The organism is Nocardioides sp. YR527, from assembly GCF_900101045.1.
Taxonomy (GTDB): Bacteria; Actinomycetota; Actinomycetes; order Propionibacteriales; family Nocardioidaceae; genus Nocardioides.
Window position 1 is genome coordinate 1 of record NZ_FNFN01000012.1, and the last position, 57,671, is coordinate 57,671.

Annotated in this window: 56 protein-coding genes (1 of these 56 running past the window's edge); 14 read left to right on the forward strand and 42 right to left on the reverse strand. The window is 69.2% G+C overall.

Annotation, left to right across the window (positions count from 1 at the left end; all coding sequences use genetic code 11):
- Positions 1-95 precede the first annotated feature (95 nt).
- Complete coding sequence (locus tag BLT25_RS27105) at positions 96-323, forward strand: acyl-CoA carboxylase epsilon subunit (protein WP_091052581.1); 228 nt, start codon at positions 96-98, stop codon at positions 321-323.
- A 27-nt stretch (positions 324-350) separates the two neighbouring features.
- Complete coding sequence (locus tag BLT25_RS27110; RefSeq protein WP_091052583.1) at positions 351-1,697, forward strand: glycosyltransferase 87 family protein; 1,347 nt, start codon at positions 351-353, stop codon at positions 1,695-1,697.
- Here the strand turns inward: BLT25_RS27110 and BLT25_RS27115 are convergent.
- Positions 1,664-2,959: a hypothetical protein gene (locus BLT25_RS27115; RefSeq protein WP_091052584.1), complete on the reverse strand. Its 1,296-nt coding sequence runs from the start codon at positions 2,957-2,959 to the stop codon at positions 1,664-1,666. The genes BLT25_RS27110 and BLT25_RS27115 overlap by 34 nt on opposite strands.
- Positions 2,952-3,509: a SigE family RNA polymerase sigma factor gene (locus tag BLT25_RS27120; protein WP_256328819.1), complete on the reverse strand. Its 558-nt coding sequence runs from the start codon at positions 3,507-3,509 to the stop codon at positions 2,952-2,954. The genes BLT25_RS27115 and BLT25_RS27120 overlap by 8 nt, the downstream gene beginning before the upstream one ends.
- Positions 3,510-3,602: 93 nt before the next feature.
- Here BLT25_RS27120 and BLT25_RS27125 point away from each other — a divergent pair, with 93 nt between their 5' ends.
- Positions 3,603-5,282 (forward strand): DUF885 domain-containing protein, encoded by a 1,680-nt coding sequence (locus tag BLT25_RS27125; protein WP_218131496.1) that lies wholly within the window; start codon positions 3,603-3,605, stop codon positions 5,280-5,282.
- A gap of 466 nt (positions 5,283-5,748) precedes the next feature.
- Here the strand turns inward: BLT25_RS27125 and BLT25_RS27130 are convergent, their stop codons facing one another.
- From BLT25_RS27130 to moeZ, 11 genes are all read right to left on the reverse strand, one after another.
- Complete coding sequence (locus BLT25_RS27130) at positions 5,749-8,961, reverse strand: ATP-dependent DNA helicase (protein ID WP_218131497.1); 3,213 nt, start codon at positions 8,959-8,961, stop codon at positions 5,749-5,751.
- 20 nt (positions 8,962-8,981) lie between these two features.
- Complete coding sequence (locus tag BLT25_RS27135; RefSeq protein WP_091052732.1) at positions 8,982-12,326, reverse strand: ATP-dependent helicase; 3,345 nt, start codon at positions 12,324-12,326, stop codon at positions 8,982-8,984.
- Between the two features lie 55 nt (positions 12,327-12,381).
- The gene (locus BLT25_RS27140) at positions 12,382-12,672 is read right to left on the reverse strand and encodes a DUF1905 domain-containing protein (protein ID WP_091052590.1); all 291 of its coding nucleotides are present in this window, start codon (positions 12,670-12,672) and stop codon (positions 12,382-12,384) included.
- 2 nt (positions 12,673-12,674) lie between these two features.
- A complete protein-coding gene (locus BLT25_RS27145; RefSeq protein ID WP_091052591.1) occupies positions 12,675-13,118 on the reverse strand; it encodes a cupin domain-containing protein in 444 nt (147 codons plus the stop codon).
- The gene (locus tag BLT25_RS27150; RefSeq protein ID WP_091052593.1) at positions 13,099-13,797 is read right to left on the reverse strand and encodes a hypothetical protein; all 699 of its coding nucleotides are present in this window, start codon (positions 13,795-13,797) and stop codon (positions 13,099-13,101) included. The genes BLT25_RS27145 and BLT25_RS27150 overlap by 20 nt, the downstream gene beginning before the upstream one ends.
- A gap of 77 nt (positions 13,798-13,874) precedes the next feature.
- Complete coding sequence (locus tag BLT25_RS27155) at positions 13,875-14,540, reverse strand: lysophospholipid acyltransferase family protein (protein WP_091052595.1); 666 nt, start codon at positions 14,538-14,540, stop codon at positions 13,875-13,877.
- The gene (locus BLT25_RS27160) at positions 14,540-14,860 is read right to left on the reverse strand and encodes an MGMT family protein (RefSeq protein ID WP_091052597.1); all 321 of its coding nucleotides are present in this window, start codon (positions 14,858-14,860) and stop codon (positions 14,540-14,542) included. The genes BLT25_RS27155 and BLT25_RS27160 overlap by 1 nt, the downstream gene beginning before the upstream one ends.
- 47 nt (positions 14,861-14,907) lie before the next feature.
- A complete protein-coding gene (locus tag BLT25_RS27165) occupies positions 14,908-15,768 on the reverse strand; it encodes a serine protease family protein (protein WP_091052599.1) in 861 nt (286 codons plus the stop codon).
- 60 nt (positions 15,769-15,828) lie between these two features.
- Complete coding sequence (locus BLT25_RS27170) at positions 15,829-16,455, reverse strand: class F sortase (RefSeq protein WP_091052601.1); 627 nt, start codon at positions 16,453-16,455, stop codon at positions 15,829-15,831.
- Positions 16,452-16,742 (reverse strand): hypothetical protein, encoded by a 291-nt coding sequence (locus BLT25_RS27175; RefSeq protein ID WP_091052603.1) that lies wholly within the window; start codon positions 16,740-16,742, stop codon positions 16,452-16,454. Before BLT25_RS27175 ends, BLT25_RS27170 begins: the two co-directional genes overlap by 4 nt.
- 140 nt (positions 16,743-16,882) lie before the next feature.
- A complete protein-coding gene (gene moeZ, locus BLT25_RS27180; RefSeq protein WP_091052605.1) occupies positions 16,883-18,097 on the reverse strand; it encodes an adenylyltransferase/sulfurtransferase MoeZ in 1,215 nt (404 codons plus the stop codon).
- A gap of 127 nt (positions 18,098-18,224) precedes the next feature.
- Between moeZ and BLT25_RS27185 the strand changes: the two genes are divergently transcribed.
- The 3 genes from BLT25_RS27185 to BLT25_RS27195 all read left to right on the forward strand — a co-directional run bounded on the left by BLT25_RS27185 (position 18,225) and on the right by BLT25_RS27195 (position 19,652).
- A complete protein-coding gene (locus tag BLT25_RS27185) occupies positions 18,225-18,857 on the forward strand; it encodes a TetR/AcrR family transcriptional regulator (RefSeq protein ID WP_091052606.1) in 633 nt (210 codons plus the stop codon).
- Positions 18,858-18,965: 108 nt separating this feature from the next.
- Positions 18,966-19,187, forward strand: a complete 222-nt coding sequence (locus BLT25_RS27190; RefSeq protein ID WP_091052608.1) for a DUF3107 domain-containing protein — start codon at positions 18,966-18,968, stop codon at positions 19,185-19,187.
- A gap of 153 nt (positions 19,188-19,340) precedes the next feature.
- Positions 19,341-19,652 (forward strand): hypothetical protein, encoded by a 312-nt coding sequence (locus BLT25_RS27195; protein WP_091052609.1) that lies wholly within the window; start codon positions 19,341-19,343, stop codon positions 19,650-19,652.
- A gap of 176 nt (positions 19,653-19,828) precedes the next feature.
- On the opposite strand, the gene BLT25_RS27200 is transcribed toward BLT25_RS27195, so the two are convergent.
- Positions 19,829-20,887 (reverse strand): C39 family peptidase, encoded by a 1,059-nt coding sequence (locus BLT25_RS27200; RefSeq protein ID WP_143033884.1) that lies wholly within the window; start codon positions 20,885-20,887, stop codon positions 19,829-19,831.
- Positions 20,877-21,578, reverse strand: a complete 702-nt coding sequence (locus BLT25_RS27205; RefSeq protein ID WP_091052612.1) for a ferritin-like fold-containing protein — start codon at positions 21,576-21,578, stop codon at positions 20,877-20,879. Before BLT25_RS27205 ends, BLT25_RS27200 begins: the two co-directional genes overlap by 11 nt.
- A gap of 175 nt (positions 21,579-21,753) precedes the next feature.
- Here BLT25_RS27205 and BLT25_RS27210 point away from each other — a divergent pair, with 175 nt between their 5' ends.
- Entirely contained in the window at positions 21,754-23,226 is a 1,473-nt protein-coding gene (locus BLT25_RS27210) for a DEAD/DEAH box helicase (RefSeq protein WP_176884331.1), read from the forward strand.
- Positions 23,227-23,241: 15 nt separating this feature from the next.
- On the opposite strand, the gene BLT25_RS27215 is transcribed toward BLT25_RS27210, so the two are convergent.
- The gene (locus BLT25_RS27215) at positions 23,242-23,889 is read right to left on the reverse strand and encodes a L,D-transpeptidase (RefSeq protein ID WP_091052615.1); all 648 of its coding nucleotides are present in this window, start codon (positions 23,887-23,889) and stop codon (positions 23,242-23,244) included.
- Between the two features lie 190 nt (positions 23,890-24,079).
- Here BLT25_RS27215 and BLT25_RS27220 point away from each other — a divergent pair, with 190 nt between their 5' ends.
- Entirely contained in the window at positions 24,080-24,844 is a 765-nt protein-coding gene (locus tag BLT25_RS27220; RefSeq protein WP_091052617.1) for an SDR family NAD(P)-dependent oxidoreductase, read from the forward strand.
- 146 nt (positions 24,845-24,990) lie between these two features.
- Here BLT25_RS27220 and BLT25_RS27225 read toward each other — a convergent pair whose 3' ends face one another.
- From BLT25_RS27225 to BLT25_RS27280, 13 genes are all read right to left on the reverse strand, one after another.
- Positions 24,991-25,590 carry a MarC family protein gene (locus BLT25_RS27225; protein ID WP_091052619.1) on the reverse strand — a complete coding sequence of 200 codons (600 nt, stop codon included), beginning with the start codon at positions 25,588-25,590 and terminating at the stop codon, positions 24,991-24,993.
- Positions 25,587-26,462, reverse strand: a complete 876-nt coding sequence (locus BLT25_RS27230) for a PHP domain-containing protein (protein WP_091052621.1) — start codon at positions 26,460-26,462, stop codon at positions 25,587-25,589. Before BLT25_RS27230 ends, BLT25_RS27225 begins: the two co-directional genes overlap by 4 nt.
- Positions 26,463-26,471: 9 nt before the next feature.
- Positions 26,472-27,131, reverse strand: coding sequence for a DUF6758 family protein (locus tag BLT25_RS27235; protein WP_091052622.1), 660 nt, complete (start codon positions 27,129-27,131; stop codon positions 26,472-26,474).
- Positions 27,132-27,175: 44 nt separating this feature from the next.
- On the reverse strand, positions 27,176-28,363 hold the full coding sequence (locus BLT25_RS27240; protein WP_091052624.1) for a hypothetical protein: 1,188 nt from the start codon (positions 28,361-28,363) through the stop codon (positions 27,176-27,178).
- A 93-nt stretch (positions 28,364-28,456) separates the two neighbouring features.
- Positions 28,457-29,011, reverse strand: coding sequence for a histidine phosphatase family protein (locus BLT25_RS27245; RefSeq protein WP_176884333.1), 555 nt, complete (start codon positions 29,009-29,011; stop codon positions 28,457-28,459).
- Positions 29,012-29,047: 36 nt separating this feature from the next.
- Positions 29,048-29,842 (reverse strand): SDR family oxidoreductase, encoded by a 795-nt coding sequence (locus BLT25_RS27250; protein ID WP_091052627.1) that lies wholly within the window; start codon positions 29,840-29,842, stop codon positions 29,048-29,050.
- An 11-nt stretch (positions 29,843-29,853) separates the two neighbouring features.
- A complete protein-coding gene (locus BLT25_RS27255) occupies positions 29,854-30,888 on the reverse strand; it encodes a MaoC family dehydratase (protein WP_091052629.1) in 1,035 nt (344 codons plus the stop codon).
- Positions 30,889-30,945: 57 nt separating this feature from the next.
- The gene (locus tag BLT25_RS27260; protein ID WP_143033885.1) at positions 30,946-31,875 is read right to left on the reverse strand and encodes a glycosyltransferase family 2 protein; all 930 of its coding nucleotides are present in this window, start codon (positions 31,873-31,875) and stop codon (positions 30,946-30,948) included.
- 32 nt (positions 31,876-31,907) lie between these two features.
- Positions 31,908-33,026, reverse strand: a complete 1,119-nt coding sequence (locus BLT25_RS27265; RefSeq protein ID WP_143033886.1) for a hypothetical protein — start codon at positions 33,024-33,026, stop codon at positions 31,908-31,910.
- An 89-nt stretch (positions 33,027-33,115) separates the two neighbouring features.
- Positions 33,116-33,286 carry a DUF5302 domain-containing protein gene (locus BLT25_RS30095; protein ID WP_176884335.1) on the reverse strand — a complete coding sequence of 57 codons (171 nt, stop codon included), beginning with the start codon at positions 33,284-33,286 and terminating at the stop codon, positions 33,116-33,118.
- Between the two features lie 179 nt (positions 33,287-33,465).
- A complete protein-coding gene (locus BLT25_RS27270) occupies positions 33,466-33,615 on the reverse strand; it encodes a hypothetical protein (protein ID WP_218131498.1) in 150 nt (49 codons plus the stop codon).
- A gap of 200 nt (positions 33,616-33,815) precedes the next feature.
- On the reverse strand, positions 33,816-35,009 hold the full coding sequence (locus BLT25_RS27275; protein WP_091052635.1) for an acyl-CoA dehydrogenase family protein: 1,194 nt from the start codon (positions 35,007-35,009) through the stop codon (positions 33,816-33,818).
- 115 nt (positions 35,010-35,124) lie between these two features.
- A complete protein-coding gene (locus BLT25_RS27280; RefSeq protein WP_091052637.1) occupies positions 35,125-36,483 on the reverse strand; it encodes an endonuclease/exonuclease/phosphatase family protein in 1,359 nt (452 codons plus the stop codon).
- Between the two features lie 228 nt (positions 36,484-36,711).
- Between BLT25_RS27280 and BLT25_RS27285 the strand changes: the two genes are divergently transcribed.
- The 5 genes from BLT25_RS27285 (at position 36,712) to BLT25_RS27305 (ending at position 40,739) form a co-directional block, all read left to right on the forward strand.
- Complete coding sequence (locus BLT25_RS27285) at positions 36,712-38,040, forward strand: magnesium transporter MgtE N-terminal domain-containing protein (protein WP_091052639.1); 1,329 nt, start codon at positions 36,712-36,714, stop codon at positions 38,038-38,040.
- Positions 38,033-38,578, forward strand: a complete 546-nt coding sequence (locus BLT25_RS27290; RefSeq protein WP_091052641.1) for a DUF1003 domain-containing protein — start codon at positions 38,033-38,035, stop codon at positions 38,576-38,578. The genes BLT25_RS27285 and BLT25_RS27290 overlap by 8 nt, the downstream gene beginning before the upstream one ends.
- A gap of 11 nt (positions 38,579-38,589) precedes the next feature.
- The gene (locus BLT25_RS27295) at positions 38,590-39,735 is read left to right on the forward strand and encodes an Mrp/NBP35 family ATP-binding protein (protein ID WP_091052734.1); all 1,146 of its coding nucleotides are present in this window, start codon (positions 38,590-38,592) and stop codon (positions 39,733-39,735) included.
- A gap of 18 nt (positions 39,736-39,753) precedes the next feature.
- Positions 39,754-40,083 carry a sec-independent translocase gene (locus tag BLT25_RS27300; RefSeq protein WP_091052643.1) on the forward strand — a complete coding sequence of 110 codons (330 nt, stop codon included), beginning with the start codon at positions 39,754-39,756 and terminating at the stop codon, positions 40,081-40,083.
- A gap of 110 nt (positions 40,084-40,193) precedes the next feature.
- On the forward strand, positions 40,194-40,739 hold the full coding sequence (locus BLT25_RS27305; RefSeq protein ID WP_091052645.1) for an Rv3235 family protein: 546 nt from the start codon (positions 40,194-40,196) through the stop codon (positions 40,737-40,739).
- Between the two features lie 58 nt (positions 40,740-40,797).
- On the opposite strand, the gene secA is transcribed toward BLT25_RS27305, so the two are convergent.
- Together secA and BLT25_RS27315 are read right to left on the reverse strand one after the other, a co-directional pair.
- Entirely contained in the window at positions 40,798-43,695 is a 2,898-nt protein-coding gene (secA, locus tag BLT25_RS27310) for a preprotein translocase subunit SecA (RefSeq protein WP_091052647.1), read from the reverse strand.
- 66 nt (positions 43,696-43,761) lie between these two features.
- On the reverse strand, positions 43,762-44,973 hold the full coding sequence (locus BLT25_RS27315) for a winged helix-turn-helix domain-containing protein (protein ID WP_091052649.1): 1,212 nt from the start codon (positions 44,971-44,973) through the stop codon (positions 43,762-43,764).
- A 216-nt stretch (positions 44,974-45,189) separates the two neighbouring features.
- Here BLT25_RS27315 and BLT25_RS27320 point away from each other — a divergent pair, with 216 nt between their 5' ends.
- Entirely contained in the window at positions 45,190-45,660 is a 471-nt protein-coding gene (locus tag BLT25_RS27320) for an LLM class flavin-dependent oxidoreductase (RefSeq protein WP_256328821.1), read from the forward strand.
- A gap of 65 nt (positions 45,661-45,725) precedes the next feature.
- Here BLT25_RS27320 and BLT25_RS27325 read toward each other — a convergent pair whose 3' ends face one another.
- The 11 genes from BLT25_RS27325 to BLT25_RS27375 all read right to left on the reverse strand — a co-directional run.
- Positions 45,726-46,196: a hemerythrin domain-containing protein gene (locus BLT25_RS27325; protein ID WP_091052651.1), complete on the reverse strand. Its 471-nt coding sequence runs from the start codon at positions 46,194-46,196 to the stop codon at positions 45,726-45,728.
- Positions 46,197-46,304: 108 nt separating this feature from the next.
- Positions 46,305-46,985 (reverse strand): response regulator, encoded by a 681-nt coding sequence (locus BLT25_RS27330; RefSeq protein WP_176884338.1) that lies wholly within the window; start codon positions 46,983-46,985, stop codon positions 46,305-46,307.
- Between the two features lie 114 nt (positions 46,986-47,099).
- Positions 47,100-47,741: a ribosome hibernation-promoting factor, HPF/YfiA family gene (hpf, locus tag BLT25_RS27335; protein WP_091052654.1), complete on the reverse strand. Its 642-nt coding sequence runs from the start codon at positions 47,739-47,741 to the stop codon at positions 47,100-47,102.
- Between the two features lie 406 nt (positions 47,742-48,147).
- Complete coding sequence (locus tag BLT25_RS27340; protein ID WP_091052655.1) at positions 48,148-48,852, reverse strand: ComF family protein; 705 nt, start codon at positions 48,850-48,852, stop codon at positions 48,148-48,150.
- A 73-nt stretch (positions 48,853-48,925) separates the two neighbouring features.
- On the reverse strand, positions 48,926-50,644 hold the full coding sequence (locus BLT25_RS27345; protein ID WP_091052657.1) for an LpqB family beta-propeller domain-containing protein: 1,719 nt from the start codon (positions 50,642-50,644) through the stop codon (positions 48,926-48,928).
- Positions 50,641-52,269, reverse strand: coding sequence for an MtrAB system histidine kinase MtrB (gene mtrB, locus BLT25_RS27350; protein WP_091052659.1), 1,629 nt, complete (start codon positions 52,267-52,269; stop codon positions 50,641-50,643). The genes BLT25_RS27345 and mtrB overlap by 4 nt, the downstream gene beginning before the upstream one ends.
- A complete protein-coding gene (gene mtrA / locus BLT25_RS27355; RefSeq protein ID WP_091052660.1) occupies positions 52,266-52,973 on the reverse strand; it encodes an MtrAB system response regulator MtrA in 708 nt (235 codons plus the stop codon). The genes mtrB and mtrA overlap by 4 nt, the downstream gene beginning before the upstream one ends.
- Positions 52,974-53,143: 170 nt before the next feature.
- A complete protein-coding gene (gene ahcY / locus BLT25_RS27360) occupies positions 53,144-54,583 on the reverse strand; it encodes an adenosylhomocysteinase (RefSeq protein ID WP_091052662.1) in 1,440 nt (479 codons plus the stop codon).
- 18 nt (positions 54,584-54,601) lie between these two features.
- A complete protein-coding gene (locus tag BLT25_RS27365) occupies positions 54,602-55,864 on the reverse strand; it encodes an MFS transporter (protein WP_091052664.1) in 1,263 nt (420 codons plus the stop codon).
- An 80-nt stretch (positions 55,865-55,944) separates the two neighbouring features.
- Positions 55,945-56,904, reverse strand: coding sequence for a DUF808 domain-containing protein (locus BLT25_RS27370; protein ID WP_091052665.1), 960 nt, complete (start codon positions 56,902-56,904; stop codon positions 55,945-55,947).
- 27 nt (positions 56,905-56,931) lie between these two features.
- Positions 56,932-57,671 carry the 3' portion of a substrate-binding periplasmic protein gene (locus tag BLT25_RS27375; protein WP_091052667.1) on the reverse strand. Its footprint extends 79 nt past the window's final position, so the window shows 740 of its 819 coding nt (coding positions 80-819); its start codon lies off the right edge, out of view — the gene reads right to left on this strand; the stop codon is at positions 56,932-56,934.

Sequence of the window (57,671 nt, forward strand, 5' to 3'; positions counted from 1 at the left end):
CCCCACGAAACCCGCGCCGAAGTCACCCGCGCACTACGCCTGCTGCGCACCAAACGCGAGACCCTGCCCGCCAAGAAGCACGGGAACATCCCGCTGTGACCGCGCCCCAGGAACCGCACGAGGAGCAGAAGCCCCTGCTCAGAGTCATCGACCAGAACGCGACCCCGGAGGACGTGGCCGCGATCGTGGCCGTCCTCGCCGCAATCGGCTCAGGAGGCGAGCCCCCGAAGAAGAAGCCACGCTCCCTCTGGGCGAACCCCCAGCTGCGTACGCCTCTCCACCCCGGCCCCAACGCCTGGCGCGCAAGCGGCCTGCCCCGCTGACGAGGACGGCAATGTCATGATCACTGGGTGATCACCTTCTCTCGGCGATATCTCCTGGTCACCCTGGCATGGCTGGTGACCCGGGGGTGGGTGGTGATCCTCTACGGCTTCCCGGCCGCTGCGCAGGAGCAGTTCTCCTGGTGGGGCACGGAGTGGGGCGTGGTGGGCGACGTGAACTACTACCGCGACAGCCTCGACGGCCTCGCCCAGGGCGGGGTCGCGGGGACGCTGGTCGAGTATCCGGTGCCCGCGCTGCTCCTGCTCTGGATCCCGTACGCCGCGATCGGCCTCCTCGACCTGGGCGGCGAGGCCTACATCGTGGCCGTGCTGGCGATGGCGGCGCTGACCGATCTGCTCTTCATGGTGCTGCTGGTCCGCAACCGCCGCGGGACGCACCCGAGGTTCGGGATCTCCGGCGCGGAGGCGTTGTGGCTGGTCGCGGTCCCGGCGCTGGGCGCGACGGCGTACGCCCGCTTCGACCTCTTCCCCGGGATCATGGTCGGGCTGGCGGTGCTCTACGCGGTGACCAGACCGAAGGTGGCCGCGGCGTTCGCGGCCTTCGCGACCGGCGCGAAGTACTGGCCGATCCTGGTCATCCCTGCCCTCGCCGCGAACCGCGCCACCCGCCGCGGGGTCATCCTGACCGTCGCCGCCGCCGGCATCGCCCTGGCCGGGCTGAGTCTCGTCCTCGGTGGCTGGGACCGCCTCTGGACACCGCTGAACTACCAGAGCGAGCGGGGTCTGCAGATCGAGTCGGTCTTCGCGACCCCGGCGATGTACGCGTGGGGCCACGGCGGTCCGGAGAGCGGCTACGCCATCGACTACACCGAGTGGAAGGCGTACGACATCAGCGGGCCGCGGGTCGAGCCGCTGCTCCTCGCGGCGACGGTCGCCTCCGTGGTCGCCGGGGCCCTCGTCATCGTCTGGTGGGTGCTCGCCTGGCGACGTCTCCCGCGCGGTGAGAGGACCGAGGAGACGATCGTGTGGCTGGTGCTCGCGACGGTGGCCGCGTTCCTGGTGACCAACAAGGTGCTCAGCCCTCAGTACATGCTCTGGCTGCTTCCCGCCGCCTCCGCCGGGCTGGTCCTGCTCCGCGGCAGGGCCCGCCGGCAGCTCGGGATCTGGTCGGTCGTGCTGGTCGTGGTGACACTGCTGACCCACGAGATCTTCCCGCGGATGTACGGCTACATGCTCACCTTCGACGACATCGGCTCACCGTGGATCACCGAGGTGCTGGCCTGGCGCAACGGCCTGCTGGTGCTTCTCTTCCTCTACGCCGCATGGCGCACGACCCGGTTGCTGGCCGCCCTCCCCGAGCGGGGGCGGCCAGCAACCGAGGGTCAGGAGAGGCAGACCTTGGCGACGTCGCCCTGAGCCGAGTAGATCGTGACCGGCGCCTCGGCGAAGACCGGCCGGCAGGCGGCCGCGGTGAGCTCGTACACGGTGATGCCGTCGTAGAACCCGTGGTCGTCGCAGTTCTCGTAGTTCACGTAGACCTCCCCGGGCTCGCCTCCGTCGCGGAAGATCCGCAGGATGACGTACGCCGTGACCGGCTGACCCGCCGCACAGTTCTGCGGCGTGTTGGGACCGGAACGGGCCGGTGCGCTCGTGATCGCCTCCACGAGGCCTTCGGCGTCGTTGCCCGTGATCTCTCGCGACCCCGTCAGCGAGGCCGAGGACGGCTCGTAGCGACAGATCGCGATCGACTCCGGCGCATCGCCCACCAGCGGTGAGGTCTTCGGGGCGGTCTTCGGCTGCACCGGATCGCCCTCGGCCAGCGGCGAGGAGGTCTCGCAACCGTAGGGATCCTTCGGCGTCGTCCGCAGCGATCCCTTGATCTCATAGTTGACCTTCTCGTCGCCCGGACCGGTGAGGATCGTGGCGTACGCGTCGCTCTCCCCGACCTGGACCCGGGTCAGCAGCCAGCCCTCGTGCTCCCAGGAGCCGGTCTGGAGGGTGGCGCCCTTGCCGGGCTTCTCGATCAGGACGTAGGGCTGCCACAGCGCGAACGGCACCTTGCCGAACTGCGGCGGGAAGTCACGGTCCTCGGTCTCGTTGCAGGCGATGGCCGGCACCGGCTGGTTGGTGATGTTCGCGACGTACGGAGTCCGCGGCACGGTGTCCCACTGGTCGCCGGGCTTCGCGATGCACTCCGGCAGCGCCGGTGCCGTGGCGTCGGCCCACTCCTCGGGCACCTGGAAGGCGATGTCGTAGCGGACCGCCCAGCGGTTCCCGTCCGCGGGCGCCGGCAGGTCGGTGCGGCCGCGCTCGATGTAGGTGCCTTCGGGAGCCGCCTCGTCCGCACCGAGCGCCTTGGGCGCGTCACCGGCACTGTCCTCGTCGCCGGAGGCGTCGCTCGCGGCCGTGCTCTCGCCACCGCCACCGGTGGGCTGCAGGTTGGCCACCACGCCACCCAGGCCGACGACTGCCAGCACCGCGGCGGCAGCAGCCAGGATCCAGGGCGCCTTCCGGCGTCCGGGAGACTTCTCCTCGGCCTTCTCACGCTCGTCGGACAGGTCGGCCGGTCCAGACTCTTCAGACGCCCCGGGGATCGCGAGCTTCCGCGGCTCGAAGCCGTCGGCCGCACGGGCCAGGGCGGCCCGGAAGGCCCGCTCCTCGCGCTCGAAGTCACTCATTGTCAACCCCCTCGTTCCCTCTGTGATCAACAGAGCCTTGCTCGTTCAACCGCTGCCTCAGCTTGGCCAGCGCCCGGTGCACGTGTGAGCGGGCCGTCGCCTCGGCGCAGTCGAGCACCGTCGCGATCTGCGCGAACGAGAGGTCCTCGTAGAACCGGAGGACCACCGCCGCTCGCTGGTTCGACGGCAGCGTCTGCACCAGCGCCCACGCCTCGTCCGCGTCTCGCTCCTCCGGGCCGGGCTCATGCCTGGTCGCCATCGGCTCGACGTCCTCGACCAGCACCAGCCGGCGCCGTTTGCGCCAGCCGCTGATCGACCCGTTGACGATGCTCCTCTTCACGTACGCCTCCGCCGTCCCGGACGCCGCCAGCGACTCCCACCGCGGCAGCGCGCGGGCGAGGGCGTCCTGCACCAGGTCAGGAGCGTCGGAGTTGTTGCCGGTCACCAGGTAGGCGAACCGCTGCAACGCGGGTCCCCGAGAGGCCACCCAGGCACCGAAGTCTGGTTCGCCCGCCTCCTCGTGGGCATCCACGGACACCTCCTCTGGCACGTTCACACACCTCCTACGCGAAGTCTGTCGTGTTCGTTGCGAGTCGCGCGGAATTGAGTTGCCCCGATCCGCCGCAGACCTATGGTTGGCCAGGTGACCCGTGAAGTAGACGCCCACACCGACCGCTATGTCGAGGAGCTCTGCGCCCTCGACCCGCTGACCGCGACGTACGTCGGTGTCGCCGGCCACGACGCGGAGCTCCCCGACCTCTCCCCGGACGGGATGGCGGCGGTGGAGGAGCTCAACCGGGCAGCCTACGCCGACGTGGCCGCGATCGAACCGGTCGATGAGCGTGAGCAGGTCGCCAAGGACGCGTTCCTGGAACGGGTCGGGCTCGACATCGAGTTCGCCGAGGCGCAGCTGGACCGGAAGTTCGTCTCCGTCATCACCAGCGGCATCCACAACCTGCGCGAGGTCTTCGACCTGATGCCCACCGGCACCGAGGACGACTGGGCAGCGATCGGCGCCCGGCTGGCCAAGATGCCAGACGCGGTCGCGGGCTATACCGCGACCCTCCGGGAGGAGGCGGCGGCCGGACGGGTCTCGGCGACGGCTCAGTACCAGAAGGTCGCCGACCAGATCCTGAGCTGGACCGGGCAGAAGGGGGCCGGCGACTTCTTCGCCGGCCTCGTCTCACGTGCCCCCGACACCACTCCCCCCTCGCTGCGCGCCGAGCTCGAGGCCTCGGCGGGGAGGGCCAACGAGGCTTTCGTCGAGTTCGGGCGCTTCATGGCTGACGACCTGGTTCCGAACGGGCTGCCGAAGGAGGCCGTCGGGCGCGACCACTACCAGCTCTCCTCACGGCGCTACCTGGGCGCCGAGATCGACCTGGAGGAGACGTACGCCTGGGGCTGGGAGGAGCTCAAGCGACTCTCCGACGACATGGACGCCACTGCCGACCGGATCCTGCCGGGAGCGAGCGTCGTCGACGCGGCAGCCCATCTCGACAAGGACCCCGCGCGGCAGCTGACCTCGACCGACGCGCTCAAGTCGTGGATGCAGGACCGGGCCGACCAGGCGATCGCGGAGCTGGCCGACGTGCACTTCGACATCCCCGAGCCGGTCCGGCGGATCGAGTGCATGATCGCGCCCACCACCGACGGCGGGATCTACTACACCGGCCCCTCCGAGGACTTCTCCCGTCCCGGCCGGATGTGGTGGTCGGTGCCCGAGTCGGTCACCTCGTTCGGTACCTGGCGCGAGCTGACCACCGTCTACCACGAGGGCGTTCCTGGCCATCATCTCCAGGTCGCCCAGACCGCCTACCGCGCCGAGCTGCTCAACCGCTGGCAGCGGCTGATGTGCTGGGTCTCGGGCCACGGCGAGGGCTGGGCGCTCTACGCCGAGCGCCTCATGGACGATCTCGGCTACCTGGACGACCCCGGTGACCGCCTCGGCATGCTCGACGGGCAGTCCTTCCGGGCCGCGCGGGTGATCATCGACATCGGTATGCACCTGGAGCTGACGATCCCGGAGGACAACCCGTTCAGCTTCCACCCCGGCGAGGTGTGGACCCCTGAGCTCGGCCGCGAGTTCATCGGGCAGCACTGCCTGATGGAGGACGCCTTCCTCGACTTCGAGGTCGCCCGCTACCTCGGCTGGCCGGGCCAGGCGCCCTCCTACAAGGTCGGTGAGCGGATCTGGCTCCAGGCCCGTGAGGACGCGCGCGCCCGCGCCGGCGCTGCCTTCGACATGAAGGCCTTCCACCGCGCCGCGCTCGACCTCGGCTCACTCGGCCTCGATCCGTTGCGGGCGGCGCTCGGGCGGCTGTAGTTCTGCTGGGTGGTCGGAGGCATTTGGGCGTACGCGGGGTGCGGCTTCGTCTGCGCTCTGTGTCCACGGGGTTGGGGGCCGCGGGGAACCGCTGCGGGCGAGGGAAGGCTTCTCCGCGCGAACGAAAATTCGTTCGCCCCACCGAGCAGAGACTCCTCCAGCGGAAAGAAAATTCCTTCCACCAACCGACCCCATCCCGGCGGAGACGACTCACACGGCGAAAGGAATTTTCCTTCCACCAGCTGCCCCGCTCGCCCACCCCAGCGAAGCGATCAGCCGACTCCCAGACCCCTACCCAACCCGAACCTCCGCACCAAACCCCTGCCGCCGACCCGATAGCCAGCCAAATCTTTTCTCGGCGACGGCCGTCCTTTACTCCGGACGCCGCCGAGAACACCCTCCCCGAAAGGGTCGGCGGCAAACCCCAACCACAAACCCCGAAGCCGAAGCGCGTCGAAAGAAAACGCTAGCGACCCCCGCCCAGGAGACCCTCCAACTCCCCCCGCCCAGCAAGCCCAGAAGGCTCGACAAGACGCCCAGACCGCACGTAGTAGAACGCCGCCCGAACCCGAGACAACGGCACCCCCATCAACTCAGCCCACCCCAGCCGATAGAGCGCGAGCTGAAGCGGGTCGGCGTTCTGGGCCTGGTTGGTCTTCCAGTCGACGATCAGGAAGCTCCCGTCGGGCTCCTGGTAGACCGCGTCGATCCGGCCGCGTACGACCTGACCGGCCAGGACGATCGCGAACGCGGCCTCGACCCGGTAGGGCGGCCGGTCGGCGAACGGGCCCTGCTCGAAGGCGGCGATGACCTCCTCGAGGCCGGACTCGTCCTCGATGCCGTGGTCGGCACGGCCGGGCAGGTCGTCGGGGTCGAAGAGGTCCTGCTGGCCGAAGCGGGCCTCGACCCAGGCGTGGAACCGGGTGCCGAACCGCGCCTGGGAGGACGGCTTGCGGGGCATCGGGCGGACCAGGTCGGCGGCGAAGCCGAGCGGGTCGTCGCGCAGTTTCGACATGGCGGTGGCCGAGAGCGAGGACGGCAGCGGTACGACCACCTCCGGAGCGCGTTCGCGCTCCGCCTCGGTGAGCAGCCGCTCGATCTCCTCGTCCCACTGGTTCACCGTCTCGAGCAGAGTGAGGTCGTCGAGATCGTCAGGTCCCGGCCCGACCTCGCGGACGAGCCTGGCCGCCTCCAGACGGCGCTCCACCTCAGGCGTGTGGTGGTTGATCGGCCAGGGCAGGTCGACCTCCTGGGCGGCGTAGGGGCTCTCCTCCTCACCCTTCACCACGACCTCCGCCCACCGGTCCGGCTTGGCTCCCCACTGGAGCAGCGCCTCCCGGGTCTTCTCCACGTAGGCCGACGGCCCACGCCCCTCCTTCAGCGAGGGTGACCAGCGCCAGCACGAGACGAACTGGATGTGGCGGGCACGGGTCCAGGCGACGTAGGCCAGCCGTAGCTCCTCGACGCGCTCGTGCTCCTTGCGCTCGGCGAGGAGCTCGTCGATCGAGTCGGCGTCGTGGCCGTGGAGCTGCGGCAGATCGTCGCGATCGCCGCGGAGCGCGGCGGGCATGACCGAGGGAACGGTCAGCCACGACGAGCGCGTCTGGCCGGTGGGGAACTTCTTGTGGGTGACCCCGACCAGGAAGACGACGTCCCACTCCAGGCCCTTGGCGCGGTGGACGGTGAGCAGCTTGACCGAGTCGGCCTCCGAGGGCGTAGCCACGTCGAGGCCCTGGCCGTACTCGTCCTCCGCCTCGAGGTAGGCCAGCAGCGCGGCGAGGGTGACCTGACCGTCGAGACCCTCGAAGTCGGCGACCGCCTGGACGAAGAGGTCGAGGTTGTCTCGCCTGGCCGAGGCCGCCGGGGAGACCGAGGCGGCCAGCTCGACGTCGATGCCGGTGACGTCGATGATCCGCCGGACCAGGTCGAGGAGCGGCTCGTTGACCGCCCGGCGCAGCCCGCGGAGCTCGTCGGCGAGAAGCTTGAACCGCTCCCGGGCCTGCGGTGAGTAGTCGTAGTCGGAAGGGTCGCCGGGATCCTCCAGCGCGTCGTTGAGCGAGGGGATCTCGGTGGGGTCGGTGCCCTCGACCGCCGCCTCCAGCTGCCGCTCGATGTCGGCGAACTCCTCCGCGCCGCCGACGACTCCGGCGAGGTCACGCGAGCGCCGGCCGAGGATGGCCAGGTCGCGCGGCCCGATCGCCCAGCGCGGACCGGCCAGCAGCGTGAGCAGCGCGGCGTTGGCGGTGACGTCGTGGAGCAGCTCCATGGTGGCCACGACCTCGGCCACCTCGGGCAGCCGGAGCAGCCCCTTCAGACCGACGATCTCCACCGGGATCTCGCGAGCGGTGAGCGCGTCGAAGACCGCTGCCGCCTGCGAGTTGTCCCTGGTCAGGACGCCGATCTCCTTCCACTCCCCCACCGCCTCATGGGCCTCGATCACCTTGTCGGCGAGCCAGAGCAGCTCGTCGTCGTACGTCTCGTGGACATGCACCCGCACCTCACCGTCGCGTGCGCCCTCGGCGGCGACGAGGCGCTCCTTCTCGCGCCCCTCGTAGAGCTGGGCGGCCAGATGGTTGGCGGTGTCGAGGATGCGCGCGTCGGAGCGGCGGTTGACGGTCAGGGAGTAGGCGGGGCGCCGTCCGTCCTTCGTCGGGAAGTCGCGGCCGAACTCGAGGATGTTGCTCACCGAGGCGCCGCGCCAGCCGTAGATCGCCTGGTTGGGGTCGCCGACGGCGGTGACGGGGTGTCCATCGCCGAAGAGGCGGGCGAGCATCTGGGCCTGGGCCACCGAGGTGTCCTGGTATTCGTCGAGCAGCACGACCTTGAACTTCCCGCGCTCGATCTCACCGACCTCGGGGGTCTCCACGGCCAGCCGGGCGGCGAGCGCGATCTGGTCGGAGAAGTCCATCAGCCCGAGCCGGTCCTTGAGCCGCCGGTAGCCGTCGACCAGGTCGAGCAGCTCGTAGCGCTTGTCGATCGCGTCGATCGCCTTCTCGACCTTGGTCAGCTTGGTCTTGACCCGTTTCCCGTCGGCCAACTGGCCCTCGAGGTCGGCCACCTCCAGCGCGAACAGCGACCGCTCGTTGCGGTCGTAGGCGCGCAGCGTGGCGGGGTCGACGAGGTGCTCGGAGAGCTCGGAGTCGAGCGCGAGCAGCTGCTGGACGGCCAGCTTCGGGTAGTCGGTCAGCTTCTCCACCGGGTGGGTGTGCCGGGCCACGGCTCGAGCCGCGAGCTGGTAGCGGGTCGCGTCGGCGATCAGCCGGGTGTCGGGTTCGTGACCGATCCGCAGCCCGTGCTCGGAGAGCAGTCCGGAGGCGTAGGAGTGGTAGGTCGCCACCGTTGGCTCGGTGGGCTCGTCATCCTCCTCTCCGGGCCGCGGCGGGCCCTCGGGGCGCTCCGGCCACAGCCCCGCCTTCTGCAGCGACTCCCGGATCCTGGTGGCCAGCTCAGCGGTCGCCTTCGTGGTGAAGGTCAGACCGAGCACCTCCCCAGGAAGCACCCGGCCGGTGGCGACCAGCCAGACGACTCGAGCGGCCATGACCGCGGTCTTGCCGGACCCGGCGCCGGCGACCACCACGGCCGGCTCCAACGGCGCCGTGATCGCGCGGAACTGCTCCTCGCTGTAGAGCCAGTCATGGCCCATCAGCTTGGCGAGCTCTTCGGGGGTCTCGACCGTCATCTCGGAACTCATTTCAGGGGTCACGACAGCACCGATCCCGAGGTCTGCGCCGGGCAGAGCGTGACGAACTGGCACCGGTCGCACTGCTTGCCCGGCCTGGCCACGAACTCCTCCGCCCGGACCGTCGCCACCGCCTTCTCCAGCTGGGTGATGATCTCGGGCGGCTCGGGAGCCTGCACCTGCACCTTCGGCAGCTCGCTCCCCGAACCCGCGGGATGGCGCAGCTGGATCAGCTCCGCGCCACCGGAGGTCGCCCCCGGTGCCAGCGACGAGGCCGCACCGTGCTCGACGGCCAGCTGGTAGAGGCCGAGCTGGCCGTGCTCCTTGACCTCCTGCGCGGTGGGCGGATACTTCCCGGTCTTCAGGTCGACGACGACGATCCGGCCGCTCTCATCGAGCTCGAGGCGGTCCGCATAACCGTTCAGCCGCACCGTCTCCCCGCTGGGCAGCGAGACCTTGGCCGTCAGCTGCTCCTCGAAGCCGATCACGGTGCGCGCGCCGGGGCGCCGGTGCCAGGTCAGGAACCTGGCCAGCACATCCTGGACCGCCTCACGCTCGCGGGCAGCGGACCAGGGCGTACGGAACTCGAGGCGGCCCCAGACCTCGTCCACGAACGGCATCAGGTCCTCGACGGTGGCGGCGTCGAGATCGCCGCGGGCGAGCTGCTCGGCGATCGCGTGCACCACCTTGCCGAAACCCTGGCTCGAGGAGTCCGTGACCGCGCCCCCGGCCTCCCGGGCCAGGAACCACTGCGCGGGACAGGTCAGGATCGCCTCCAGCGCCGATGCGCTCAGCGTGATCGGACGGTCCTCGGGGCGCACCGCGACCGAGGCGTACGTCGGGGCCCGCAGCCCCCACCATGTCGAGGGGTCGGCGGAGAGCGCGATCCGCTTGCCGCGCACCTCGGTCGCGGCCAGCTTCTGCAGCCTCCTCGCGGCCGCCTCGCGCAGCGCGTCGGGTCGGGCAGGATCCGCGGCGGTGCGGCGCAGCTCGGCGACCAGACCGGCCAGCGACAACGGTCGAGTCGGTCTGCCGACGCGGTGACGGATCTGGTCCTCGCGCAGACCGAGCTCGTTGATGAACCGCGACGGCTGGTCACCGTCGTCGTCGGGCGACTTCACCGCGGTCACGACAAGCCGGGACCGGGCCCGGGTGGCGGCGACGTAGAAGAGCCGGCGCTCCTCGGCGAGCATCGCCGAGCGCGTCAGTGGCGGCAGCAGCCCGCCGTGATGGCCGTCCGGCAGCGCCGGGGCGATCCGGTCGGGCCCGAGGAGCGAGTCGCGCCGGCGCAGGTCGGGCCATGCCCCCTCCTGGACGTGGGCGACGACCACCAGACCCCACTCCAGCCCCTTGGAACGGTGGGCGGTGAGCAGGCGCACCGCCGAACCGCGCACACCCTTGTCGGCCAGGGTGTCGGCCGGGATCTCCTGGGCACGCAGCGTGGCCAGGAACGCCTCCACCGAGGTGAACTCCTGGCGGCCCTCGATCTTGGCGGCGGTGTCGAAGAGCGCCACGACCGCGTCCAGGTCGCGGTGGGCCAGCCGCACCGCCGCACCGCCCGATTCCACCTGCGCCCGGAGCCGCTGACCCCAATCGGCACCGTCCCACAGCGTCCACAGCACCTGCTCCGCCCCGGCCCCGTCCTTCAGCGCAGCCCGAGCCTCGGCGAGCAGAGCCGCGAGCCGGCGCACCCGCCCCAGCACCCTCTCTTCACCCGCCCCGCCCCCGCTGGTCGAGCCGACCACGCTGGTCGAGCCGGATTCGTGAGGTACGAACGAATCCGTGTCGAGACCAACACGGTCGGCGTCGGCGCTCGATGGGACCGTGTTGGTCTCGACACGCTCGCTGGCGCTCGCGGCTCGACCAGCGGGGAACCCCAGCACGGCGCGGCGTACGAGCTCATGTGCAGAGACGTCCGGGAACCTGGCCCGGAGCAGACGGGTGAGCGCGCGGACGTCGGTGGCGTCGAGGCCACCGAGAGGACCGGTGAGCAGCTCCTCGCAGCGGTCGGGGCGTACGTAGCGCTCGTCGAGGTCCGACTCGACGTCGGCGTCGACGACGATCCCGAGCGCGTCGAGGAGGACGGCGGCGGCGGGCTCGCGGACCAGCGGGGTCTCGTCGGCAGCCACCTCGACCGGCACGCCGGCGGCGGTCAGCGACCGGCGCAGCTGCGGGATCGAGGTGCGACCGGAGCGCACCAGGACGGCCATGTCGGACCAGTCGATGCCGTCCTCGAGATGCGCGCGGCGGAGCAGGTCGGCGATGTGCTCGGTCTCGGCGCGGTCGGTGTCGAAGGTGAGCACCTCGGCCCGGCCGGGGTCCTGAGCCAGCGGGTGCGGGTTGCGGAAGGTGTCGTAGGCCGCGGCCGGGATCGAGCCGCGCACCGAGATGCCCGCCGCGATCGACCGCGACGCCCGCAGCAGCCGCGACCCGAACCGGCGGGTCGTCCCGAGCGCCACCACCGGCGCGTGCCGGCGTTCCCTGGTCAGGAACTGGGAGGGGAAGTCGAGGATCCCGTTGACGTCCGCGCCCCGGAACCCGTAGATCGACTGGTCGGGGTCGCCCACCACGATCAGGTCGCGCCCGTCACCGGCCAGCGCCTGCAGCAGGGCGACCTGGCTCGGGTCGGTGTCCTGGTACTCGTCCACGAACACGCACGCGAACTCCGCCCGGAGCTCGGCCGCATGCCGCTCGGCCTCGATCACCCCGCGCATGATCAGGTCGGGGTAGTCGATCGCCGACTGCGCCCCCAGCACGTCGAGATACTGTTCCAGGAACCATCCGGCCGCGACGAACTCCTCGATGCGCTCCTCCCGGCCGAGCGCCACCAGCTGGTCGGGGTCGAGCCCGCGCTCGCGCGCCCGCGCGATCACGGTCTGCACCTCGCGCGCGAACCCGCGGGTGCCGATCGCCATCCGGAACCGCTCCGGCCACCTCACCGACTCCGGGTGGTCGGCCAGCAGCTCCTGCAGCACCACGTCGGCCTCCGGCGCCGAGAGCAGCGTCAGCGGGGCGGCGTAGAGCTCGGCCGGCGCGTAGCGGCGCACCAGGCCGTAGGCGAAGGAGTGGAACGTCGAGGAGACCGCCCCGGACAACGTCCGCCCCAGCCGCGCCGTCACCCGGTCACGCAGCTGCTCGGCGGCCTTGCGGGAGAAGGTCAGCGCGAGCAGCTGGTCAGGACGTACGCCGCGATTCTCGATCCGGTCGACGACCGCCTCGACCAGCGTGGTCGTCTTGCCGGTCCCCGGTCCGGCCAGCACGAGCAGCGGTCCGCCGGGATGCTCCACGACCGACCGCTGGTGCTCGTCGAGCACCGGCACACCGATAGCGCTCGGCGGCGGGGCAAGGCGGTAGGAGACACTCACGGGCTCCACCCAACCAGAGAGCACCGACATCCGAGCGGGTCGAGATCAATTCGGATCAGACGTCGTGCCCCAGACGCATCCTCACCTCGACCACGTCGTCGAGATCGAGGCCCTCCGCCTTCCGGACGACCACCTTCAACGGCAGCAGATAGGTGCCGTCCTTGGGGAAGAGCGCGGTGGTGAACGTGGTCGCGCCGATGGTGGCGGTGACGGCGACCTGCCCCCAGTACTCCAGACCCCGGGCATCCTCCTTGAGGTCCTCGGCGTCCTCGACAGGCATCGGCACGTAGTAGAACGGCGCCGGCCCGCGCCACTCGATGACTGCTCCTTCGAACGCGTACTCCATCCCTACTCCGCAGTGCCTGGGGCGAGCTCGAAGTCGTCGAAGTCGAACCCGGGCGAGACTACGCAGGAGACGAGCGCGTCCTCGGCCGAGGGGACCGTACGCTGCCACACCCCCGCCGGCACGACCGCCTGCGGCATCTGGCCGGCGGCGACGTCCACCCCGACGAGCACGGTCTCCCCCGCGACCGGAGCCTCGCCGGCGCCGCCGAGCTGCAGGGACACGACGCCGGTGTGCGCCAGCCAGATCTCGTCCGAGGTGACGCGGTGCCACGCGGACGACTCCCCGGCCAGGAGCCGGAAGTAGATCAAGGTCGCGGTCGGACGCACCCGCCCGTCGGACAGGGTGACGGTCTCGGCAGCAGCCCAGGTCTGCCGGAACGCCCCGCCTTCGGGATGCGGCGCGAGGTCAAGAGCGGAAGTGATGGAGTCAGCGGTCACCCGGCTCATTGTGCCGGGTCTCGTTGGCCGGGTCGTCGGGGAAGCGCGGGTCGCCGAGCAGGTACTGCCAGATCAGTCCCGGCTTCTCGTGCGGCACCGGCTCGGGGCCGCCGACCGAGCGGCCCTCGACCGCGTCCCAGACGGCGTCGACGGGACGGGCCACCCGGCGTACGACCTTTCCGGCCAGACCCGTGTGCGGCAGGTGGGGATGCGGGCGCGTAGGCGCCCTCCGCTCCGCGGCGGCCATCCGCTCGGCGATCAGGAGAAGCTCGTCGTCGGTGGCCTCCTCGGCGAGGCGCGAGACCAGCTCGCCCTCCCTCGACTCCTGGTCGATGAGCGCCTCCTCGACCTCGCCCCACAGCGCCGGCCACCCGTGGGTGGTCTCCCAGGTGGAGCCGTACTCGTGCGCCTTCACGTGGAAGAGCAGCACCTCCAGGTGTCGCGCCGTGGGGAGGTAGTCATGGACCAGACCTGCTCCGCCCTCGCAGTGAGCGGAGACCGCCGGCAGCAGTGCCTCGTCCACCGCGTGCAGGTGGCGGGACGTACCGGCGTTGAACTGGTCGATCGGTGGGCAGCCCCGGCGGGTCTGCTCCGGCCTGGCGATGATGCTCCGAGCGTGGGCCAGGCGCCCAGCGAGCTCGTCGTGCTTGCGTCGCAGCTCGTCCTGCAACACGGTCGTGGTGGCCATCTGCCTCACCTCGGCTGCTAGGGGGTCACCTTCCAGAATGCGCCCCTTCTCACCCCCGCGCAACAGGCAACCTGCGATCAGACGTCGGCGGGCCGCTCGTTGTAGACCCCGGCCAGGTTCTGGCCGCTCAGCGCCGCGATCGCCGCCATCACCTCGTCGGTCAGGGCTCGGCGGGCCTTGCCGAGAGGTACGCCGTCGAAGCGGCCGGCCACCTGGATCGACTGCCCGAACTCGACGGTGACCTTCGCCAGCCGCGGCAGGCTCGACCCGACCGGCTGGAGCTCCGCGGTCCCCCGCAGACCCACCGGCACCACGGGCACGCCGGCGGTCAGCGCCAGGTGCGCCACCCCGGTGCGCCCGCGGTAGAGCAGGCCGTCGCGCGACCGGGTGCCCTCCGGGTAGATCCCGAACGCCTCACCCTTGTTCAGGACCTTCAGGGCCACCTCCAGCGAGCCGAGCGCGGCCTGCGGGTCGTCGCGGTCCACGGGCAGCATCCCCATGCCCTCGAACCACGCTCTCTGGGCAGCGCCCTTGAGCCCGGTGCCGGTGAAGTAGTCGGACTTGGCCAGGAAGTGCACGGGCCGGGGCGAGACCGACGGGATCACGATCGAGTCGGCGAAGCTGAGGTGGTTGCTGGCCAGGATCACCCCGCCGGTGCGCGGGACGTTCTCGGCCCCCGTCACCGTGGGACGCCAGACCGCGCGCAGAACGGGGGGTACGACGGCGTGGAGGACGCGATACATCACGGGATCATCGTAGGCGGCAACCACATCGCTTCGCGCAGGTCCACAGCCCCCGAGACACGTCGCGGGGTGCCCTCCTCGAGATAGGCCTGCCGGGCCTCCTCGCCGTGGGAGGCGGGGAGCGAGCCATCGGCCCGCACCACCCGCCACCACGGCATCCCGGCGCCCTCGCGCGCCATCACCGAACCGACCTGCCGAGGCCCGCCTCCGAACTCGTCGAAGAGGGCATCGGCGATCGCGCCGTACGTCGTCACCGAACCGCGTGGGATCTGCTCGACGATCCGCAGCACAGCCTCGACGTACGCCTCCCGGTCGGTCATGCCCGGCAGGTTAGCGCGCTGTCAGAGGCTGCCGTCAGAGGCTCCTGTCAGAGGACGCCGGTGAAAGGCTCGGTGCCATGAACCAGACGCAGACCGGAGATGCCCGAGGTCGCCTGGGCGTACTCCAGCTCGAGGTCGAGGTCGCCGATGTTGTTGGAGCCCGGGAGCGGGAGCAGGCCGAGCGTCGACAGGGTGCCGACGGCCTTGCCCTCGGAGTTCAGGAAGCCCGATCCGGAGTCACCGGGGATGCCCGGGGTGAGGTTGTAGAGCGGGTGCGACCATCGGGTGCCGCTGTCCCCGAGCGAGAGGCCGATCTTCGGCGAGAGCAGGTCCAGGTCGGCGCGCACCGAGGAGTTGCCGTAGGAGTAGACCCGGTCACCGGCGGCGGTGCCGTCGGTGTCGATCCCGGTCGGACCGCCCCAGATCGGCACGCTCGGGTTGACCTTGCCCTTGTCACCGGAGCTCACCTTGACCAGCGCGAGGTCGTTGTAGGCGCAGGTGTTTTCGTCGGTGGTGTCCCGCTGCTGCATGGTCACCCACGAGGAGTACGCCAGCGTGCCCTTCCCGATGACGGTGCCCTCGGTCAGCAGCGAACCGCCCTCGTTGAAGGTCACCGGGGTGCCCAGCGGGAGCGACTCGGCCGCGCACCCGTTGGTGTCGGTGGCCTCGCCCAGGCCGGCACAGTGGGCGGCGTAGCCGACGTAGACGTTGGCAGCGGAGTCGGTGTAGACGAAGTTGGCGGTGCACTGGGCACCCTTGGTGTACATCTGCACGCCCGGGGTGATGGTGGCCGTGTCGGCCGGAGCCCAGGCGTGCGCCGGCGCCGGGATCAGGGCCGGCACCAGCGCGGCGGTCAGGGCGGTCGCGGCGAAGGCTGCGGCGCGGCGTACGGAACGGGTGCGGAGCATGTGGGGGCCTCGTCTCTGAAGTGATGTGACTCACAAGTAACGAGGCTCGACACCCCGGGGTTACGGGACCGCCACCACCACGGTGTTGCCCTGGAACGAGGTGCCGTCCCAGTCGTCGCACGTCACCACGACCAGCTTCGGCTCGCCGTCGGTGTCGAAGAGCCGCTTGCTGCGCTTGGCGACCTGCTCCTTGGAGAGGTCGCGCACCGACCGAACGGTGTAGCTGAACTCCTCGTCCTTGGTCCGCACGACGATTTCGTCACCCTCCTCGACCTCGCCCAGCCGGTCGAGGATGCCGCCGCCGTTGTGCAGGGTGTGCCCGACGATCAGCACCGAGCCGGCGTCCGCGCCGGGCTTCGCACCGCCCTTCCACCAGCCCATGAGCGAGGCGTCGGCCGGCGGGGTGAGCGTGCCGCCCTCCATCGCCAGCGGCACCACGTCGGCGTGCACGTTGAGCGACTCGATGGAGACGCCGCGTACCTTGCCCTTCTTCTTGGGCACCTCGGCCAGCGCCTCGGCCGGGATCGAGGACGTCGTCGCGGGCGGGGTCGCGTTGGCCTTCTGCGCCTCGTCGATCTTGATGTAGTAGTCGTACGCGGCATAGCCGAGCACGCCGACCGCGACCACGAGGACGACGACGAAGATCTCGCCGATGAAGGTCCTCAGGCTGGGTTGACCGTTGCTCACTCGGCCGAGCGTGCCACAGCCTCAGCTCGTTTGCGACGTACGGCCAGTCCGGCCCCCGCCCCCATCAGCAGTGCACCGACCCCGGCGAAGACATAGGACGGAGGTACGCCGCGAGTCGGGTCCGCGACGTTCGACTCCAGCCTCTCCGGGTCGATCGCAGTGCCGACGGCCGCGCCGGAGGCCGGCTCCGGGGCCTGGTCGCTCGCGTGGGCAGGGGCACCGAGAAGCAGTCCGCCGGCCAGGGTGGCACCGGCGAGCGTCGCGCTGAGACGAGCGCGTGTGGACAACGTCGAATCCTCCGAGGTTCGGGCATTGATGCAACTCCGCCCCCCGCAGCTGCGATCGCAAAACTATCGGGTACGCCACGTACAGATAAAGCCAGCGGCGACCCCAGAGGGGCCACCGCTGGCCTACAGTTCAGTAACCCTCAGTAGGAGGGCTGGGAGGGGTCGATCTGGTTGACCCACGCCACCACGCCACCACCGACGTGGACCGCGTCCGCGTAGCCGGCACCCTTGGCGATCGCGAGCACCTCGGCGCTGCGTACGCCGCTCTTGCAGTGGAACACGAGCGGCTTGGCACCATCTGAGGTGAGCTCGGCGACCTGAGGGATCGCGTTGCCGTTGAGGAACTCGCCCTTGGGGATCAGGACGGCGCCGGGGATCTGGTTGATCTCGTACTCGTTCGGCTCACGCACGTCGACGAGGACGAAGTCGCGGCTGCCCTCCTCGCGCTCCTTGATCATCTCGGAGAGCTGGTTGACCGAGATGGTCGAGCCGGCCGCGGCGTCGGCCGCCTCGGTGGAGATCGCACCGCAGAAGGCGTCGTAGTCGATCAGGTCGGTGACCGTCGCGTTCTCCCCGCACAGCGCGCAGTTGGGGTCCTTGCGGACCTTCAGCTTGCGGTACTCCATCTCGAGTGCGTCGTAGATCATCAGCTTGCCGACCAGCGGCTCACCGATGCCGGTCAGCATCTTGATGGCCTCGTTGACCTGGATCGAGCCGATCGAGGCGCAGAGCACACCCAGCACGCCGCCCTCGGCGCAGGAGGGGACCATGCCCGGGGGCGGGGGCTCCGGGTAGAGGCAGCGGTAGCACGGGGCGTCGTCGGTCAGGGTCGGCGCGAACACCGAGGCCTGTCCGTCGAAGCGGTAGATCGAGCCCCAGACGTACGGGATGCCCAGGAAGTAGGCCGCGTCGTTGACCATGTAGCGGGTCGCGAAGTTGTCGGTGCCGTCGACGATCAGGTCGTAGCCGGTGAAGATCTCGCGCACGTTGTCGTTGTCGAGCCGCACGTCGTGCAGCACGATGTCGACGTACGGGTTGACCTCCTTGATCGCCGCCGCGGCCGACTCCGCCTTCGGCTGGCCGACCGTCGACTGCTTGTGGATGATCTGGCGCTGCAGGTTGGACTCGTCGACCTCGTCGAACTCGACGATGCCGAGAGTGCCGACGCCTGCCGCGGCCAGGTAGAGCAGGGCGGGCGAGCCGAGACCGCCAGCGCCGATGACCAGCACCTTGGCGTTCTTCAGGCGCTTCTGCCCGGCCATGCCGACGTCGGGGATGATGAGGTGGCGGCTGTAGCGGCGCACCTCGTCGATCGTCAGCTCGTCAGCGGGCTCCACGAGCGGGGCTAGGGACACAACTGCTCCTCAGTTCGGACGTACGTATGCCTACTTGAACACCGCAGGCACATCTCCATGTTCCCTCATTCGTGGGCGAGGCAACGACGCGTCCCGCGATCCGAGTACCAGCGGGTAGGCTGCTGGGGTGACCACGCACCAATCCGAGCTCGACCCCACTCGACCGCGAGGGGCCCGACTGCCCCGAACGGAACGACGAGCCCAGCTTCTCGAATCCGCTCTCGAGGTCTTCGTCGCCTACGGCTTCCACGCTGCCGCGATGGACGACATCGCCGAGAGGGCCGGAGTCTCGAAGCCCGTTCTCTACCAGCACTTCCCCGGCAAGCTCGACCTCTATCTGGCCCTGCTGGAGAAGTCCGCGAACGAGATCATCGATCGCTGCCGGGAGGCCCTGGCGTCGACCGACGAGAACAAGGAGCGCGTGGCCCGCACCGTCGAGGTCTTCTACGACTACGTCGCCTCCGAGTCCGGTGCGTTCCGGCTCGTCTTCGAGTCCGACCTGACCAACGACCCCGCCGTGCGCGAGCAGGTCGACCGGGTCACCAACGAGTGCGCCGAGGTCATCGCCGAGGTCATCGCCGAGGACACCGGCTTCGCTCCCACCGCCTCCCACCTGCTCGCCGTGGGCCTGGTCGGCCAGATCCAGGTCAGCGCGCGCTACTGGCTCCACAACAACGGCGAGCTCTCCCAGGCCGACGCGGCGCGTCTGGTCGCCGGGCTCGCCTGGCGCGGCATCGGCGGCTACCCCAAGACCGACTGAATCCATTCCAATCAGCTCGAAGTTCCGCTCGTAGCGCAACAACGGGGTTCCTCACGGTCCGTGTGAGAGGATTCCGAAGCATTGATCGACCCATCGCAAGGAGGACCCGTGGAGGTCAAGATCGGCGTCCAGCAGGCCGCCCGTGAGCTCGTCGTAGAGACCGAGGAGTCCAGCGAATCGGTGGAGAAGCTCATCGCCGACGCCCTCGGCGGCGGCGCTGTGCTCGCTTTGACCGACAGCAAGGGCCGGAAGGTCATCGTCCCGACCGAGAAGCTCGCCTACATCGAGATCGGCCCGGCCAAGGTCGGCAAGGTCGGGTTCGCCGGCTGAACCGATCCGGACCGTACGACTCAGGGATGGCCCTGATTCCGGTGGCGAACTTCCGGGTTTGAGCCATGTTGTCCGTGCAATGTCGTCTCAACAGGTGCAATATCGAGGGATAGGCGCATTCATGGCGCCCTCACAACCTGAAGGGATCTGGGCATGATCGGGACCATCATCACCGTCCTCGTCGGCGGCGTCATCATCGGGCTCCTCGGCAAGTTCCTCGCCCCGGGTAGCCGGGACAACATTCCGTTCTGGCTGGTCGTCGTCTGCGGAATCGTGGGCATGCTCGTCGGCGGCTGGATCTACTACGCGATCTTCGGCGTTGCCGGCAACGTCGCGGGCAACCCGAACTACGACATGTGGAACACGTCCAAGGGCATCGACTGGTGGCGTCACCTGTGGCAGGTCGTCGTCGCGGCCATCGCGGTCGTCGTGGCCGCCGGCATCACCGGAAAGTCCAAGGCCTGAGCCTCGTCCAGGTCATCTCGAAGCGGTCCCGCCCCTTGGGGTGGGGCCGCTTCTGCTGTTGCAGGTACGCCCCACCAACCCCCGCCGGCTACGTGTAACACGTCGTTCGTAGGACTACTCGCCCTATTGGAACGACCGGATAGTCCTACGAACGACGTGTTACACGCCAGCCAGCCTCACCAGTTCGGCTGAGCCGGAGGCTGCGGCGAGGCCACGTCCGGCGGCCGGATGAGGTAGACGATCCGCCCGGAGCGGGCCCAGGCGCGGTCGAGCTCGCCCACGTCGTACGTCGCCCGCACCTCCGCATCGCTGACGATCCGATGGGAGGCGGGGTCGTGGACGACGGGGTCGCCTTCCTCGTCGAAGCCGGTCAGCACGAGCAGGTGACCGTTGGTGACATACCCGGCGCCGGTCAGCTCGCCGTCCTGGTGCGAGACGGCCAGCACGAGCGGGATCCCGGCCTCGAGGAATCGGGCGGCCTCGGCGAAGGAGCGGAGCCTGGTGACGTACGCGACCAGGCCGCGGGTGCCCGCATAGGCGGTGTTGAAGGCCCAGTTGCCGGCACCACCGAAGGACTCGTCGTAGACCTCCCTGACGGTGAATGGCACCTGCGGGTCAGGGGTCTCGTAGTCCACCCAGGCCGTCTCGGCGGGCGTCGGCCCAACGCCCCAGAAGTCGGCGATCATCGCCGTCGAGGCGGCACTGCACCAGGACTGCCCGCCACCGTCCCACTGCGGGTAGCGGTCACGGTGGAGCTGCTGCGAATAGGCGGGTACGCCACCCACGACCGTCCCGCGAGGCACCGCCTCCGGGGCCGGCGCCGAGTCCCGGGCGCCGGCCGAGACCATCGCCCCGAGCAGGCTCGCCCGCGGCATCTGGGCCGAGCCGAACGACCTCAGCCGCAGCGAGAACGAGGTGAACCGGTGCCCGTCCCGCCCCAGGATCGTGTCGTCGTCCGCGACCGCGACCGGATCGTCCTGACCGGCGACGGAGGTGGAGGTGAAGGCCGGGTCCGAGGACCAGCGAGCCAGCACCAGCCAGCCGCTTCGCTCCCCCGACTCGGCAACCACCTGAGCCGCGACCTCGACCCAGGTCCCGGGCGGGGTCACCACGTTCCAGGAGGCGACCAGCTCGTCGAAGCAGAAACCCGGGCTGACCTCGGGCGACACCCAAGCATTGGCCTTCGGGTCAATCTGCTCGCCCGACCAGCCGGTCCAGAGGACGTCAGTGCTCAAGCCCGAGCTTGCCCATTCGCTCGACGTGGCGCTGGGTGAGCCGGGTGAGCATCTCGCCGATCGTGCCGAGGTCGAGGCCCGGAAGGTGGCCGCCGGCGATCAGGTCACTGAGCCCCTCGCGGGTGGCCGCGACCTGCTGGGCCTGGGTGATCGCCTCGCCCATGAGGCGACGGCCCCACAGCGCCAGCCGTCCGCCGATGAGGTGATCGGCCTCGATGCCGGCCCGCACCCGGTCCACCACGAAGTCGGCGCGCCCGGCGTCCTCGAGGGTGGTGACCACGAGCTTGTGGGTGTCCTCGTCGAGGAAGCCGGCGACCTCACGGTAGAAGTCGTTGGCGAGCCCGTCCCCGACGTACGCCTTCACCAGCGACTCCCACCAGTCGGCGGGCTTGGTGTGGGTGTGGAACTCGTCGAACCCCTCGCGCAGCGGCTCCATGGCCGCGTACGGGTCGGTCCCGAGCTCCACCAACCGGTCGAGGACCGGCTGGATCTTGGCGTGCTGAGCGGCCGCCATCGCGAGAAGAGCCGTCTTGTCCTCCAGGGAGGGCGCCATCTTGGCGTCGTCGGTCAGCCTCTCGACAGCCGAGACCTCGCCATAGGCGACCGCTCCGAGAAGGTCGATGACGGCAGCCTTGTAAACAGGATCACCGAACGGATCCTGAGGACCCGTGAACTCTGACGATGCAACCACGAGAGAACCCTACCGATAGAATGCCTTTTGACCGACCCAGCGCCGCTGATATTCAGCTTTCATATCGCGGCGGCTCGGATCCCGTATGTGCGCGGCGTGGCACTCGCTTGGCAAGCTCGAGACACCCGTGAGTCGCTCGCCGCATTCGATGAGACAAGCGAGTAGCGACGAAATCATGACAACGTTCAAGGACCTCGGTGTTCATCCCGAGATCTGCGCTCCGCTCGAGCGCAAAGGCATCACCACCCCCTTCGCCATCCAGGAGATGACCCTCTCGGTCGCCCTGCAGGGCACCGACCTGATCGGCCAGGCCCGCACCGGGTCCGGCAAGACGCTGGCCTTCGGCATCCCGGTGGTGCAGCGCAGCGTGTCCCCCAAGGACCCTGACTACATCGACCTCCCGCAGGGCAAGCCGCAGGCGCTGATCGTGGCTCCGACCCGAGAGCTGGCCATGCAGGTCTCGGCCGAGATCTCGCTGATCTCCGAGGACCGCGGCCTCCGCGTGCTGACCGTCTACGGCGGCGCCGGCTACGACCCCCAGATCGACGCGCTGGAGAAGGGCGTCGACATCGTGGTCGGCACCCCCGGCCGCCTGATCGACCTGGCCAACCGGAAGGTCCTCGACCTCTCCCACGTGCACGCCCTCGTCCTCGACGAGGCCGACGAGATGCTCGACCTCGGGTTCCTGCCCGACGTGGAGAAGCTCGTCACCCTCACCCCGGAGACCCGCCAGACGCTGCTCTTCTCGGCCACCATGCCGGGTGCGATCGTGGCGCTGGCGCGCTCCTACATGCGCCACCCGATGAACATCCGCGCCGAGTCGGCGAGCGAGCGCGAGACCGTGCCCGCCACCGCGCAGTTCGTCTACCAGGCCCACGACCTCGACAAGCCCGAGATGATCGGCCGCCTGCTGCAGTGCGAGGACCACGACAAGGTCGTCGTCTTCGCCCGCACCAAGCGGCAGGCACAGCGCGTGGCCGACGACCTCGCCGAGCGCGGCTTCCTGGCCTCTCCCCTGCACGGCGACATGCAGCAGGCCGCCCGCGAGCGGGTGATGCAGAAGTTCCGTGACGGCAAGGTCGACGTCCTGGTGGCCACCGACGTCGCCGCCCGCGGCATCGACGTCACCGGCGTCTCCCACGTGGTCAACTACACGACCCCCGACGACGAGAAGACCTACGTCCACCGCATCGGCCGCACCGGCCGCGCCGGCGCCACCGGTGTCGCGGTCACGTTCGTCGACTGGGCCGACCTCCACAAGTGGAAGATGATCAACAAGGCTCTCGACCTTCCCTTCGACGAGCCGGCCGAGACCTACTCCTCCTCGGAGCACTTCCTCCACGACATGGGCATCCCGAAGGGCACCAAGGGCCGGATCAAGGCCGCCGCGCCCGCGAAGCCCAAGGACAAGGACTCCGGCAAGGACGGCGAGAAGCGCGAGCGCGCTCCCCGCAACCGCGACCGTCAGCGCACCCGTTCGCGCGGCGGCCAGGTCGTCGACAAGTCCGCTGCCCCGGCTGCGGCCGAGTCCGCCGAGTCCACGAAGCCCGCCGACGGCGAGGCCAAGGCCGAGGGCTCCGCACCCCGTCGTCGCCGTCGCCGCCGCTCGTCGGGCTCGGGCGGCTCCGCGCCCAAGGCCGACGCCTGAGCTGCCAGGGCCAGGCTAAGGAATCACGACCACCTTGGTGCCGAGCCGCGCGAAGCGCCACATCGCCTTCGCGTCCGGCTCGGCCTGGCGGATGCACCCGTGCGACAGCGGTGTGCCGAGCTGGGCGCGGGTCTGCACGCGCTTGCCCTTGTCCACCGGGATGTTGTGGAAGCCGATCGCGGCGCGGGGGCCCTTGGTGAAGCGTACGAACCACTTCATCCGGCCCGAGTCGTCGATCCCCTTCGCGTGCTCGGAGCGGGAGAAGACCTTGTAGGTGCCGGGCTCGAGGTTGTCGTAGGCGCTGCCCGAGACCGGATAGGTACGCCGCGTCCGATCGCCCGCGGAGACGATCCAGACCCGCTGACGGCTGATCGAGAAGACGGCCCGGCGACCGGTGCCGGAGTCGTCCGGGAGCACCTTTTCCGCAGCGGCGACCCGCGCGTCGACGTGGCGGTCGATCGCGGCCTCACGCTGGCTGTCATGCGGCCAGACCGGGGTGCGGGCCGCGCCGTCCGCGCCCAGCTTCATCCCGCTGTCGGCCGCGCTGGGCCGGCCATTGGCCACCGGCTCGGCGATGACCTCCATCCCGACGTACAGACCGGCCGATGTCATCAAGGACGCGACGAAGAGCATCTTGGTGCGCCTGAGGGGCCGCGATCTCATGTGCCGCCCAGTGCGGTTCACTTCGCCATCACGCGCCCGAGTCCCCCTGCTAAATCCACGTCGAACATCATCCAAACACGTATCACCGCAAGTCAACTGTCACACGACAGACAGAAACCGTGATTCCGCTGGCGAACCGACGGCCCGGCGCCTGGATCGCCATCGCGACCCGTGGTGGCAGGATTGCCCCATGTCGAACCCCACCTCCCTGGTCACCGGCGCAACCGCCGGCATCGGACTCGCCTTCGCCCAGCAGCTCGCTGCCCGCGGACACGACCTCGTCCTCGTCGCCCGTGACGAGGAGCGCCTCGACGGCGTCGCCAAGAATCTGACGGACGCTCACGGCATCGGTGTCGAGGTGCTCCGCGCCGATCTGACCGACAGCGCCGATCTGGCCAGGGTCGAGGCCCGTCTGGCCGATGCCGATCACCCGGTCGACCTGCTGGTCAACAACGCCGGCCACGGCCTCAAGCGCCGCTTCCTCGACAACACCGCCGATGAGGAGACCGCGATGGCGGAGGTGCTCGTGATCGCCCCGCTGCGCCTCTCCCACGCCGCGCTGCGCGGCCAGGTGGCCCGCGGCCACGGCGGCATCATCAACGTCGGCTCCGTCGCCTCCTACCTTCCCCGCGGCACCTACTCGGCCGCCAAGGCGTGGATCAACTCCTTCACGGAGTGGGCCCACAACGAGTACGCCGGCCAGGGCATCAAGATCATGGCCCTGCTGCCGGGATTCACCAAGACCGAGTTCCACGAGCGCCTCGGCTCCGGCTACGACTCTGCCCCCTCCTGGATGTGGCTCGACGTCGACGACCTGGTCCGTGAGGCGCTCGAGGACTACGACGCCGACAAGACCTTCTCGATCCCGAGCAAGCGCTACAAGGCCCTGGCCACCATGGCCCGAGTGGTCCCGTCCGGCGTACTCCAGAAGTTCCAGTCGCTGGGCCGCAAGTAGTCCCAGAGACGACCGGAGCGAGGTCGAGCGGCGAGCGTGGTCGTCCGCTTGCGCCGAGCGAGGGAGTGACCGCGCGTAGCGCGGACGTACGCGCCCGTTACGCGCCAGCAGATGGGCGCGTACGTCTGAAACTGACCAGCCCAGGATCAGGCGTTGGCGATGAAGGTCGTGACCGCGTCGGCGACCATTTGGACGGCGATCGCCGAGAGGAGCAGACCGGCGATCCTGGTGATGAGCAGGACGCCGGACTCCTTGAGGACCTTGAGGATCGGGACGGAGAAGATCATGCCGAGGAGCAGGGTGAGGTGCACGACGACCAGGCCGAGGCCGAGGCCGAAGCCGTCCGCGACGGAGTCGACGTCCTGGGTGAAGACCATGGTGGCGACGATCGCACCCGGACCCGCCAGGAGCGGGGTGCCGAGGGGCACCATCGCCACGTTGGCGCCCGCCGCGGCCACCGGGTCGTCGAAGTTGTCGGTGAGCAGCTCGAGCGCCACCAGCAGCAGGAGCAGGCCGCCGGCGCACTGCAGCGCCTCGAGGGAGATGTGCAGGTAGTGCAGGATCGCCTGTCCGAACAGCGCGAAGATCGTGATCACCAGGAACGAGACGGCGACCGCGAGGACCGCCGCCCGACGCTGCTTGCCCGCTGACTGCCCGGCGGTCAGCGAGAGGAAGACCGGGATCGTTCCGACCGGGTCCATGATCACGAAGAGCGTCACGAACGTGGAGACGAAGAGCTCGGTCAACGTACGACCTCGGGGGTGGCTCGTCCGGAGGCGGCCGCGGCTGCGGCGGCGCGCTCCAGGAGCCGCTCGTACTCGGCGGGTGCAGTGGTGTTCACTCCCAGATGGTGACCCACCTTCCCGGTGCCGTGGTAATCGCTGGATCCGGTCACCACGAGGTCGAGGTTGCGGGCGATCACCCGCAGCTTCTCGCGCACTTCCGGGCTGTGATCCTGGTGGTCGACCTCGAGCCCGGACAGGCCCGCGTCGACCAGTGCGGAGAGGGCCGCCTCGTCGGGCTGCTCGCGTCCGGACCGGCCCCAGGGATGGGCGATCACGGTGACTCCCCCGGCGGCGGCGACGGTGCGGATCATCGGCTCGAGCGGGGCGGCGTAGCGGTTGACGTACGCAGGCTTTCCGGCGCCGAGGTAGCGGTTGAAGGCCTCGTCGCGACTGCCCACGTACCCCTTGGCGACGAGCGCGTCGGCCAGGTGCGGGCGCCCCGAGGCGGCGGCATCACCGGAGACGGCGGCGACGTCCTCGAGGGACACCTCGATGCCGAGACGCTCCAGCCGGGCCAGCATCAGCGGCAGCCGTCCGTCGCGGCCGGCCAGGACACGGCCGAGCTCCTCGACCAGCGGCGGGTGGGTCCGGTCCGGCAGGTAGGCCAGCAGGTGCACCCCGTGGCCGGCGTGGATGGTGCTGATCTCCATGCCCCGCACCAGCTCGATCCCGGCCTCGGCCGCAGCAGTGGCCGCCTCGTCCCAGCTGTCGGCGGTGTCGTGGTCGGTGATCGCGACGACATCGAGGTCCGCTGCCTTCGCCGCGCGCACCAGCTCGGTGGGCGAATCGGTCCCGTCGCTCACCCGCGAGTGAGTATGGAGGTCGATGCGCACCCGCCTATCCTAGGGCGCGTTCCACCAAGTTCCACCGGGGCCACCGAAGGGCAGCTCGACCATCTGTACGCCCAGATCGTCGACCTGGCGCAGGTGCCAGCCGTCCTGGAGCATGAGCATCGCCGTGGCCGGGCGGAAGACCAGCCACAGCCAGCGGCCGGCGGCCTCGCCGACGACCACCGACCGCTCCCACTCCTCGGCGCCGTTGGTCCACTGGGTGATCGGCCACAGCGGCACCAGCTGCCGCTGCCCGGCGACCCGGACCTTCGTCGTGGGCGGTCCGGTGCAGGCGTCGATGCCGGGGTCCGGTCCTTCCGTACGCGCACACCGTGCGCCCAGCCCGACGCCGGCCTCCTCGGCCACGACGGTCATCTCGACCGGTCCGTCGTCGGGGGTCACACCCGTCAGCGTGAGCAGCGTCGCCGAGCCCTTGGCCTCGTCGCTGACAACCGCGAGGTCGGCGATCGACCAGCCCGACTCGACCGGCCAGGGGACGTAGGTGGGCACGTCACCGGCCAGCGAGAGGACCTGCACCAGGTCCTCGTAGGAGGCCAGATCCGAACGCCACACCGGCGTCACCACACCGTGCTCGGGACACGACTTGCTGCCGCCGGTACCGATGCTCGCCACCGGTGTCGCGCAGCGTGGACAGCCAACCGCAAGAGCCACCCCCTAACGGTGACCCGTGCCATCCGTCTGGTCAAGCGGTCCGGTCAGGCGTCGGCGGCTTGTTTCGCGCGCGTGCGGGTGATCGCCCACTCGATCAGGTCGGCGAGCGCGGCCACGGCGTCGTCGGCCGCTTCGTCGGCCGCATCGTCGGACCCGCCGGGCGACCACTGCGGGACCGTCTCAGGACCCCACCCGGGGCGAGACCCGACGGCGGCCCGCTCGAGCAACCACTCCCGCAGTGGTACGTGGGTGGCGGCCGCCACCGCCGCGATCCGGTCCTCGGTGACCGTCGACGGGTCGGTACCACTGACCTCGACCGGGGTGAGGTCGGCCCAGTCGCCGTGCAGGACGACACCCTGACGCTGGAGCGCGGCGACCTGCTGTCGTGCGCTCCTCTCGACCCACGGCGCGACCCGCAGCCCGAGGGGCTGGTCGTCGACGTCGAGGTCGCGCATGAGCCGTTTGGCGAGCACGTGCTTGCGGAGCCGGATACCGGCCGGGAACCGCAGACCCCGCAGCTCGAGCTCCAGGTTGAGGCGGCGCAGCACGTCGGCGCGTACGACACCGAGGGAGGCGTTGCGCGACATCGGCGTCGAGACGTCGCCGAACCCGAAGCCGATCACCTCGCCGAACCGCTCCAGGAGCACCTCGGACGGACCTCCCGGCGGGGGCACGGTGACCACGTGCACCGGCCCGGCGGCGCTCCAGCGCTTCGCGATCGCCGCCGCGTCCTGCTCCTTCCAGAACCGGTTCGTGCTGGTCATCAGGTCGGGCAGCGACCACCGGGGCCGCATCTGCTTGGCCGAGGCGAGGAACTCGGGCCAGGTCCACAGCTCGCCGTTCTGCACCACCTCCTGCCACATCGCCGGCAGGTTGCGGTTAAGGTCGCGTACGGAGACCACGATCTCGACGGAGGCGAAGGAACGGGCGACCTCCTCGACCACGGCCGTACCGGCCGGGGCGAGCAGCTCGGCGGAGAGGACCGCGCTTCCTGGCCAGGCGTTGATCTCCTCGACGAGCCGGTCCCAGGATCCCCCGATCGAACGGTCGCCGGCCAGCGACCAGGCCCGCCCGCGGACGTCCCAGACCGCGTCGACCTGCTCTCGCCAGCTCTTTCCCGGGACGAGTATGCCGAGCTCACGCAGGTGTTCTCGATGCGCGAAGAGCGCATGTTGCAGGGACGTGGTCCCCGACTTCATCGTGCCGACATGGATGATCACACGGCGTGCCACAACTACCCCTTCCAGCGGCCGCGGGATGGTACGGCCGCCCTCCAGAGGTAGTGATCCAGCCTGTGGGTTCGACCCGGGCCGGCTATGGAGGGGCTATGTGTTCCAGCTCTTCACGACCGGCTGCCCGTGGTGGGCATCCAGCAGCGAGACGGTCGCGGTGTCCAGCCGGAAGAGCCGTCCTTCGGTGACCGGGAGGCCCAGCCACACCGCGGCCAGGGCGCACAGCGCGTGTCCGTGGGAGAAGACCAGGGTGTCGCCGTCGCGCTCTCGGGCGGCCGAGGCGACGCGGCCCAGCCTCTCCTGGACGGCGGCCGCGGCCTCTCCCCCGGGCGTCTTCGCGGTCCACAGGCTCCAGTCGGGGTCGGTGCGGTGGATCTCGTCGGTGGTGATGCCCTCGTAGTCGCCGTAGTCCCACTCGACCAGGTCGTCGGTGAGGACCGCGTCCGGGAAGCCCGCGAGCTCAGCCGTACGCAGCGCCCGCTGTCGCGGGGAGGTCAGCACCGCGGCGTACGTCCGCTCGGCGAGCCTGGACGCGAGCTCCTTGGCGGCCTCCTCCCCCTCGGGCAGGAGGGGAAGGTCGGTGCGGGAGGTGTGCCGGCCGTTGAGGGACCACTCGGTGGTGCCGTGCCTGACGAGGTAGAGGGCCATGCCCCCATCCAACCAGCCCCCGGCCCTACCGGCTGGTCACGCCCGCGTGATGAACCGGTTGACCTCGCGGACGAACAGGTTGGGCGCGAGATCGGCCGCCGTCGAGAGGGCCCTGGCCGGAAGACCGACGGTGGTGTGCACCTTCGGCAGCCGTCCGCGCAGCCCCTTGCGCGGCTGCGCCATCTCCCAGACCTGGTCGGCGACGTCCTCGACGGTCAGCCGGATGCCGAGGGTCTCGTGGGAGGAGGCGGCGTTGCCGTCGAGCAACGCGGTCTTCACCCACAGCGGCCAGACCGCCTGCACCCGGATGCCCTCCTTGCGCCACTCCAGCTCCAGCGCCTCGGTGAGTCCGCGCACCGCGTACTTCGACGCACTGTAGGAGGCGATCTCCGGCTGCCCGTAGATCGCGCTCGCGCTGCAGACGTTGATGACGCCCGAGCCGGGGGTGGCGCGGAGATAGGGGTACGCGGTGTGGCAGCCGTTGATCACGCCGTTGACGTTGATCTCGATGGTCTGGTGGTGCTGGGCCAGGTCGACGTCGGCCAGGCGGCCGGCGCGCAGGATGCCGGCGTTGTTGACCAGCAGGTCGAGGCGACCGCCGGCGGCGGTGGCGAACTCCTCCAGCGCCGTGCTCCAGGACGCGGGGTCGGTGACGTCGAGCGCGCCGCCGACAGCGTTGTCGGTCCCCAGCAGGGCCGCGACGTCACGGGCCAGGTCGGCGTCGATGTCGTAGACACCGACGAACCAGCCTTCGGACGCGAACTTCTCGACGATCGCCTTGCCGATCCCCTGGGCGGAGCCGGAGACGAACAGGGATTTCTTGGTGGGCATCGGGTGCCTCCTTACACCGGGATGAGCGCCCAGTAGTCGAGGTCGAGCAGCACGCCCGGGGCGTACTTGCCGTCCTCGCCGCGCAGGGTCATCGACTCGTCGCGGCCCTTGGTGGCGACCAGACGCAGCCGGAGGGCACCGACCCCCGGGGCGTCGGTCTCCACGCGGTCGAGGACCTCGGACCAGGCGTAGACGGTGTCCCCGGCGAAGGCCGGGGAGGTGTGGGCGCCGGCGTTGATCGCGGCGATCAGCTGGGCGTTGGCCAGGCCGTTGAACGACAGCGCCCGGGCCAGCGAGATGATGTGGCCGCCGTAGACGAGGTTGCGGCCGTCGGGCCGCGCCTCGACGTTGAAGTGCACCTTCGCGGTGTTCTGCCACAGTCGAGTGGCCTGCTGGTGCTCGGACGCAGTGAGGGTCACCCCGTCGACGTGGTCGATCTTCTCGCCGACCTCGTAGTCGGCCAGCCGGTGCGGCTCACCGGCGGCGGTGAAGTCGTAGGAGGAGAAGTCCAGGCCCTGGGGCACGATCAGATTCTTGGCGTCGACCGCCTTCGCCAGCTCCGGGATCACGGTCTCGGGTGCGGCGCCCTCCTGGTCCCGCTTGTGGACCATCACCCAGCGCGCCCAGTCGATGGCGACCTCGCCGCGCTGGTTGGTGGCGGTCGAGCGTACGTAGACGACGCCCGACTTGCCGTTGGAGTTCTGCTTGAGGCCGATGACCTCGGACGTCGTCGAGAGCGTGTCGCCCGGCACCACCGGCTGGTGGAAGCGGCACTCGGCGTAGCCGAGGTTGGCGACCGCGTTCAGCGACACGTCCGGGACGGTCTTGCCGAAGGCGATGTGGAAGCCGATCAGCTCCTCCACGGGGTGCACGCCCAGCCCCACCGAGGCCGCGAAGGCGGCGCTCGAGGGCACCGCGAAACGGGTCGGGTAGAGCGACCCGTACGCAGCCCGGTCGCCCTCGGTCACCGTGCGCGGCGTGGCGTGCTCGATGACTTGGCCGACCGAGAAGTCCTCGAAGAAGTTGCCGGGGTTCGTCTTGCTCATCTGCGGCCTCTCGTCGGTGAGTCTGGCGGTGCGTTGATTACCGGACGGTAACCTAGTTCAGACGATCCCGTGGAGGCGTTCCGGGATGCGTAACAACGGCTGGTTGCGGAGGTTGTCGATGTGCCCCGGGCCGACGGCGCGGTGTACGCCGTCCTCCTCGCGGACGAGTCTGGCCGGCAGGACCGAGGCCGGGTCGAACTCCTCGACGTCGGCGCTCACCGAGGCGGTCGCGGCGGTCAGCAGACCGGCGAGATCATCACCGGACCGTCCCCACGAGCTGCCCTTGCCGCGGCCCACCGCCTTGGCGAGCTCGTTGCGGCGGTCGGCCTGTCGGCGCAGCAGATCCAGGTCGGCGAACTTCATGTGGAGCATGAACAGCCCGGGATCGGGCACGTACGGCGCCTTGATCCCGTGGGAGGCGAGCGTCCAGGCGGCCGGCACCCGTTTGACCGACGGCTTGCACATCAACGGCGCGAACTGGGCGTAGGACCGCTGGCCCATGATCGGCTTGCCGCTGACCAGCGGCCCCTCGACCGCGGTGTGGTGGACGACGTTGAGGGCGAAGGGGGCGATCACCCGCTCGGGCCGCCGGGACAGGTAGTCGGACAGGCTGGCGTACCTCGCCGGGTCCGGGACCAGGAACTCGTCCACGTCGGTGAAGATGACGACGTCGTAGATCCCCAGGAGACCGTGGGCGACCCCGCTGGCCAGGCCCATCCGGCCGGCCTCGAAGTTGCCCTTCCGGAAGCCAGGCAGGCGCTGGACCGTGCACGGGAGGTCGTCGGTGGAGCCGTCGGTCGAGCCGTCGTCGAAGACGATCAGGTTCTCGTGACCGGCCGCTCGGCCGTAGTGGTCGACCCAGCGGGCGAGCATCTCGCCCTCGTCGCGGGCGATCGTGAGCACCGCGATCCGTGGCGGCGCGGCCGACGTGCCGCCCGCCTCCTCGGCGAGTCTGCGACGACGGCGCAGGCTCCAGCTGCTTGACAAAGAGTTCCCCCGAATATGTGTGTGTTGAGGCCCTACGTACGGACCAGCTCCTCTCGCCGGACGGACCACTCCACGAGGTCGGCCAGGGCGGAGACGGCGCGTGCCGGGGCCTTGCGGCCCTCCCCCGGGTCGACGGCCTCACCAGGGATGGTCGGGTCGGCGAGCTTCTTGTCGAGGTCCGCACGCAGCGCCGCATAGGAAGCGACCGCGGCGTCTCGAACCTGCTTGTCGGTGACCTTGCGCGGGTCGATCCCGCGTACGTCCACAGGGGCCAGGTCATCGAGATCCCCGTGGATGGTCGCGTCCAGGCCGCGCAGCTCGGCTGCCTGGTCGCGGGTGAACCTCGCCGTCCAGCGCGGCGCCTGGAGCCCGATACGCGGGTCCTCGACCGTCAGGTCCGGCATCAGCCGCTTGCCGAGGACGTGCTTGCGCAGCGCCATCGCCGCCGGGTAGGCCAGGCCACGCCGGTCCAGCTCGGCGTTGAGGCCCCTGAGCACCTCGACGGTCGCGGCGCCGAGGGAGGTGTTCTTCGGGGGCGGGCTCTGCATCCCCTCGGGGTCGAAACCCATCGCCGCGCCGAAGCGCTCCAGCAGCAGGGTCGCCGGGCTGCCCGGCGGCGGCACGGTGACCAGGTGGAGAGGTCCGGCCTGGCCCCAGCGCCGGGCGATGGCGACCATGTCCTGCTCGGCCCAGAACCGCTTGCCGGGCCCGGAGCGACGGCGCTCGGGCGAGCCCGGGCGGCTCTTGTTGACCGCGGCGAGAAACTCCGCCCAGGTCCAGTCCACGCCGTTCTGGACGAGCTCCTGCCACATCGACGGGATCTGCCGGTTGATGTCACGCAGCGAGAGCACGATCTCGGGAGTCACCCCCGCGAAGCTCGTCGCCACCCGCTCGACCGTCTCGGGCCCGACCGGTGCGAGCAGCTCGACGGAGATCAGCGCGGTGCCGTCCCAGGCGTCGACCTCGGCGACCAGACGGTCCCAGGCTCCGGCGACCGAGTTCCCCTGCGGATGCTTGCGGCGGCCCTTCACGTCGAGGACGGCCTCGATCTGGTTACGCCAGCGTGCGCCGGGGACCAGGAACCCACGCTCCGCAAGGAGAGCCTTGTTCTTGTACAGGGCACCCTGCAGATATGTCGTCCCCGATTTCATCGCCCCGACATGGAGCACTACGCGGCGCGCCAACTTCTCGTTACCTCTCGACCAGACCTACCCGACACCCCCGAGGGGGCATCGTAGCCTCAGGACCCGCCGCCGCCTGCCTTTCGGCGGTGCATCTTCGGTGCGCCACCGATCACCTCGGACCCGTGCGCCTTCTCCTTGGCCCCCGCACTCTCGGCGTGTGCGTGGTCGTTGTTGTTCTTCTTCTCCAGCGCCTCGCGCATCTTGGCTTTGAGATCGTCGTTCGTCATCGCTCTCCCTGAATCGGCGTTGCTGGATCGTTGGTCGGGTAACCCCCAACCTACGACAACGACAACGACGAATCCTCAGGTTTTCCGGACGAGACCGTAGTTGTGGGCGACGAAGGTCTACTTTCGTCGCCCACAACCACGGAATCGGTGTGCGTTCGTGCGGACTCGATCGAGGCGAGTCAGGCGACCTGGTGACGGACGGGGACGTCCAGGAAGCCGGCGTCACCACCGGTGCAGTAGGTCGTCGGGTCGGCCTCAGCGAGGGGAAGCCGGCGACGAAGGCGCTCGACGAGGTCCGGATTGGCGAGGTACGCCCGGCCGGGGCTCACCAGGTCGGCACCCAGGCCGAGCCAGCGGTCCGCGGAGGCCGGATCGGTCGGCCTGGCTCCGAACGCCGCATCACCGCGAGTCAGCCAGAAGCTCGGGTTGACGATCGACCGAGACAGCAGAAGTGGGCGACGAAACCACGGTTTCGTCGCCCACTCCTACAGATTCGGCGGAAGGTTCGGCGGGCAGGTTAGCCGGAGGCTCAGGACTTGTAGTCCTTGAGCAGCGAACGCCCGATGATCATCTTCTGGATGTCGCTGGTGCCCTCACCGATGAGCATGAACTTGACCTCGCGCATGAGCCGCTCGATCTCGTACTCCTTGGAGTAGCCGTAGCCGCCGTGGATCCGGAAGGAGTCCTCCACGACCTCGTTGGCGTACTCCGAGGCCACCATCTTGGCCATCCCGGCCTCCACGTCCATCCGCTTGCCGGTGTCCTTCAGACGCGCGGCACGGACCATCATGTTGTGGGAGACCTCGACCTTGGTGCCCATCTCCGCCAGCCGGAACAGGATGGCCTGGTGCTCGGCGATCTTCTTGCCGAAGGTCTGACGCTGCTGGGAGTAGGCGATGCCGAGCTCGAAGCCGCGGATCGCCAGGCCGCAGGCGCGGGCGGCGACGTTGACGCGGCCGACCTCGACACCGTCCATCATCTGGAAGAAGCCCTTGCCCGGGGTGCCACCGAGGATCTGGTCGGCCGAGATCTGGTGACCCTCGAAGATCATCTCGGTCGTGTCGATGCCCTTGTAGCCCATCTTGTCGATCTTGCCGGGCACCGTGACGCCCTGCGCGGTCTCACCGAAGCCCGGGGTCTTCTCCACCAGGAAGGTGGTCATGTTCTTGTAGACGCTCTCGGCGCCCTCGTCGGTCTTGGTCAGCACCGCGACCAGCGTGGAGGAGCCACCATTGGTCAGCCACATCTTCTGGCCGGTGATGCTGTAGGACCCATCCTCGAGCTTGGTCGCCTTGGTCGACACCGCCGACACATCCGAGCCCAGACCCGGCTCGGACATCGAGAACGCGCCGCGTACCTCACCGGTCGCCATCCGCGGCAGATACTTCTGCTTCTGCTCCTCGGTGCCGTGCTGCATCAGCATGTAGGCCACGATGAAGTGGGTGTTGATCACACCCGAGACCGACATCCACCCGCGCGCGATCTCCTCGACGCACAGTGCGTACGTCAGCAGCGACTCGCCCAGACCGCCGTATTCCTCCGGGATCATCAGACCGAAGATGCCCAGCTCCTTGAGACCCTCCACGATCTCGGTCGGGTACTCATCGGCGTGCTCCAGCTCCTGGGCCACCGGGATGACCTTCTCGTCCACGAACTGACGGACGGTCTTCAGGATCTCTTCCTGAATGTCGGTGAGACCCTCGGTCTCGGCAAGGCGACCCATGCTCAACTCCTAATCTCGGTGGGCTGTTGAGACCACCACGACGTCACTGCGGCAGGTTACCAATCAGTAACCATCAGGGACACGTGACTCCCGCCACATCGCGATCCTACGACGCTCAGACCCGCCGTCCGACTGCCGAGAAGAAGGGCTTGAAGAGCTTGTCGTACGACGCCTTGGTGACGCTCACGTAGCCCGACCGCTTCCCGCTGCCGGCCGAGGTGGACATCTGGGTGCTCGAGCTGAACGCGAACGCCGGGGTGGCACCGGTCCTGCTGATCAGCAGCACGGTCGCCCGCAGTCCAGCACGGTCGTATCCGTCCGGTTGCCGCACGGCCCAGCTCTCCTTGTTCACGTCCTTGCCGAGGACCCGCTGCAGCGAGCGCATCTCGTCGGTGGCGGTCCGCTCCGCGGTGACGACCTGGACCCGCGCGCCACGCGACTTGGCCCGCTTCAGTGCCCGGAGCACCTTGCCGTTGCTCAGCGCACGGGTGGCCAGGTGGACGACCTGACCGCGCTTGGTGCTGTTGATCGACTTCAGGACCGTACGCAGCACGCTCTGCTCGTCGGCGGCGCTCAGCCCCGGGTCGGTGACCACGACACCCGGCCCGAACCTGACCCGGGAGGAGCCGTCGGCGGAGGTGATCGGGAGCGGCGAGAAGTCGACGCGGACCGCGTGATGGTCGGACTCGAGCCCGAAGGCACGCTGGTTGCCGGTGGCGAACCGCGCGATCCCGCGAGCCAGCACGTAGTCGATGGTCGAGGCCCGGCCGTGCGTGACCGGGGTCTGCTGGGTGACGTCGTAGCTGGGGATCAGGTGCTGCGCGGCGAAGATGTCGCTCGGGTAGCGCGAGCCCTCGTACTGCACGTTCAGGTCGCCGCCGACCATCACCGGGCCGCGTCTGGCCAGCGCCTTGACGAGCACGTTCAGAGCACGGGCGGAGGGACGGACCAGGTCGCCGTAGTACTTGGACCTGGGCGCGAAGTGCACCGCGACCACCGAGACGTTCCGACCGGTCGCACGGTTCTCGAGGGTGACCCAGTTGGCGTACCTGATGCCCCAGTGCAGCCGCTGGTCGGCCGACTTGCCGCGCTTGTTGCTGATCTGATGGATGCCCTTCGAGGTCGCTGCCCACTTGTCGTTGTCCCAGGCCACTGCCGTCGCCGACTTGTAGGGGTCGCCACCCTTGCGCCACACGCGGTAGCGCCCCGGCTCGAGGCTGGCGCTCCGGCGGCCGTTCACCTCGTTGTAGGTGATGAAGTCGGGCGCCGTGTCGACGACCTCGCGTACGTCCTTCTTGAACCTCGCCGTGCTCATGCTGGCCCTGATGTTGGCCTGGACCATCCGGTAGCGCGGTGGCGAGTAGGCGACGGCCTCCAGGTCCGTCGCGGACGGTGCGGACGAGTCGCGCACGGCGACGAGCGCGCCACCGAAGAGCCCGACGACAAGCCCCGCGGAGAGCAAGACCTTGGCCACCCGACCCGCACGAGACGGGACATCAGGTCGTGTATGCATCTCTTCGGCTCCCCTCGCAGCAGTCGCGACCGATCACACTGGTCACATAGATACCTTTTGTAACACAGGTACCAGCCAGATCTGCGGCTCCATTCCGGAGAGAGTTCGGATAGACCATCGAATCCCGGTTCCGTGCCACCGCGTGAGCGCCGAAGCGATCTACTGGGGTCCATGTCATAACGTTGGTCCGTGAGCACCTCGCCCAACCGCGTCTACGCGGCACGCCTGGTCGGCCTTCCGATCTTCGACCCGCTCGGTGAGCAGGTCGGCAAGGTGCGAGATCTCGTGGTCACGGTCAGATCCGACGCCCGGCAGCCGCGCGTGCTGGGCCTGGTCGTCGAGGTCTTCGGGCGCCGGCGCATCTTCGTGCCGATGACCCGGGTGACCAGCATCGACTCCGGGCAGATCTACACGACCGGCCTGCTCAACATGCGCCGCTTCCAGCAGCGGTCGACCGAGACCCTGGTCATCGGCCAGATGTTCGACCGGCAGGTCACGATCCGCAGCACCGGTGTGTCCGGGACGGTCTACGACGTCGGCATGGAGCAGGCCCGCAACCGCGACTGGCTGCTCTCCCGGGTGGCCGTGCAGGAACCCTCCAAGGGCCTGCGCCGCCGCGGCCAGACTCATGTGGTCGAGTGGGACGACGTCGAGGGCCTGGCCCGCCGCTCCCCCACCCAGGCCGCGACCCACCTGGTCCAGGCGATCCAGGAGATGCGCCCGGCCGATGCCGCGACGATGATCCACGAGCTGCCTCCCGAGCGTCAGCGGCAGGTGATCGCCGCCCTCGACGACGAACGGCTCGCCGAGGTGCTCGAGGAACTCCCCGAGGACGACCAGGTCGCCATCGTGCGGGCCCTGGACTCCGAGCGTGCCGCCGACGTGCTCGAGGAGATGTCACCCGATGACGCCGCCGACCTCATCGCCGAGCTGCCCGAGGAGACCGCGACCCTGCTGCTCGAGCTGATGCAGCCCGAGGACGCCAAGGACGTCCTGCGGCTGATGTCCTACGAGGAGGACACCGCCGGCTCGATGATGACCCCCGAGCCGGTCATCGTCGGCCCCGACGCGACCATCGCCGACGCCCTCGCGCTCGTACGCAACCCCGATCTCACTCCGGCCGAGGCGTCCGTCGTCTACGTCTGCCGTCCGCCGTTGGAGACGCCGACCGGCAAGTTCCTCGGCATCGCCCACATCCAGCGGCTGCTGCGCGAGCCCCCCTCGACACTGGTCGCGGGCGCGCTCGACGAGTCCCTGGAGCCGCTGCGCCCCGAGGACAGCACGGAGCAGGTCGCGGCCCACCTGGCGACGTACAACCTGGTCGCCGCTCCCGTCGTCGACGAGAACGGCCATCTGGCCGGCGCGGTCACGGTCGACGACCTGCTCGACCATCTGCTCCCGGAGAACTGGCGCGAGAACCTCGCCCGCCAGGAGTCGGCGACCGAGCCTCGTCCCGACACTCGTCCTGACACCCGCCCGAACAAGGTGATCACCCCCGAGATGGTGCGCCGTGGCTGACGCACGCGCCGCCCGCGGCCGCCTCGACACCCCGCGCGAGCTGCGCCGCCCTCTCGTCAAGCGCCCCACCTTCCGCACCGACTTCGGCTCCTTCGCCGAGGCATTCGCCCGCTACATGGGTACGGCCCGGTTCATCGGCTGGATGACGATGGTCGTGCTGATCTGGGTCGCCTGGAACACCCTCGCGCCCCGCGAGTGGCGCTTCGACCAGTTCCCGTTCATCTTCCTGACCCTCGCGCTGAGCCTGCAGGCCTCGTACGCCGCCCCGCTCATCCTGCTCGCCCAGAACCGCCAGGAGGACCGCGACCGCGCGCTGGCCGAGCAGGACCGCCGGATCGCCTCCCAGTCCAAGGCCGACATGGAGTTCCTCGCCCGCGAGACCGCGTCGCTGCGGATGGCCCTCGGCGAGGTCGCCACCCGCGACTACCTCCGCTCCGAGCTCCGGCTGCTCCTCGAGGAGCTGGATGAGCGTGACCGTCACCGAGGTCCGATCGACCAGCCCTCGGGCGATGCGGGAGAGTCCCCACGCACGACGTAGGCTTGCATACCGTGAGTAGCCCGCTTCTCGACCGTGTCAACGCAGCCCTGGCGACCGTTCAGGACCCGGAGATCAAACGTCCCATCACCGAACTGGGGATGGTCGACTCCGTCTCGATCGACGACGCAGGTGTGGTCAGCGTCAAGGTGCTGCTGACCGTCGCCGGCTGCCCGCTCAAGGACACCATCAACCGCGACACCACCGCGGCCCTGGAGAAGGTCGACGGTGTCACCGGCGTCGACCTCGAGCTGGGCGTGATGACCAACGAGCAGCGTACGGAGATGCGCAACGGGCTCACCGGCGGCCAGGCGCAGCGGGAGATCCCCTTCGCCCAGCCGGGCTCGCTGACCAAGGTCTTCGCGATCGCGTCGGGCAAGGGCGGTGTCGGCAAGTCGTCGGTCACCGTCAACCTGGCCGTCGCGCTCGCCCAGCAGGGTCTCAAGGTCGGCATCGTCGACGCCGACATCTACGGCCACTCGGTGCCCGCGATGCTGGGCGTGGCCGACTCCCGACCGACCCAGGTCGACGACCTGATCATGCCGGTCCCGACCGCCTCGGGCGTCTCGGTGATCTCGATCGGGATGCTCAAGCCGCGCCGTGACCAGGTCGTCGCCTGGCGCGGACCGATGCTCGACCGCGCCCTGGTCCAGATGCTCTCCGACGTCTACTGGGGCGACCTCGACGCGCTGCTGCTCGACCTGCCCCCGGGCACCGGCGACGTGGCGATCTCGCTGGGCCAGCACCTGCCCAACGCCGAGATCGTCGTGGTCACCACCCCGCAGGAGGCTGCCGCCGAGGTGGCCGAGCGGGCCGGCACCATGGCCGAGATGATGCATCAGCGCGTCGTCGGCGTCGTGGAGAACATGTCCTGGCTCGTGCTGCCCGACGGCTCCAAGATGGAGGTCTTCGGCTCCGGCGGCGGCCAGCGGGTCGCCGAGACCCTCTCCCAGCGCTTCGGCTCGAAGGTCCCGCTGCTCGGCCAGATCCCGCTGGAGCAGACTCTGCGCGAGGCCGGCGACGCCGGGAAGCCGATCGTCGAGTCCGACCCGACCGCGGAGTCGGCCAAGGTGCTGGCCGAGGTGGCGCGTACGATCTCGGGCCGCGGCCGCGGGCTCGCGGGCATGCAACTGGGCCTCACTCCCACCTCCAAGCTCTGAGCCTGTAGGTTCACCTCCGTGTTCGGCATCGGCTTCGCGGAGCTTGCCGTCATCGTCGTGATCGCCATTCTGGTCTTCGGGCCGGACAAGATCCCCGACATGGCACGGCAGGTCGCCCGCCTCCTCCACCAGGTCCGCAACCTGGCCAACAACGCGCGAGACGACCTCCGCGGAGAGCTCGGGCCCGCCTACCAGGACCTCGAGCTGCGCGACCTCGACCCACGTCGCATCGTCAGCAGACAGATCCAGGAAGCCCTCGCCGACATCGAGGAGGAAGAGGCGCGCGCCAAGGCGCCCCGGCCTCTTCTGGCCGGCGAGAAGCCGCCCTACGACGACCAGGCGACGTAGCCCGTCCCTCCAGTCTCCTTCGTCGCAGCAGAACCTTCTGTTACTCGTCGGTTTAGAACCACGAATAACGGGTAAGAGAAGGTTGCCTGCGTAGAAAGGAGTTTGCGCCCATGAGCGCTCTACCATCTCGGGACCCCGATCCAGCAGCGGAGCCGGATCCACCACGTCCTGCCGAAGTACCCCTGGCCGATGTCCAGGGCACGCTCGCCTTCGACCTACAGCCACGCCTGGACCCGCCGCAGCCGGACCGGGGCGGAGCGGACGACGCGCTGCTGGCCGAGCCGATCCCGATCGTCCCGGCTCGTGGCCATCTGAACGCGTGGATCCCACAGTTCGCCCAGAAGATCGCCGAGGTCGTCGGCGGGGACCGTCCAGCGAGCCAGCTGATCCGCTGGACGACCAAGGAGGTCGTCGCCGACCTGCGATACCGCGCCGCTCTCACCGCCCGTAGCGGGGCGTACGAGCCAGGCATGGGCCGCCACCAGCCGGTCCGCCCCCGCGTCTATCGATGGCACCTTCACGTGGTCACCGACACCATCGTCGAGGCCACCGCCACGATCAAGTACGGCCACGGCTACCGCGCGATGGCTCTCCGCTTCGAGCAGAGCGGCGAGAGCTGGATCTGCACGGTCCTCAACTTCGGGCCGTACACCTGAGCCAGTGGAGGGCTGTACGTACCTCGTACAGCGCTCCACTGGTTCTGCGCTGAGGGCCTCAGCCGTTGACGCGGGTGGTGAGGCCGGTCGGGCCGCCGGGGCGGCCGTGGCACTGCTTGAACTTCTTGCCCGAGCCACAGGGGCACAGCTCGTTGCGGCCGACCTTGGCGTAGGGGTCGTCGGCGTTGCTGACGGTGTTGCCCTGCGCCTCGGCCTGACCCTGCTCGTCCGGGCCGGAGAAGGCCAGGTGCTTGGGCGTGGAGGGCTTCTGCAGGCCCTTCGCGGTGACCTGCGGGGCGTTGGCCGACGCCTTCGCCGCCTCGGCCTGCAAGGCCGCGGAGATGTCCTGGAGGCCACCGGCCTGGCCGACGCCGACCGGCGGCTCGGCGAGCGCGCCCTCGTGCATCGGACCGGCGTGACGGGTGCCGTCGGGGTGGTAGTGGAACTCCGGCTCTGCCTGCTCGACCTGGACCTCCAGGTTGAACAGGTAGCCGACCGCGGCCTCCTTGATGCCGTCCATCATCGCGGTGAACATGTCGTAGCCCTCGCGCTGGTATTCCACCAGCGGGTCACGCTGCGAGTAAGCCCGCAGCCCGATGCCCTCGCGCAGGTAGTCCATCTCGTAGAGGTGCTCGCGCCACTTGCGGTCCAGCACGGAGAGGACGACCTGACGCTCGACCTCGCGCATGCCCTCTTCGCCGATCTCGTCCTCGCGGCGGTCGTACGCCTCCTGGGCGTCCTTCTTGAGGATCTCGATCAGCTCGTTGCGGTCGAGGTCGTCCTTGCTGCCGCCGGCCTCCGCGATCAGCTTCTCCGGCTCGACCGAGACCGGCCACATCTGCTTGAGGTCGGTCCACAGCTGGTCGAGGTCCCACTCCTCGGCGTACTCCTGGGTCGCGCCGGTGACGACGCCGGTGACGACGTCGTCGATGAAGGTGCGGATCTGCTCCTCGAGGTCGGCGCCCTCGAGCACCTCGCGGCGCTCGGCGTAGATCACCTTGCGCTGGCGGTCCATGACGTCGTCGTACTTGAGGACGTTCTTGCGGGACTCGAAGTTCTGGCCCTCGACCTGGGTCTGCGCGTTGGCGATCGACTTGGTCACCGACTTGGCCTCGATCGGCACGTCGTCGGGGATCTTCAGGGTGGTCAGGATGCGGTCGACCCACTCGCCCTTGAACAGGCGCATCAGGTCGTCCTCCAGCGACAGGTAGAAGCGGGACTCGCCCGGGTCACCCTGACGGCCGGAACGACCACGCAGCTGGTTGTCGATGCGGCGGGACTCGTGGCGCTCGGTGCCGAGGACGTAGAGGCCACCCAGCTCGGTGACCTCCTCGTGCTCGGCCTTGACCTGCGCCTTGATCCGCTCGACGGTCGGCGCCCAGGCCTGCTCGTACGCCTCCGCGGTCTCGCCCGCGGGCTCCAGGCCCTGCTTGCGCAGCTCCTGGTCGGCGAGGAAGTCGACGGAACCACCGAGCATGATGTCGGTGCCTCGGCCGGCCATGTTGGTGGCGACCGTGACGGCACCCTTGTGACCGGCCAGCGCGACGATCTTGGCCTCGTCGGCGTGGTACTTCGCGTTGAGGACGGTGTGCGGGACGCCGCGCTTCTTGAGGATGTTGCCGAGGTATTCGGACTTCTCGACCGAGACGGTGCCGACCAGCACCGGCTGGCCCTTCTTGTGGCGCTCGACCAGGTCGTCGGCGACGGCCTCGTACTTCGCCTGCTCGGTGCGGTAGACGAGGTCGGCCTGGTCCTTGCGGATCATCGGCTTGTTGGTCGGGATCGGGACCACGCCGAGCTTGTAGATCTTGTCGAACTCCGACTCCTCGGTCATCGCCGTACCGGTCATGCCGGAGAGCTTCTCGTAGAGACGGAAGTAGTTCTGCAGGGTGATGCTCGCCAGGGTCTGGTACTCCTCGCGGACCTTCACACCCTCCTTGGCCTCGATCGCCTGGTGCAGACCGTCGTTGTAGCGGCGACCGGCGAGCATGCGGCCGGTGTGCTCGTCGACGATCAGGACCTCGTCGTTGGCGACGACGTACTCCTTGTCGCGGCGGAAGAGCTCCTTGGCCTTGATCGAGTTGTTCATGAACGAGATCAGCGGGGTGTTGACCGCCTCGTAGAGGTTCTCGATGCCGAGGTGGTCCTCGACCACGGTGATGCCCCGCTCGAGCACGGCGATGGTGCGCTTCTTCTCGTCGACCTCGTAGTCGACGTCCTTGGTCATCGTCTTGGCGATCGTGGCGAACTCGTCGTACCACTTCACGTCGTCCTCGGTCGGACCCGAGATGATCAGCGGGGTGCGGGCCTCGTCGATGAGGATCGAGTCGACCTCGTCGACGATCGCGAAGAAGTGGCTGCGCTGGACCAGGTCGGCCATGGAGGAGGCCATGTTGTCGCGCAGGTAGTCGAAGCCGAGCTCGTTGTTGGTGCCGTAGGTGATGTCGCAGTTGTAGGCCTCACGGCGCTGCGCCGGGGTCATCTGCGGCAGGATCACGCCGACGGTGAGGCCGAGGAAGCCGAAGATGCGGCCCATCATCTCGGCCTGGAACTTGGCCAGGTAGTCGTTGACCGTGACGACGTGGACGCCCTTGCCGGCCAAGGCGTTGAGGTAGGCCGGGAGCACCGCGGTCTGGGTCTTGCCCTCACCGGTCTTCATCTCGGCGATGTTGCCGAGGTGGAGCGCCGCACCGCCCTGGATCTGCACGTCGTAGTGACGCTGGCCCAGGACGCGCTTGGTGACCTCGCGGACCGTGGCGAACGCCTCGGCCATGATGTCGTCGAGGTCCTCGCCGTTCTCCAGGCGTTGCTTGAACTCGTCGGTCATCCCCCGCAGCTCGTCATCGCTCATCGCGACGAACTCGTCCTCGATCGCGTTGACGGCCTTCGAGATGGCCTCGAGCTCGCGAAGGATCTTGCCTTCGCCGAGGCGAAGGATCTTGTCGAGAATAGCCACGGTGGCGGGCTCCTACTAGCGGCAGACGGATAGCACGCTCACTCTACCCACCTCCCGGTCACCCACTCACACCAACGGCGCAAGCAGGGGTGCCAGGTCGCCCCTGGGACCGACCTCGACGGCGCTCAGGCCGAGCCAGCCAGCGAGCCTCTCGAGCTCGGCGGCCAGCTCGATGGCCGTCTCCACGGGGGCTCCTGGCTCGGCAAAGGCACCCTTGACCTGCAGGGTTCCGCTCTTCCGGTCGGCCTTCAGGTCGACCCGGCCGACGATGTGCTCGCCGAGGAGGAACGGCAGCACGTAGTAGCCATGGATCCGCTTGGGCGCCGGCGTGTAGATCTCGATCCGGTAGAAGAAGTCGAACAGCGCCTCCGTGCGCTCCCGCTCCCAGACCAGCGGGTCGAACGGGCTCAGCAGCGCGCGGGCCGCGATGCGCCTCGGCAGGCGAGACCCGGAGAAGAGGTACGCCTGCTTGCGGATGCCCTCGACCGCGACCGGCTCCACCTCGCCGGCGTCGATGAGCTGGCCCAGCGCGCGTGTCGTGTCGTCCACGCGCATCCGGAAGTAGTCGGCGATGTCCTTGGCGGTGCCGACCCCGTGGGACCGGGCGGCGCGGCGTACGAGCTCGAGGTGGGCCTCCTCCCTCGGCGGCGTCGGCGCGTCGAGGTGGACCCTCGGGATGACACGCTCGGGCAGGTCGTAGGCGACCTCGAACTGGTCGTTGCGGCCGGCGATGGCCAGCTCGCCGAACATGTAGAGGATGTCGAGGGTCTTGCGCGAGTCGGACCAGTTCCAGCCCCAGTGGTCCTTGGTCTGCGGGCCGGCGTCATCGAGCGCCTTGGCCGCCTCGCGCGCAGTGAGCGCCCCCTGCTCGGCCACCAGCGCCAGCACCTTCTCCTTCATCCCGTCCGGCACGCTCCCCCACCACTTCGACCCCTTGGTGGCGCGGTAGTCGTCCATCCGCCACTGCATGTGCGGCCACAGCTCGACCGGCATGAACGCCTGCACGTGGGCCCAGTACTCGACCATCCGTCGGTCCCGGTGGCCCTTGCTGGCGCGGTGCAGAAGCCCCGTGTCGTACGCCCCCATCCGGCTGTAGAGCGGCATGTAGTGCGCGCGCTGCAGCACGTTGACCGAGTCCACCTGGAGCACTCCGGTGCGCTCCAGGGTGCGCTGGAACGTACGCATCGTGGGCGCGCTGTGGGGCTTGTCCGCGAACCCCTGCGCAGCCAGCGCGATCCGGCGGGCCTGGGAGCGGCTGAGTGTCTGAGAACGGGGCACGAGTCCGACTCTAGAGCCGGTTCCGGACGTTATCCGACCTGATCCGGGTCAGCGGTTGCCGTGCGAAGGGCTTGCGGCCGCTATGACAGAGGGTCCGACCTTGTGAATGCTTCACAAGGTCGGACCCTCTGTCATAGCGGGACCTAGGCTCGACGTCATGACGACACGGTTCGGGATCAAGCTCAGCCAAGCAGCTCCGAGGGCGACAACCCGAGCGTGCCGATCTTCGAGGGCTGGGCGATGCAGGCGGCGATGGCGGTCGCGACGAATCGGGTGCGGATCGGCTGCATGGTCACCGGCAACACCTACCGCCACCCTGGGATGCTCGCCAAGCTCGCTACCACCGTCGACCACCTCTCCGGCGGCCGACTGGAGTTTGGCATCGGCGTCTCCGGCACCCACTACCAGCTCACCGACGCCGTCGCGGAGCCCAAGCCGGTCCAGCGTCCGCACCCGCCCATCTGGATCGGCGGCAGCGGCCCGAAGCGGACCCTGAGGATGGTCGCGCAGTACGCCGACGCCTGGAACGCCACCGGCGAGACCCCGGAGGAGTACGCCCTGCTCGGCTCGATCCTCGACCAGCACTGCGCCACGGTGGACCGGGATCCGAGCACGATCCGCCGCACCGTCCAGCTCCGCGCCGGTGACGCCGACGACCTCGACCGGCTCCGCGACGCCGCCGCCTGACCGCAACCGCTACACCCTGGGAGCGCCAGGCGCACCAGACACGGCTCACGCTCCCAGGGTCCGAGCTACAGCGGGCCGAACACCGTCCCGACGTCTGCATCCAGCGCGAGCGACTCGAGCACGCCGAGCAGCTTGCGCTCCTCGTAACGGAAGTGGGACTCCATGATCGCGGCGATGCCTTCGAGGTGCTTCCCGAGGTCCTCGGGGGTGGCGGCCTGATCGACAGCTACCTGGAGACCACCGAGGAGATGGCCGATCATGGAGTGGTCCTGCTCGAGATAGCGGATGGTCTCGCGCAGCTCGGGGTGGGCTCGGGCGATCGCCGGGAACAGCGAGCGGTCCTCGCCCTCGTGGTGGCCGGTCAGGGCCGCACAGAACCCGTGACAGAACAGCAGCAGGTCACGAGCCGCCGGTTCGGCGGGATCTCCCGCGGCGATGGCCTCCTGCGTCACTCGCAGTGCCTTGCGCAGCCGGTCGTGGACCCGCCGCATCTCATCTGCCCAGGCGATGAACCTGGTCTTCTCGCCCTCAGTCACGTGAGGGCGAAGGGGACGACAACATCATGTCGATCTCCTTCGTGTCCGGCGCCTCCATGCCTGACACGGTCTGTCACCGGCACGCGACGCTGGCCTCACCTTAGCGGGTCAGTCGACGTTGAGGAGCTTCTGGCGCACGGCGTACATGACCGCCTCCATGCGCGAGTGGGCCTGGAGCTTCTCCAGGATGTTTCGTACGTGGTTCTTGACCGTGTTCTCCGAGATGAACAGCCGTTTGGCGATCTCGCGGTTGTTGAGGCCCTTGGCGACCAGGCCGAGGACCTCGAGCTCACGGTCGGTGAGCTTGGGGCCGGGGACCGAGGAGCGGTCCGGCCGGGACATCTGCTTGAACTCCTCCATCAGCTTGACCGCCATGGAGGGGCTGATCAGGGACTGGCCGTCGGCGACCACCCGGATCGCCTGGGCGACCTGGTCGATCGAGGAGTCCTTGAGGAGGTAGCCCATCGCGCCGGCCTTGACCGCGTCGTAGAGGTCGGCCTCCTCGTCGGAGACGGTCAGCATGATGATGTTGGCCGAGGGGACGGCCTCCTTGATGGCGACGCAGGCCTCCAGACCGGTCTGCTTGGGCATGCGTACGTCGAGCAGCACCACGTCCGGAGCGGAAGCCGCGGCGCGCTCGGTGCCCTCGATGCCGTTGGTCGCCTCACCGATGACCTCGATCCCGGGCTCGCTCGCCAGCAGCGCGACCAGGCCCCTTCGGAAGAGCTCTTGGTCGTCGACAACCAAGACGCGGACCGGCTCACGATCGGCACCAGATGTAGATGACACGAATGCATCATGGCACGTAACTGATGATGACAAAGTAAATGGCCGGGACTCATCCATCTGAGGGATGGATAAGTCCCGGCCGACGTGCTTACGAGCGGTTGCTCGTCACGGCGGTCAGACGAGGTCTGTCCGGTTGAGCGCGATCACGCCGTAGTCGTACCCCCTCCGGCGGTAGACGACCGCCGGCCTCATCGAGTCCTTGTCGATGTAGAGGTAGAAGTCGTGTCCGACCAGCTCCATCTCGTAGAGCGCCTGGTCGAGCGTCATCGGTTCCGCAGTGTGCGTCTTCTCGCGGACCACCAAGGGCCCCTCCCCCGTCACCGTGATCGGACCGACCTGGTGCTCCCGGACGGTCTCCTCCTCGAGCTGCTCGGACTCGGTCGTCGAGGCCAGGCCGTCGGGGTCGATGCCCGCCAGTGCCTGCCCGACGGATACCGGCGTACGACGGCCGCGGTGGACTCTGCGGCGGTCGGCGGCGCGGCGCATCTGGGAAGCCATCTTGTCGACTGCCAGGTCCAGTGCCCCCATCTTGTCCTCGGCACACGCCTCGGCCCGGATGACCGGACCCTTCGAGTATGCGGTGAGCTCGACGTGTACGGCGCCCTTGTGCTGACGCGGGTTGGGCTCGTTGTCGACCTCCACGTTGATCCTGATGATGCGGTGGTCGTGCTTCTCGAGCTTCGCGAGCTTCTCGGCTACGTGAGCGCGATAGCGGTCTGAGACCTCTGCGTTGCGGGCCGTGACGACAACTTCCATCGGTACCTCCCGGTGTTTCGGGGTTGGCGGGATCCCGGACGGTCAGCGCATGTGACCTCCGGGGTACGGAGTCCGCCCGGCCGACCTGGTCTTCGACCCCACAATCGCCTGCTGAGGCTTAGCAGCTTGGTGCCACTCCACCTTCTCCTTGCTGGTTCCCGTATCTGACGGGAGGGCAAAGGCAGGACTTATCTCTAAGCCGCACCGTGATCCCCTTGCACCAGAATCTGGCAACGAAGGGTTACGTGGACCGTTTCGCCTGCGACTGGCATCGGCTTGCCGCTCGGATGTCCGCAACGCGGACCTCTCTGCGACGCAACCACGGACCCAGGCGGACTCCATGTAGTGACGGTAGTTCGCCGATCTGCCCCACGAAAGCCCTTCAACAGAATTACATGACGGTTTCCTACATTTGAACGCGAGACCGACGCCGGGTGGCCGCAACGGTTGCGATCGCTTTCACGCCGAGACCGACCGATTCCAGCGCTCGTTGGGCCTCCCGGGCGGTCGCGCCGGTGGTGATCACGTCGTCGCAGACGATCAGCGTCGCCCGCGGGATCTTCCTGGCAAGTGTCCGGATGCCGGACGCGGGACAGGTGATCGAGCCGTCCAGGTTGGCCTGTCGTTGCCGGGAGTCGAGACCGGCCTGGTCCGCGACGCCCGGTCTGGTGCGGAGCAGCTGGTGATGACGTACGTCCAGCCCGTGCCGCCTCAGCATCGCGGCTGCCCTGCGTGTGATCGCCGTGGTGCTGTCGAGGCCGCGCTCGCGCACGGAGGCCGGGCGCGACGGGACCGGGACGAGGACCGTCGGGCCGGTGCCGGTCGCCGCCATCGCCTCGAGGACGGAGAGTGCGAGCAGGCCGGCCAGAGGCCTGCGGAGGCCGAGGAGCTGGTGCTCCTTCAGGCCGATGACGAGCTGCTTGAGGGTGTCGTCGTAGGGCCCTGCCGCGAAGACCGGGGCGATGCCCGAAGGCGCCGGGCTCGGCGGGCTCGGCCGGGCCGTGTCGGGGAGGGCGGCGCGGCAGTCGCGGCAGAGCAGCCTGCCTGGTCGTCGGCAGCCGACGCAGCGGCCGCCGACCACGAGGTCGTGCCACGCGTCGGCAAGTTCCATGGGGTCGAGTCGACCAGGATGCGCTCGACGGGACAACCAGGGGCCGTGTACCTGTGGATAAAGCTGTGGAGAGTCAGCCCTGGTAGGTGATGTCGGAGAGGTCGGAGGGCAGCTCGAGGTCGAACCGGTCGAGGGGGTCCAGGAGGGTCCAGCTGGAGACCGCATAGAGGCGGGCCGAGGCGACCGGGGAGCCGACCACGCCGGTGACCCGGTCGCTGAGGGTGTAGCGCTCGCCGCTGGGGGCACCGTCGAGCGAGACCGACTGGAAGAGCGCGGTCGAGCTGATCTGCTGGACCGCGACGATCGTGGTGGGCGAGGTCCAGCCGATGTCGGTGACCCGCATCGTCGCGGAGTCCGGGTGCGGCAGCAGGACGGCCGACGTCGCGGTCGTGATCTCGCCCTTCGAGGTCGCCCGCAGTCGGCTGACCACGATCCGGTCCGAGGACACCCCGTCGATCACCGCCACGAACCGGGTGCCGTCGCGGGAGACCAGGAACCGGGTCACGTTCTCTCCGGTCACCCCGGGCACGGCGACGCGGACGCGGCGGTCGCCGTCGACGTACATGACCCGGGCGCCGGTCGAGTCCTTGTCGACCAGCCAGAGCCGGCCGGCGAGGTCCCAGGAGGGCCTCAGCAGGCGGGTGCCCTTCACCGGAGCCCTGCTGAGCTCGCCGTCGCTGGTCAGCTCGCCGACGACGACGCCTGTGCGGTCGGCGGTGATCGCGGCTGCGGTCGAGCCGTCGGCGTCGACGGCGACGTCGGTCACGCCGTGCGACTTGGCCCAGGCGCCGAGCACCGGCACCCATGGGTCACCGTTGTCGCCGGTGCTGGTCACCAGCGCGCCGCCACGCAGCGCGTAGAGGTCGACCCGCGCGGAGGTGCCGTTGGGGTCGTAGCCGCCGCCGCTGTCGACGTTGAACGTCTCTCCGTAGCCCGGCAGCACCACCGGCTCGCCGTCGATCGTGAGCCGGATGCGTTCCACGCTGGCGTCCTGCCGCAGGGTCCAGGCGAGCTGGGCGCCCATGAGCTGGCGGTCCTCGGAGCTGTGGTCGTCCAGGTCACCGGCGAGGTCGACCTCGGCCACCCCGTCGCGTACGTCCACCGAGCGAGGCTCGGACGCCTCGGACGGGAGCGCGCTGCGGACCACGCCCTGCGCCTCCTCCCCCGGCCCGCTCAGCAGGCTGGAGACGAGGGTGGTGGCGTAGGAGGCGCCCTTGGGGGCGAAGATCGGCTCCGGCACCAGGGTGTGCCCGGTCGGTTCGACGTAGTAGAGGTTGCTGCGGGCGAAGTGGGTCAGGAACCAGTCCTCCTCGACCACCAGGGCGTTGGGAGCCGAGCTGATCCGCCACTCACCCTCGGCGCGGGTCAGCTCGAAGTCGAGGATCGCCTGCGAGGCGGCCAGCTTGCCACGCCACACGCCCCGATCGTCGAGCCAGCCGGCGTCCTCGAGCTCCACCGACACCCGCGGTGAGGAGCTGACGTGGCTGCCGAGCTCGCCGTAGACCAGGGTGCGGCCGGCCGGCGCCCAGTTCATCGCCGCGTCCTTGGTGAGGTAGCGACGGGCGTAGGCCGTGCTCATCGGGGTGGCCTTCATCGCGTCGAGGAAACCGTCGACGATCTCGCCCGGGGACGCCCCCGCGCGCGGGGCTCCGGGGTTGTAGGGGATGACCTCCTCCTGCGCGTCCGGCGCGGCCAGGTCGACGCTCTGGACGGGGCCGGAGTCAGGCACGCCCGAGCACGCCGAGACGAGGAGGGCGAGCGCGGCGAGGAAGACGGCGAAGACGGGTCTCACGATGCCTCCAGGGTGTCGCGCGCGTCGGCCGGGACGAGCGGGAGCGGGCTGTGCCTGAGCACCGCGCCGGCATAGCGCGGGAGCGTGAGCCGGAACTGCGCGCCCTGGTCCGGGCGGCCCCAGGCCTGCAGCCAGCCCCCGTGGAGATGGGCGTCCTCGAGCGAGATCGACAGGCCCAGACCGGTGCCACCGCTGGAACGGTCCCGGGCGGGGTCGGCGCGCCAGAACCGGTTGAAGACCAGGGCGGTCTCCCCCGGGGCCAGCCCGACTCCGTGGTCGCGCACGGTCAGCGCGGCCGCGTGCTCGTCGCTGTCGATCCGGATGGTGACCGTCTGCCCCACCAGAGCATGGTCGGTGGCGTTCGCCACCAGGTTGCGTACGATCCGCTCGACCCGGCGATGGTCGACCTGGGCCATGCACGGATGGTCCGGGGCCACGACCTTCAGCTCGATGTCGCGCTTGTCGGCGAGCGGCGTGTAGGCCTCGACGACGGCGTGGGCCAGCGCGGTCAGATCGGTGTCGTAGAGGTCGAGCACGGCCGCACCGGCGTCGAAGCGGCTGATCTCGAGCAGGTCGCTCAGGAGCGTCTCGAACCGGTCCAGCTCGGTCTGCAGCAGCTCGGCCGCCCGGGCCGTCGAGGCGTCGAAGGTGTCCCTGGCCTCGTAGAGGACGTCGCTGGCCATGCGGACGGTGGTGAGCGGCGTACGCAGCTCGTGGGAGACGTCGGAGCTGAACCGTCGCTGAACCCGGGAGAGGTGCTCGAGCTGCCGGATCTGGTTCTGCAGCCCGCTGGCCATCTGGTTGAACGAGAGCGCCAGGCCGGTGAGGTCGTCCTCGCCGTGGACGACCATCCGCTCCTCGAGGCGGCCGGCGGCGAGCCGCTCGGCGGTCCTGCGGGCGATCCGGATCGGCGTGACGACATGGCGGGTCACGATCCAGCTGCCGACGCCGATCAGCAGGATCAGAATCGCACCGGCAGCCAGCAGCCCGCGGGTGATGACGCCGAGCGTCTCCTGCTCCTGGTCCATCGGGAAGAGGAAGTAGACGTTGTACGTGTCGTCGTGCAGCTCCAGCTGCGACCCGATCACGATGCCGGGGGTCGAGGAGCGCTCCTCGTCGTCGTAGGCGATCCGGGTGTAGGTCCAGGCCGGCTCGGCACGGATCGTCTGGAAGCGGTCCTCGAGGGCGCGCGGGACGCTGCGTACGTCCACACCGGGTGTCCACTCGACACCGTCGTCGCTGATCCGGCCGGAGGTCGAGGTCACCGGGCCGGCCATGACGACGCCGTAGCCGCGCGAGACGCTGCGCTGGATGATCGGGTCGCCCAGGTCGTTGCGCTGCAGCGGAGTGCCGCCGTTGGCGCCCGAGGTCTCCGCGATGCTCGAGCGGGCCGCGGAGAGCTCCTCGGAGGCCTCCGCCTTCGCCGCGGCGACCCGGTCCTGGACCAGTTCGTCGCCGATCTGCTCGAGCAGGATCAGCCCGACCAGGCTGACGGCGGCCGCGGTGAGGAGCACGGTGTAGACCACGACGCGGGTCTGGATCGACCGGCGCCAGGTGGTCAGGAGCTTCTTGGGCGTCCGGGCTGTCGTGCGGGCTGCCGTACGGACGACCTGCTGGAGTGTCACACGGGCCCTGCCTTGTATCCGACACCACGGACGGTGACGACGATCTCGGGGTTCTCCGGGTCGTGCTCGACCTTGGAACGCAGTCGCTGGACGTGCACGTTGACCAGGCGCGTGTCGGCGGCGTGACGATAGCCCCACACCTGCTCCAGCAGCACCTCGCGCGAGAAGACCTGGTGGGGCTTGCGGGCCAGGCACTCCAGCAGGTCGAACTCGAGCGGTGTGAGCTGGATCTGCTCATCGCCACGGGTGACCTGGTGGCCGGCCACGTCGATGGTGAGGTCGCCGATCTCCAGCACCTCGGGCACGGCGTCGCCGTGCCTGCGGACCCGCGCCCGGATCCTCGCGATCAGCTCCTTGGGCTTGAACGGCTTGACCACGTAGTCGTCGGCTCCGGACTCGAGCCCGACCACCACGTCCACCGTGTCGCCCTTCGCGGTCAGCATGACGATCGGCACACCCGACTCCTTGCGGATCTGCTTGCACACCTCGATGCCGTCCATCCCGGGAAGCATCAGGTCGAGCAGCACCACGTCTGGCTTGTAGTCGTGGAACGCCGGCAGCGCCATGTCACCACGGGCGACGAGCTGTGAGTCGAACCCCTCTTGTCTGAGCACGATCGCAAGCATCTCGCTCAGCGAGGCATCATCATCGACGACGAGGACCTTTCCCTTGGCGGGCTGGTCGGGAGCGCTGCGATCGGCCATGTGTCCGATTCTGTCACCCAGTGCGTGCGACGCGTCACAGGAGCCACCCCCACAACGCGCGAGTCGGCTCATCCTGACCCGATTCCCTGCCGAGTCGGCTCGTCATGACGAGCCGACTCGGCGGGGTTTTCGGTCAGAACAAGCCGACTCGGCGGGGGTTCAGACGTTGATCAGTAGCGGTAGTGGTCCGACTTGTAGGGACCCTCGACCGGGACACCGAGGTAGTCGGCCTGCTCCTGCTTGAGCTCGGTGAGCTCGACGCCGAGGGCGCCGAGGTGGAGGCGGGCGACCTCCTCGTCGAGCGCCTTGGGCAGCACGTAGACGCCGATCGGGTACTCGTCCGTCTTGGTGAAGAGCTCGATCTGGGCCAGCGTCTGGTTGGTGAACGAGTTCGACATCACGAAGCTCGGGTGACCGGTGGCGTTGCCCAGGTTGAGCAGGCGGCCCTCGGAGAGCACGATGATCTTCTTCCCGTCCTCAAAGATCCACTGGTGGACCTGGGGCTTGATCTCGTCCTTGACGATGCCCGGGATCTTGGCCAGGCCGGCCATGTCGATCTCGTTGTCGAAGTGGCCGATGTTGCCGACGATGGCCTGGTTCTTCATCTTCTCGAAGTGCTCGACCCGGATGATGTCGAAGTTTCCGGTCGTGGTGATGAAGATGTCGGCGGTCTCGATGACCGACTCCAGGCGGCGGACCTCGTAGCCGTCCATCGCCGCCTGCAGCGCGCAGATCGGGTCGATCTCGGTGACGATGACGCGAGCGCCCTGGCCGCGCAGCGACTCCGCCGAGCCCTTGCCGACGTCGCCGTAGCCGCACACGACCGCGACCTTGCCGCCGATCATCACGTCGGTGGCACGGTTGATGCCGTCGATGAGCGAGTGGCGGCAGCCGTACTTGTTGTCGAACTTGGACTTGGTGACCGAGTCGTTGACGTTGATCGCCGGGAAGAGGAGCGAGCCCTCCTTGAACCGGTCGTAGAGGCGCAGGACACCGGTGGTGGTCTCCTCGGTGACGCCCTTGATGCCGTTGGCGATGTTGGTCCAGCGCTGCGGGTCGTTCGTCAGCGAGCGGTCGAGGACCCGGAGGACCTCCTTGAACTCCTCGTTGTCGGTGGAGTCCTGGCCCGGCACCGCGCCGGCCTTCTCGAACTCGACACCCTTGTGGACGAGCAGGGTGATGTCACCGCCGTCGTCGAGGAGCATGTTCGGGCCGACCTTGTTGCCGGCCTCGTCGGTGAAGTCGAAAACCTTCTCGGCCTCGTCCCAGTACTCCGCCAGGGTCTCGCCCTTCCAGGCGAAGACCGGGGTGCCCTGCGGGTCCTCGGCGGTGCCGTTGCCCACGACGACGGCCGCGGCAGCGTGGTCCTGGGTGGAGAAGATGTTGCAGGTGGCCCAGCGCACGTCGGCGCCGAGCGCGGTCAGCGTCTCGATCAGGACGCCGGTCTGGATCGTCATGTGCAGCGAGCCGGCGATGCGGGCGCCCTTGAGCGGCTGGTCCTTGCCGTAGCGCTCGCGCATGGCCATCAGGCCCGGCATCTCGTGCTCGGCGAGGGAGAGCTCCTTGCGGCCGAACTCGGCCAGGCTCAGGTCGGCAACCTTGTAGTCCATGGTTATTCCTTACCGAAGTTAATGCGGGCCTGCGTCGCGCATCTGCGCACCAGCGGGATCTCCCACGCAGGGTCTTCTCAGAGTACAAGCGGCCCTCGGCGTCTGCGGTAATCCTGGACGGCAAACGCCAGGCCAACATCTATGGACCAGCATCAGGTGACCCGTCACCGCCCCGGCGACCAGGGGCAGCCCGACCAGCGCGACGGCCACCGGCACCCCGATGAGCCCGGAGCCGAGACCGACGAAGGCGTACGTCATCAGGGCGACCGTCTCCTCCCCCACCCCGAGCACGCTGGTGACGGTCGCTCGCGCCGGACCCTGGATGCTGTCCTGGAGACGGGTCTCGGCCACGATCATGGCGTTGTTGAGCAGGCCGTAGCCGAGCGCGATGGCGACGAAGCCCGCATAGGGGTGGACGAGCACACCGAGCGAGATCAGCGCCGCCCCGCCCGCGACGACGGCCGCGAGCGTACGCGGGCCCATCCTCGCCGTCCGGCCGGCGAGTGCCGTCCCGACCGCCTGGGCGAGCGTGGCGAGCGAGACCAGGACCGGGACGGTCGTCGCCGCGACCCCGTGCGCATCGGCGACGACCGGGAAGAACTCGTCGTACGCCGTCGTCCCGACCAGCACCGACGCCACCAGCAGCGCCCGGCGCACCGACGGCGTCCGGGACGCCTCGGACAGCCCGGCGCGGAGCATCGCCACGTAGCCGGCGGAGTCGTCGTCCGGATCACGGCGGCCGTGACGCGCAGACCGGGTCACCGGCAGCGTGGCCGCCAGCAGCCCCTGGACCAGCGCCATCCCGACCGACGCCACACCGACCAGCTGATAGCCGCCGGCGAACAGCAACGGGACGGCCGCCAGCTCCGCGAGCAGAGTGCACACCAGTGCCGAGGACCGCGCGTAGCCGATCAGCCTCGGGTAGCGCGCGCTCTCGCCGCGTACCGCCAGATCGTCGTAGAGCAGCGCCTCGAACGTCCCCGACATCAACGCACCGGACACGCCCCACAGCACGAACCCCAGCGCGAAGCCCGCGTAGTCCGGCCACCAGGTCCAGGCCGCGAAGGCAGCGGCATGGAGCAGCGCCGAGACCACCAGCAGGTGACGTCGGTCGACCGTGTCGGCCCAGGCACCGGAGGGCACCTCGGCAACGAAGGCCGTCACCGACCAGATCACGAACAGCGACGAGATCTGCCCCGCGGAGAGCCCGTGATCGGCGAAGAGCAGGGCATAGACCGCATAGAGCGGGACCGCGTCACGCGAGGCGTGATACGCGAGCACACGCAGCGTACGGCCGCGATCGGTGGAGGGGCCTTAGATCGGGTGCATGCTCCGAGGCTAACCCCGGACCCCCGATGGGGTCAGTGCTTTTTCTTGAACGGCAGCAGGTGGAGTACGCCGACCACGATCGCTCCGACGATGAGTCCGACGACCGCGGAGAAGAAGGTGTTGACCAGCCAGGCCGCGGCCGCACCGACGGCACCGAGGGCGTGGTGGACCTCCTCCTCGAGGTGGTGGACGGTGTCGTAGGGCCACGCCCAACCGGGGTGACCGGCGGCGAGACCGTTGACGTCGTGGACACCGACCAGGATCAGGTGGCCACCGACCCAGAGCATCGCGATGGTGCCGACCACCGAGATCACGGCGAGCACCTTCGGCATGGCCGCGACCATGCCCAGGCCGAGCCGCTGGGCGAACGCGCTGGGGCGCTGGGAGAGCGAGAGCCCGGCGTCGTCCATCTTCACGATCAGGGCGACCACGCCGTAGACCACGACCGTGATCAGGAAGGCGACCGCCACCAGGGCGCCGAGGCGCATCCAGAAGCCCTGGTCGATGACCTCGTTGAGCGCGATCACCATGATCTCGGTGGAGAGGATCAGGTCGGTGCGTACGGCACCGGCGATCATCGTCTTCTCGGCCTCGGGCCCTTCCAGGGCGACCGGCGTCTCGTGGGCCTCCTCGTGCGGCCGGACCCATTCCAGGACCTTCTCGACACCCTCGAAGGCGAGGAAGGCGCCGCCGAGCATCAGGATCGGGGTGATCGCCCAGGGCGCCCACTGCGCCAGGATCAGCGCCACCGGCAAGATGATCAGCAGCTTGTTGCGCAGCGATCCGAGGGCGATCTTCTTGATGATCGGCACCTCGCGCTCGGCGGCGATGCCGTGGACGTACTGCGGCGTCACCGCGGTGTCGTCGATGACGACACCGGCGGCCTTGGCCGAGGCCTTGCCGGCGGCAGCGCCGACGTCGTCGACGGACGCAGCCGCCAGCTTGGCGATGGCGGCTACGTCGTCGAGGAGTGCGAAGAGTCCGGCGCTCATGACCGGAACCTTAGCGGGTGGGTCGGGCTACTCCACGCCCTGCTCCCGGAAGCGCTCCGAGAGCGGGTACTCCTTGAAGTAGTCGGTCTTGATCCGCAACCAGTCACCGTTGACGATCATCTCGTCGATCGCGTCGTCGGCCTGGTCCCTGAGCCCGTCGCCCTTGCGGAAGACGAAGGCGATGGGGGCTTTGTCGGACGGGAAGACGATCCGCTCCTCCATCGGGATCGGGGCGCTCTTGATCAGCCCGTCGGTGAAGGGCGCGTCGTAGAAGAACGAGTCCGCCTTGCCCGCGGCGACCGCCTCCAGCGCGGCAGCTTCGTTCTTCCGCTTCACGATCTCGGCCTTGGGGAAGCGCGCCTTGAGAATGCTCTCCTGCGCGGTGCCGTCCACGATGGCGACCCGGGTGCCGTTGACGTCCTTGAGCTTCTTGATCGGGGAGTTCTTCGGGGTCGTGAAGGACAGGTAGGTGACGAAGTAGGGGTGCGAGAAGTCGTACGCCTCCTCGCGCTCCTCGGTCACGCTCACCTGGGAGGCGATCATGTCGATCTTTCCTTCGTCGAGCGCCGTGAACAGGTCGGCGAAGTCCATCGGAACGAACGACGGCTTGATTCCGAGAGACTCGGTGACGCCGAGGGCCACCTCGTAGTCGAAGCCCTTGGCGGCGGATCCTTCGGTGTAGTACACCGGGGCGCTGTCCAGCACTCCGATCTTGAGCTGGCCGTCATCGGCCGCGCTGCTGCGCCTGGCAGAGGAGGGGCCGGTCG

Excerpts from the sequence above, each read along its gene's own strand:
- BLT25_RS27340 (WP_091052655.1), bottom strand. The coding sequence starts at position 48,852 with ATGGAACTTGCCGACGCGTGGCACGACCTCGTGGTCGGCGGCCGCTGC.
- BLT25_RS27255 (WP_091052629.1), bottom strand. The coding sequence starts at position 30,888 with ATGAGCAAGACGAACCCCGGCAACTTCTTCGAGGACTTCTCGGTCGGC.
- BLT25_RS27215 (WP_091052615.1), bottom strand. The coding sequence starts at position 23,889 with ATGAGATCGCGGCCCCTCAGGCGCACCAAGATGCTCTTCGTCGCGTCC.
- BLT25_RS27220 (WP_091052617.1), top strand. The coding sequence starts at position 24,080 with ATGTCGAACCCCACCTCCCTGGTCACCGGCGCAACCGCCGGCATCGGA.
- BLT25_RS27145 (WP_091052591.1), bottom strand. The coding sequence starts at position 13,118 with ATGAGCCGGGTGACCGCTGACTCCATCACTTCCGCTCTTGACCTCGCG.
- ahcY (WP_091052662.1), bottom strand. The coding sequence starts at position 54,583 with ATGGACTACAAGGTTGCCGACCTGAGCCTGGCCGAGTTCGGCCGCAAG.
- BLT25_RS27150 (WP_091052593.1), bottom strand. The coding sequence starts at position 13,797 with ATGGCCACCACGACCGTGTTGCAGGACGAGCTGCGACGCAAGCACGAC.
- mtrA (WP_091052660.1), bottom strand. The coding sequence starts at position 52,973 with ATGGCCGATCGCAGCGCTCCCGACCAGCCCGCCAAGGGAAAGGTCCTC.
- BLT25_RS27155 (WP_091052595.1), bottom strand. The coding sequence starts at position 14,540 with ATGTATCGCGTCCTCCACGCCGTCGTACCCCCCGTTCTGCGCGCGGTC.
- BLT25_RS27195 (WP_091052609.1), top strand. The coding sequence starts at position 19,341 with ATGATCGGGACCATCATCACCGTCCTCGTCGGCGGCGTCATCATCGGG.
- BLT25_RS27130 (WP_218131497.1), bottom strand. The coding sequence starts at position 8,961 with ATGACGGTCGAGACCCCCGAAGAGCTCGCCAAGCTGATGGGCCATGAC.
- BLT25_RS27305 (WP_091052645.1), top strand. The coding sequence starts at position 40,194 with ATGAGCGCTCTACCATCTCGGGACCCCGATCCAGCAGCGGAGCCGGAT.
- BLT25_RS27250 (WP_091052627.1), bottom strand. The coding sequence starts at position 29,842 with ATGCCCACCAAGAAATCCCTGTTCGTCTCCGGCTCCGCCCAGGGGATC.
- BLT25_RS27140 (WP_091052590.1), bottom strand. The coding sequence starts at position 12,672 with ATGGAGTACGCGTTCGAAGGAGCAGTCATCGAGTGGCGCGGGCCGGCG.
- BLT25_RS27115 (WP_091052584.1), bottom strand. The coding sequence starts at position 2,959 with ATGAGTGACTTCGAGCGCGAGGAGCGGGCCTTCCGGGCCGCCCTGGCC.
- BLT25_RS27370 (WP_091052665.1), bottom strand. The coding sequence starts at position 56,904 with ATGAGCGCCGGACTCTTCGCACTCCTCGACGACGTAGCCGCCATCGCC.
- BLT25_RS27265 (WP_143033886.1), bottom strand. The coding sequence starts at position 33,026 with ATGAAATCGGGGACGACATATCTGCAGGGTGCCCTGTACAAGAACAAG.
- BLT25_RS27245 (WP_176884333.1), bottom strand. The coding sequence starts at position 29,011 with ATGGCCCTCTACCTCGTCAGGCACGGCACCACCGAGTGGTCCCTCAAC.
- hpf (WP_091052654.1), bottom strand. The coding sequence starts at position 47,741 with ATGGAAGTTGTCGTCACGGCCCGCAACGCAGAGGTCTCAGACCGCTAT.
- BLT25_RS27275 (WP_091052635.1), bottom strand. The coding sequence starts at position 35,009 with ATGGGTCGCCTTGCCGAGACCGAGGGTCTCACCGACATTCAGGAAGAG.
- BLT25_RS30095 (WP_176884335.1), bottom strand. The coding sequence starts at position 33,286 with ATGACGAACGACGATCTCAAAGCCAAGATGCGCGAGGCGCTGGAGAAG.
- BLT25_RS27160 (WP_091052597.1), bottom strand. The coding sequence starts at position 14,860 with ATGACCGACCGGGAGGCGTACGTCGAGGCTGTGCTGCGGATCGTCGAG.
- BLT25_RS27210 (WP_176884331.1), top strand. The coding sequence starts at position 21,754 with ATGACAACGTTCAAGGACCTCGGTGTTCATCCCGAGATCTGCGCTCCG.
- BLT25_RS27165 (WP_091052599.1), bottom strand. The coding sequence starts at position 15,768 with ATGCTCCGCACCCGTTCCGTACGCCGCGCCGCAGCCTTCGCCGCGACC.